57 protein-coding genes, 1 tRNA gene, 2 rRNA genes and 1 pseudogene (1 of these 61 running past the window's edge) are annotated in these 57,671 nt (G+C 42.2%); 15 read left to right on the top strand and 46 right to left on the bottom strand.

Translation table 11 applies throughout. The features are described from left to right. The 33 genes from F903_RS05215 to F903_RS05055 all read right to left on the bottom strand — a co-directional run. Positions 1-695: the 5' portion of a 3-ketoacyl-ACP reductase FabG2 gene (locus F903_RS05215; protein ID WP_005195271.1), read on the bottom strand. It extends 31 nt beyond the left edge of the window; the window shows 695 of its 726 coding nt (coding positions 1-695); it begins with the start codon at positions 693-695; the stop codon falls past the left edge of the window. 276 nt (positions 696-971) lie between these two features. Next, a complete protein-coding gene (locus F903_RS05210) occupies positions 972-1,406 on the bottom strand; it encodes a hotdog family protein (protein ID WP_005195270.1) in 435 nt (144 codons plus the stop codon). Then, complete coding sequence (locus F903_RS05205) at positions 1,403-2,608, bottom strand: beta-ketoacyl-[acyl-carrier-protein] synthase family protein (RefSeq protein WP_005195269.1); 1,206 nt, start codon at positions 2,606-2,608, stop codon at positions 1,403-1,405. Before F903_RS05205 ends, F903_RS05210 begins: the two co-directional genes overlap by 4 nt. Continuing rightward, positions 2,605-3,159, bottom strand: coding sequence for a DUF3261 domain-containing protein (locus F903_RS05200; RefSeq protein ID WP_034595106.1), 555 nt, complete (start codon positions 3,157-3,159; stop codon positions 2,605-2,607). Before F903_RS05200 ends, F903_RS05205 begins: the two co-directional genes overlap by 4 nt. 16 nt (positions 3,160-3,175) lie before the next feature. Beyond that, entirely contained in the window at positions 3,176-4,495 is a 1,320-nt protein-coding gene (locus tag F903_RS05195) for an NAD(P)/FAD-dependent oxidoreductase (protein WP_005195258.1), read from the bottom strand. Continuing rightward, positions 4,492-6,825, bottom strand: coding sequence for an MMPL family transporter (locus F903_RS05190; protein ID WP_005195257.1), 2,334 nt, complete (start codon positions 6,823-6,825; stop codon positions 4,492-4,494). Before F903_RS05190 ends, F903_RS05195 begins: the two co-directional genes overlap by 4 nt. Next, complete coding sequence (locus F903_RS05185) at positions 6,800-7,528, bottom strand: LolA family protein (RefSeq protein ID WP_005195256.1); 729 nt, start codon at positions 7,526-7,528, stop codon at positions 6,800-6,802. Before F903_RS05185 ends, F903_RS05190 begins: the two co-directional genes overlap by 26 nt. Continuing rightward, positions 7,525-7,950: an acyl-CoA thioesterase gene (locus F903_RS05180; RefSeq protein ID WP_005195255.1), complete on the bottom strand. Its 426-nt coding sequence runs from the start codon at positions 7,948-7,950 to the stop codon at positions 7,525-7,527. Before F903_RS05180 ends, F903_RS05185 begins: the two co-directional genes overlap by 4 nt. Positions 7,951-7,959: 9 nt before the next feature. Beyond that, positions 7,960-9,507, bottom strand: coding sequence for an HAL/PAL/TAL family ammonia-lyase (locus tag F903_RS05175; protein ID WP_034595103.1), 1,548 nt, complete (start codon positions 9,505-9,507; stop codon positions 7,960-7,962). 25 nt (positions 9,508-9,532) lie between these two features. Beyond that, complete coding sequence (locus F903_RS05170; RefSeq protein ID WP_005195253.1) at positions 9,533-10,468, bottom strand: LpxL/LpxP family acyltransferase; 936 nt, start codon at positions 10,466-10,468, stop codon at positions 9,533-9,535. Next, on the bottom strand, positions 10,468-11,235 hold the full coding sequence (locus F903_RS05165) for a glycosyltransferase family 2 protein (RefSeq protein ID WP_005195252.1): 768 nt from the start codon (positions 11,233-11,235) through the stop codon (positions 10,468-10,470). The genes F903_RS05170 and F903_RS05165 overlap by 1 nt, the downstream gene beginning before the upstream one ends. 10 nt (positions 11,236-11,245) lie before the next feature. After that, complete coding sequence (locus F903_RS05160; RefSeq protein ID WP_005195251.1) at positions 11,246-12,943, bottom strand: ApeI family dehydratase; 1,698 nt, start codon at positions 12,941-12,943, stop codon at positions 11,246-11,248. Positions 12,944-12,956: 13 nt separating this feature from the next. Next, on the bottom strand, positions 12,957-13,511 hold the full coding sequence (locus F903_RS05155; RefSeq protein WP_005195250.1) for a COG4648 family protein: 555 nt from the start codon (positions 13,509-13,511) through the stop codon (positions 12,957-12,959). Beyond that, positions 13,508-13,756: an acyl carrier protein gene (locus F903_RS05150; RefSeq protein ID WP_005195249.1), complete on the bottom strand. Its 249-nt coding sequence runs from the start codon at positions 13,754-13,756 to the stop codon at positions 13,508-13,510. Before F903_RS05150 ends, F903_RS05155 begins: the two co-directional genes overlap by 4 nt. Before the next feature lie 11 nt (positions 13,757-13,767). Further along, entirely contained in the window at positions 13,768-14,028 is a 261-nt protein-coding gene (locus tag F903_RS05145) for a phosphopantetheine-binding protein (RefSeq protein WP_005195248.1), read from the bottom strand. Continuing rightward, on the bottom strand, positions 14,025-14,834 hold the full coding sequence (locus tag F903_RS05140; RefSeq protein ID WP_155757046.1) for a lysophospholipid acyltransferase family protein: 810 nt from the start codon (positions 14,832-14,834) through the stop codon (positions 14,025-14,027). The genes F903_RS05145 and F903_RS05140 overlap by 4 nt, the downstream gene beginning before the upstream one ends. Beyond that, positions 14,819-15,448 carry a beta-ketoacyl synthase chain length factor gene (locus F903_RS05135; protein WP_005195244.1) on the bottom strand — a complete coding sequence of 210 codons (630 nt, stop codon included), beginning with the start codon at positions 15,446-15,448 and terminating at the stop codon, positions 14,819-14,821. The genes F903_RS05140 and F903_RS05135 overlap by 16 nt, the downstream gene beginning before the upstream one ends. A gap of 263 nt (positions 15,449-15,711) precedes the next feature. Beyond that, positions 15,712-17,121 (bottom strand): ribosome biogenesis GTPase Der, encoded by a 1,410-nt coding sequence (gene der, locus F903_RS05130; RefSeq protein ID WP_004669600.1) that lies wholly within the window; start codon positions 17,119-17,121, stop codon positions 15,712-15,714. Positions 17,122-17,298: 177 nt separating this feature from the next. Beyond that, positions 17,299-18,441, bottom strand: a complete 1,143-nt coding sequence (gene bamB, locus F903_RS05125) for an outer membrane protein assembly factor BamB (protein WP_005195237.1) — start codon at positions 18,439-18,441, stop codon at positions 17,299-17,301. Then, the gene (locus F903_RS05120; protein ID WP_004669602.1) at positions 18,441-19,139 is read right to left on the bottom strand and encodes a YfgM family protein; all 699 of its coding nucleotides are present in this window, start codon (positions 19,137-19,139) and stop codon (positions 18,441-18,443) included. Before F903_RS05120 ends, bamB begins: the two co-directional genes overlap by 1 nt. A gap of 24 nt (positions 19,140-19,163) precedes the next feature. Beyond that, complete coding sequence (gene hisS, locus F903_RS05115) at positions 19,164-20,456, bottom strand: histidine--tRNA ligase (protein WP_005195234.1); 1,293 nt, start codon at positions 20,454-20,456, stop codon at positions 19,164-19,166. A gap of 7 nt (positions 20,457-20,463) precedes the next feature. Next, positions 20,464-21,579: a flavodoxin-dependent (E)-4-hydroxy-3-methylbut-2-enyl-diphosphate synthase gene (gene ispG, locus F903_RS05110; RefSeq protein ID WP_005195232.1), complete on the bottom strand. Its 1,116-nt coding sequence runs from the start codon at positions 21,577-21,579 to the stop codon at positions 20,464-20,466. A gap of 19 nt (positions 21,580-21,598) precedes the next feature. After that, positions 21,599-22,390 carry a helix-turn-helix domain-containing protein gene (locus F903_RS05105; protein ID WP_005195230.1) on the bottom strand — a complete coding sequence of 264 codons (792 nt, stop codon included), beginning with the start codon at positions 22,388-22,390 and terminating at the stop codon, positions 21,599-21,601. Continuing rightward, positions 22,381-23,181, bottom strand: a complete 801-nt coding sequence (gene pilW / locus F903_RS05100) for a type IV pilus biogenesis/stability protein PilW (protein WP_005195228.1) — start codon at positions 23,179-23,181, stop codon at positions 22,381-22,383. Before pilW ends, F903_RS05105 begins: the two co-directional genes overlap by 10 nt. A gap of 17 nt (positions 23,182-23,198) precedes the next feature. Continuing rightward, complete coding sequence (gene rlmN / locus F903_RS05095; RefSeq protein ID WP_004669609.1) at positions 23,199-24,434, bottom strand: dual-specificity RNA methyltransferase RlmN; 1,236 nt, start codon at positions 24,432-24,434, stop codon at positions 23,199-23,201. 121 nt (positions 24,435-24,555) lie between these two features. Then, positions 24,556-24,987 carry a nucleoside-diphosphate kinase gene (gene ndk / locus F903_RS05090; RefSeq protein ID WP_004669610.1) on the bottom strand — a complete coding sequence of 144 codons (432 nt, stop codon included), beginning with the start codon at positions 24,985-24,987 and terminating at the stop codon, positions 24,556-24,558. A 109-nt stretch (positions 24,988-25,096) separates the two neighbouring features. Beyond that, positions 25,097-25,297, bottom strand: a complete 201-nt coding sequence (gene iscX, locus F903_RS05085; RefSeq protein WP_004669612.1) for a Fe-S cluster assembly protein IscX — start codon at positions 25,295-25,297, stop codon at positions 25,097-25,099. Positions 25,298-25,400: 103 nt separating this feature from the next. Beyond that, a complete protein-coding gene (locus tag F903_RS05080; RefSeq protein ID WP_005195220.1) occupies positions 25,401-25,952 on the bottom strand; it encodes a phosphatase PAP2 family protein in 552 nt (183 codons plus the stop codon). 24 nt (positions 25,953-25,976) lie between these two features. Then, entirely contained in the window at positions 25,977-27,263 is a 1,287-nt protein-coding gene (locus F903_RS05075) for a glycosyltransferase family 4 protein (RefSeq protein WP_005195219.1), read from the bottom strand. A 153-nt stretch (positions 27,264-27,416) separates the two neighbouring features. After that, positions 27,417-28,256 (bottom strand): symmetrical bis(5'-nucleosyl)-tetraphosphatase, encoded by an 840-nt coding sequence (locus F903_RS05070; protein ID WP_005195218.1) that lies wholly within the window; start codon positions 28,254-28,256, stop codon positions 27,417-27,419. After that, complete coding sequence (gene rsmA, locus F903_RS05065) at positions 28,256-29,068, bottom strand: 16S rRNA (adenine(1518)-N(6)/adenine(1519)-N(6))-dimethyltransferase RsmA (protein ID WP_005195217.1); 813 nt, start codon at positions 29,066-29,068, stop codon at positions 28,256-28,258. The genes F903_RS05070 and rsmA overlap by 1 nt, the downstream gene beginning before the upstream one ends. A gap of 62 nt (positions 29,069-29,130) precedes the next feature. Next, positions 29,131-30,114, bottom strand: a complete 984-nt coding sequence (gene pdxA / locus F903_RS05060) for a 4-hydroxythreonine-4-phosphate dehydrogenase PdxA (protein WP_004669622.1) — start codon at positions 30,112-30,114, stop codon at positions 29,131-29,133. Between the two features lie 87 nt (positions 30,115-30,201). Beyond that, positions 30,202-30,837: a hypothetical protein gene (locus tag F903_RS05055; protein WP_005195216.1), complete on the bottom strand. Its 636-nt coding sequence runs from the start codon at positions 30,835-30,837 to the stop codon at positions 30,202-30,204. Positions 30,838-31,102: 265 nt separating this feature from the next. Between F903_RS05055 and rplM the strand changes: the two genes are divergently transcribed. The 12 genes from rplM to F903_RS04995 all read left to right on the top strand — a co-directional run bounded on the left by rplM (position 31,103) and on the right by F903_RS04995 (position 39,935). Further along, a complete protein-coding gene (rplM, locus tag F903_RS05050) occupies positions 31,103-31,531 on the top strand; it encodes a 50S ribosomal protein L13 (protein WP_004669626.1) in 429 nt (142 codons plus the stop codon). 12 nt (positions 31,532-31,543) lie between these two features. Beyond that, a complete protein-coding gene (rpsI, locus tag F903_RS05045) occupies positions 31,544-31,930 on the top strand; it encodes a 30S ribosomal protein S9 (RefSeq protein WP_004669628.1) in 387 nt (128 codons plus the stop codon). Positions 31,931-32,063: 133 nt separating this feature from the next. Then, a complete protein-coding gene (locus F903_RS05040; protein WP_004669630.1) occupies positions 32,064-32,720 on the top strand; it encodes a glutathione S-transferase N-terminal domain-containing protein in 657 nt (218 codons plus the stop codon). A 14-nt stretch (positions 32,721-32,734) separates the two neighbouring features. Next, complete coding sequence (locus tag F903_RS05035; RefSeq protein WP_005195215.1) at positions 32,735-33,160, top strand: ClpXP protease specificity-enhancing factor; 426 nt, start codon at positions 32,735-32,737, stop codon at positions 33,158-33,160. 15 nt (positions 33,161-33,175) lie between these two features. Then, positions 33,176-33,835 (top strand): hypothetical protein, encoded by a 660-nt coding sequence (locus F903_RS05030; RefSeq protein WP_004669633.1) that lies wholly within the window; start codon positions 33,176-33,178, stop codon positions 33,833-33,835. 387 nt (positions 33,836-34,222) lie between these two features. Continuing rightward, entirely contained in the window at positions 34,223-34,582 is a 360-nt protein-coding gene (locus tag F903_RS05025; RefSeq protein WP_004669635.1) for a roadblock/LC7 domain-containing protein, read from the top strand. A 151-nt stretch (positions 34,583-34,733) separates the two neighbouring features. After that, positions 34,734-35,702 (top strand): hypothetical protein, encoded by a 969-nt coding sequence (locus F903_RS05020; RefSeq protein ID WP_005195212.1) that lies wholly within the window; start codon positions 34,734-34,736, stop codon positions 35,700-35,702. Between the two features lie 8 nt (positions 35,703-35,710). After that, positions 35,711-36,253, top strand: coding sequence for a GTP-binding protein (locus tag F903_RS05015; protein ID WP_005195210.1), 543 nt, complete (start codon positions 35,711-35,713; stop codon positions 36,251-36,253). A 23-nt stretch (positions 36,254-36,276) separates the two neighbouring features. Next, a complete protein-coding gene (locus tag F903_RS05010; protein WP_004669641.1) occupies positions 36,277-36,696 on the top strand; it encodes a roadblock/LC7 domain-containing protein in 420 nt (139 codons plus the stop codon). A 354-nt stretch (positions 36,697-37,050) separates the two neighbouring features. Next, on the top strand, positions 37,051-38,397 hold the full coding sequence (locus F903_RS05005) for a sphingomyelin phosphodiesterase (RefSeq protein WP_005195208.1): 1,347 nt from the start codon (positions 37,051-37,053) through the stop codon (positions 38,395-38,397). 15 nt (positions 38,398-38,412) lie between these two features. Then, on the top strand, positions 38,413-39,342 hold the full coding sequence (locus F903_RS05000) for a lipase secretion chaperone (RefSeq protein ID WP_005195206.1): 930 nt from the start codon (positions 38,413-38,415) through the stop codon (positions 39,340-39,342). Positions 39,343-39,467: 125 nt separating this feature from the next. Beyond that, a complete protein-coding gene (locus F903_RS04995; protein WP_005195205.1) occupies positions 39,468-39,935 on the top strand; it encodes a hypothetical protein in 468 nt (155 codons plus the stop codon). Positions 39,936-39,967: 32 nt separating this feature from the next. On the opposite strand, the gene F903_RS04990 is transcribed toward F903_RS04995, so the two are convergent. The 6 genes from F903_RS04990 to F903_RS04965 all read right to left on the bottom strand — a co-directional run bounded on the left by F903_RS04990 (position 39,968) and on the right by F903_RS04965 (position 48,539). Then, positions 39,968-41,914 carry an acetyl/propionyl/methylcrotonyl-CoA carboxylase subunit alpha gene (locus F903_RS04990; protein WP_005195204.1) on the bottom strand — a complete coding sequence of 649 codons (1,947 nt, stop codon included), beginning with the start codon at positions 41,912-41,914 and terminating at the stop codon, positions 39,968-39,970. Positions 41,915-41,981: 67 nt separating this feature from the next. After that, positions 41,982-42,794, bottom strand: coding sequence for an enoyl-CoA hydratase/isomerase family protein (locus F903_RS04985; protein ID WP_005195203.1), 813 nt, complete (start codon positions 42,792-42,794; stop codon positions 41,982-41,984). Between the two features lie 146 nt (positions 42,795-42,940). Next, a complete protein-coding gene (locus F903_RS04980) occupies positions 42,941-44,101 on the bottom strand; it encodes an acyl-CoA dehydrogenase family protein (protein ID WP_005195202.1) in 1,161 nt (386 codons plus the stop codon). A gap of 116 nt (positions 44,102-44,217) precedes the next feature. Continuing rightward, a complete protein-coding gene (locus tag F903_RS04975) occupies positions 44,218-45,831 on the bottom strand; it encodes an acyl-CoA carboxylase subunit beta (protein ID WP_034595102.1) in 1,614 nt (537 codons plus the stop codon). Positions 45,832-45,834: 3 nt separating this feature from the next. Then, the gene (locus F903_RS04970; protein WP_005195199.1) at positions 45,835-46,713 is read right to left on the bottom strand and encodes an SDR family oxidoreductase; all 879 of its coding nucleotides are present in this window, start codon (positions 46,711-46,713) and stop codon (positions 45,835-45,837) included. A 20-nt stretch (positions 46,714-46,733) separates the two neighbouring features. Further along, positions 46,734-48,539, bottom strand: coding sequence for an acyclic terpene utilization AtuA family protein (locus tag F903_RS04965; RefSeq protein ID WP_005195198.1), 1,806 nt, complete (start codon positions 48,537-48,539; stop codon positions 46,734-46,736). 192 nt (positions 48,540-48,731) lie between these two features. On the opposite strand from F903_RS04965, the gene F903_RS04960 reads away from it, so the two are divergent. The 3 genes and pseudogenes from F903_RS04960 (at position 48,732) to F903_RS04955 (ending at position 50,307) form a co-directional block, all read left to right on the top strand. After that, complete coding sequence (locus F903_RS04960; protein ID WP_005195197.1) at positions 48,732-49,331, top strand: TetR/AcrR family transcriptional regulator; 600 nt, start codon at positions 48,732-48,734, stop codon at positions 49,329-49,331. Next, positions 49,328-49,836 (top strand): annotated as a pseudogene (locus F903_RS16370) (GNAT family N-acetyltransferase). Before F903_RS04960 ends, F903_RS16370 begins: the two are co-directional and overlap by 4 nt. Positions 49,837-49,902: 66 nt before the next feature. Beyond that, positions 49,903-50,307: a YbbD-related protein gene (locus tag F903_RS04955; RefSeq protein WP_005195196.1), complete on the top strand. Its 405-nt coding sequence runs from the start codon at positions 49,903-49,905 to the stop codon at positions 50,305-50,307. Positions 50,308-50,324: 17 nt separating this feature from the next. Here the strand turns inward: F903_RS04955 and F903_RS04950 are convergent, their stop codons facing one another. The 7 genes from F903_RS04950 to F903_RS04920 form a co-directional block, all read right to left on the bottom strand. Further along, positions 50,325-51,497 carry an acyl-CoA dehydrogenase family protein gene (locus tag F903_RS04950; RefSeq protein WP_005195195.1) on the bottom strand — a complete coding sequence of 391 codons (1,173 nt, stop codon included), beginning with the start codon at positions 51,495-51,497 and terminating at the stop codon, positions 50,325-50,327. Positions 51,498-51,544: 47 nt separating this feature from the next. After that, positions 51,545-52,708 (bottom strand): acyl-CoA dehydrogenase family protein, encoded by a 1,164-nt coding sequence (locus F903_RS04945; RefSeq protein WP_004669670.1) that lies wholly within the window; start codon positions 52,706-52,708, stop codon positions 51,545-51,547. Between the two features lie 166 nt (positions 52,709-52,874). Beyond that, positions 52,875-53,438 (bottom strand): DUF4256 domain-containing protein, encoded by a 564-nt coding sequence (locus F903_RS04940; protein ID WP_005195192.1) that lies wholly within the window; start codon positions 53,436-53,438, stop codon positions 52,875-52,877. A gap of 43 nt (positions 53,439-53,481) precedes the next feature. Continuing rightward, entirely contained in the window at positions 53,482-53,889 is a 408-nt protein-coding gene (locus F903_RS04935) for a putative signal transducing protein (RefSeq protein WP_005195190.1), read from the bottom strand. A 78-nt stretch (positions 53,890-53,967) separates the two neighbouring features. Then, positions 53,968-54,082: ribosomal RNA gene (gene rrf, locus F903_RS04930) — 5S ribosomal RNA — on the bottom strand. 216 nt (positions 54,083-54,298) lie between these two features. Then, a 23S ribosomal RNA gene (locus F903_RS04925) occupies positions 54,299-57,192 on the bottom strand. 367 nt (positions 57,193-57,559) lie between these two features. Next, positions 57,560-57,635 (bottom strand) — tRNA-Ala (locus F903_RS04920). Positions 57,636-57,671: the final 36 nt, after the last annotated feature.

Genomic DNA, 57,671 nt, shown 5'->3' with positions numbered 1-57,671 from the left:
TGACGGGTAATATAAGATGCCTCATCTGAACATAAGAATTTCACCACACTCGCCACTTCATCCACCTGCCCCATACGTTGCATCGGAATCATTTTTAAAGCATGATCTTTGACTTCTTCTGTGACCATTTCTGTTTCAATGAGACCTGGTGCAACACTGTTGACGGTGATCTTTCGTTTTGCCAATTCTAAAGCCAGTGCTTTGGTTGCCCCAATTAAACCTGCTTTGGCAGCACTATAATTCACTTGTCCACGATTTCCCATCATGCCCGAAACTGAAGAAAGTGTAACGATACGTCCGCCTTGACGTAAATGAATCATCGGCATGATCAAGGGTTTGAGTACATTGTAAAAACCATCCAGTGAGGTGAAAATAACCTCATCCCAATCCTGATCAGTTAAGGCAGGAAATGCACCATCATGGGTGAGTCCAGCATTCAGCACCACACCATAAAATGCGCCATGTTGTTCAACATCTTGTTCAAGTAAACTTTTGACCGTTTCGCGTGCATTGACATCAAAAAGTAAATAATGGCTTTTTTGCCCTAAGCTCTGAATCTGCTCAACCACTTGAGCGGCCTCTGTCTCGCGTGAACGTGCGTGGATGGTGACATCAAAGCCTGCTTGTGCCAGTTGTAAAGCAATCGCTTTACCAATCCCTCGACTTGAGCCTGTGACTAATATTCTTCTTTGCATGTTATTTCCTAAATATAAAATAAAAATCTCGATAAATCTGTTATCTGAACACCACAAGAGATGGATACTCGGAAACGTCATTCACAACCTGCGTGGTATCAATAAGGTTATGTTTCTGCGAGATTACTTAATAGATGCAAGAAGTGAATAGGTTTTGTGAATGACAATGGTTTTGCCTACTTTTGCCGAAACAAAAGTAGGTCGAACCGAAGATTAATCCCATAATAGGATGAGTACTCGGTACGACTCCGCCAAAAAGTACCACACAAACCTCAATTACACTTTTAGTATCATCGTTGAATCCGTCGGCTCATACACACTTAACATGGCACTAATCACATGTTCAGCGTAGTAAATTTCGCAGGAAAACTGCCCCAATCCCTCATGTAGATATTGCTGCTCCACCCGAATTTTAAGCGTTTGACCCAGTTCAAAATACGGAATGGGTAACTGTAATTTTCGAGTCCCCAATAAAAAACCAACTTTGGGAGACTGTTGTAATTGTTGCCCCATCCAGCCTGAATACGCACTCACCGTTTGTGCCATAATTTCAATGCTCGTCCAAGTCGGTAAACCCTGTGCTTCACAAAACATCAGTTCAGGTGTAATGGTCAGTTCAGCAATGGCATAGCCTTCATTTGCCTCAATCAGATGATCAATAAATACCATCGGTTGTTCATGCGGAATATAGTGAATCGCATCAAGTTTCATTCAACGCCTTCCTCATGTTGTGCCACACCAAATAACAAACTGATATTACTGCCACCAAAGGCAAATGAATTGCTCATGACATATTCAATGCTTTGCGTCAGTTGAGCCTCTCGTACATAGTTCTGATCAGCTAAGTCAGAAGCAATTTCTGTCTGTTGATGAACAGGCAACCAACTTTGATCTTTTAATAGCTGAACACAAATAAAAGCCTCAATCGCGCCTGCCGCCCCCAAACAATGTCCCGTTTTGTGCTTGCTACTACTTAATGCAACCGCATGGTTTTGAAATACATGGCGGATGGCTTTGATTTCCATCGCATCATTTTGCGGCGTGGCTGTGCCATGTAAATTGACATAACCCACCTGCTGCGCTGTGATTGCAGCAACGTCTAAAGCCCGTTGCATGGCTGTCGCCGCGCCGACACCTTCAGGATGTGGTGCAGAAATATGCCACGCATCCATCGACTCTCCTGCACCATATAACATGATCGGTGCAGTATCTTTGGTCAGTAAAAAGAATGCAGCAGCCTCACCGATATTGATACCGTCACGCTTTGAACCACAAGGTTGGCAAAGATCAGCCGATAAACTTTCAAGGCTATTAAAACCATTTAAAGTCAGTTGACACAAAGTATCTACGCCACCCACCAAAACAGCATCAGCGATGCCTGCCTGAATCAAACGCTGCCCTGCGGCAAAGGCTTTGGCACTGGATGAACATGCGGTTGAAATGGTGTAAGCTGCGCCTTGCCAACCTAAATACTGCTGTAAGGCTTGGGCAATACAACCCATTTCCTGTGGCTGATGTGGTATGTCAACCGACTGGTCGCCTGCGAAATACTGTTTCAATCGTACTTCGCTGTCAGATATGCCAGACGTTGATGTCCCAACCACAATACTTAACCGTTTTGGGTCTATTTGTGCCACATAATCTCGAACATCCGTTTCGATTTCTGCCAAAGCCGTCAGGGCAAACCGTAAATTTCTGGAATCAAATTTCTGTAAAGACTCAGGTACACGTTCAATCAGTGGATATAAATAACGTCCAACCCATACAGCGCGATCAACCAAGAATCCATCTTCCAAGCTCAAGGTATTATTTGGTGCAACCAAATTGTTACGGATGTGTTCAATATCGTGCCCTAAAGCAGAAAGCCCCACACTGAATGGGATACCAACAGCCTGAAATGATACTTGACTCATGGTCGCTCCACTGGTTCAGATTGATCTGCATTTAAGGTATTTTCAATTGGACTCAAGGTCATACGATAAGGCACTTGTAGATTATCCAGTTCAATCAGATTTTCTTGTTTTTGAATCTGTAATACGGATTTCTCACCAATGAACACACGCTGATGATTCACCGAATGTTCAATACTGACCGCCTGTTGACCCAATTGGGAAAAACTGGGATACGTGGCAAATAAAATATCTCGCACCACAAACTCAAAAGGCAATAACCGCATTTGTTGAATACGTTGCTGCACTTTGACCTGTTGCCCATCAAATTGTAATGCAAATAAAGGCTGTCCTGTCAGACCTAAGCCAATCAAACTTAACTGCTGCCCTTGTTGTTGTTGGAAGAGTAAGAAACTAAAACTTTTATCTTTCCATTGCACTTCAACTTGATCTTGGCGTTGATAGTGTTGTGCTGTCCAATGATTGCTTTGTAGACCTTGAGCGTGTGGTGTGAGCTGACAGCCTCCCATTAACAATGCACTACAGCACAATAGACTGAGCCAAATTCGCTGCATACCGATTTGCTGCATATTAGACCTCTAAGGCTTTTTCTTGTGCTAAACCCGCTCGGCAATATTCAGCCAAAGTGCTTAAACGATTTTTTGCATTTTTATGAATTGGATTTTGATCATCCCACGCATAGCCTGCCAATAACGAAGAAATCATACGGCGAATGCTTTCATTTTGATGAGTTGAAAATACCACATCCTGAAATCCCCCTTCATACCATGACTCAACATAGGCACGGAAGACTTGAATTCCTTTACGCAGTGGCAGTTCATATTGCTGCATCCAATCGACTTGTTCGCCGTTCAATACCCGCTCAACCAACGGCACAGCCAAACTTGATGATTTCAGCGCAATGGTCACCCCCGATGAAAAAACAGGATCGAGAAACTCACCTGCATTGCCCAATAACGCATAGTTACGCCCTGCAAGCTGCTTCACATTAGCAGAATACCCCACCAAAGTTCGCACGGATGTATCAAATTTGGCATGTTGCAAGACCTGAGACAAACTTGGATCATCCGCCAAAATCCGTCTTAATAATGCTTCAGGCTCATTTTGGGCTGCATCTGCAACATGACCATCGACATCATGAGGAACTGAGTAGCGGTCAAAGAAATCTTGTTCAGCTACGACGCCAAACGATGCACGCCCATCGGCAAAAGGAATCAGCCAATACCAAGCACGATGATCGTTTTCATGGACGGTAATCAAGATCTTATTGCGGTCAAAATCAGCACGATCACCGATACCATCCTCAATATGGGTAAAAATGGCACGACGTACTGGAAAATTTGAAGGACTTTCCAAATCTAAGAATTTCGGCAAAACTCGCCCAAAACCACTGGCGTCCAGCAAAAACTTGGCTTGAATTTGATATTGCTGCTGCGCTTCATCCAACACCGTTAACATCGGCTGATCAGCATCGACATCAACTGCGGTGACCTCATGCCCAAAGCGAATATCTGCACCATATTGCTGCGCTTGTTGCGCCAGTAAGTGGTCAAAGTCAGCACGGCGCACTTGCCAAGTCGTACCTGGACCCTCACTAAATTTTTCAGTGAAATCATAGTAACTACGTTTTTGACCACATAAAAATGCTGCACCATTTTTAAACTGAAAGCCACGTTCTGCAACATGTTCCCGAATGGTGTCCAACAACCCTGCTTCTTCCAAAAACACCATACATTGTGGCAATAAAGACTCACCAATAGAAAAACGTGGAAAATATTGTTTTTCAATCACGGTCACTGCATAGCCTTTTTGTCTTAGTAATACCGCGGCTGAACTGCCCGATGGCCCAGCCCCAATAATCACCACATCCGTTTGTTGTATTGTGTTCATGTTGTGCTCCGATGTGGTAAATCGACAATATGCTGTTGATCAGCAGGCGTGAATAAAGTTGCGTAAATAAATGAAAAGATCACGCCAAGTAAAACGGTTAAACCAAAACAATGAATGGCATAAGTATCACTCAACGATAATAAACCAAAGCCCAACAGGGTCGACATCATGCACAAAAACAACGCCATGCCGACCACCTGTGGATGATCATGTCCATGCCGATAAAAAATGGCATAATCCACCCCGATCCCAATAATCAAGAACGTTCCCATAATACTAAATAGGTTAATTTCCACACCAAGCCATGCTTGTACTGCAAAGGTGCTGAGCAAAGCCAAAGTAACAGGCAACACCAGCGGCATAACTGAGCTAAGACCATAAACAGCCCCTAAACCAATCGCCAAAGCCAACAAAGCATAGATCAATAAATGCTGTGCTTGCTGACGATGCTGAGCAAAAGCAGTTGAGAGTGTATCGACTGGTTGTTGAAAATGAATATTGGCGGATTCTAGTTGCTGCAACGGCTCTGCCTGCTGCACACCATTTACGATGACCAAACGTTCGGTTGAACTCGGCTGTAAAAATGCCAAAGGATGCTGCTGAAAAATCTGTTCAGTGAGTAAAGGCTGCTGCTGTAATTGCTGTTGCCAATGTTGCACATCCGCAAATTTCAAGCCCATCGTCGCTGCATACTTTCTCAGCGCTGTTTCAGGAATTTGTTGTAATAACTGTACATTTTGCTTTTGCTGTACCAGCGGTGGAATCCATTGACCCAAAGCTTGAAAACTTTCAATAGCCCCTTGCTGTTGTAATTGCTGAAGCTTGAGTAATAGTTGTGATTCTTGTTGTTCCAGTTCAGTACTTGAACTCGCCTGCACCACAAAATAATCACTGCTTTGCTGCTGTCCAAACAAGGAACGAATATATTGATCTTGCTGTTTTAGCTTGGCATCCATACTTTGTAAATTACGAATGTCATCATTCGGCTGCAAAAATAAAATGCTCACGCTACCAATAGCAATGATGCTAACAATTAAGCCATAACGCATTTTATGCTGTTGCTGAAACCATTGTCGGGCTTGCCCAATCCATACCAAGCGTTGAATCGCAGGCTGAGCATTCAGTGATGGCAATCGTGGCAATAACAAGACACTGGTGATCCATGCTGCCACCAAACCTACGATCGAAAATACCGCGATTTGCCTAAATGCAGGAAACGGGGTAAAACTCAGAAAAATATATGCCACAACCGTGGTCATTAAGCCCATAAACAAGCTCGGCAACAAAGGCCTGAGAACGCTAAAACCATCCAGTTTGCGATGCTGCGATTGCATCGCCATAAAATAGAAAGAAAAATCGACACAGACCCCGATCAAGCTCGCCCCGAAGACCAAAGTCATCAGGTGAATTTCACCGAAAATCAGATGGGTTATGGCAAATGCCAACAGACTACCTGTCGAAACCGCAATAAATTCGGTCAGCAATGGGCGGAATGAACGAAAACCAAACCAGACCAACACAATCAAACCAAGGGTTGAGCCTAAGCCAATGGTAGAAATTTCTTTTTGCGCCGACTGCGTACCAAAATTGGAAAATAAAATCGTGCCTGTCCAATGCGACTGTACTTTTAATTGTTTCAGTTGTGGTTGCAGTTGTTCAATCCAAGCGGTCACCTGTTGCTGATAATCAATATTGTAAGGACTCTGTGTCAGTTCCAAGACCAATAAGCGTGAAACTTTCTGCTCATCATGAATGGTCGCAAAACCATGCTCAAGTTCGACATTGCTTGAGGCTTGCGTCGCTACATTCAGCATATAACGCGGAAATAATAACAATGGATCTTGTTGCAAAGATTCTTCCGTAATTGGCATCCCGACACTCATGAGCTGCATCAAACTTTGTTCAGTCAACGCCTCATAGTCATGCTGTTGTAACGCCTGTTGCAAAAGCTGACGATCTTGTGGGCTCAACAAGCCTGCACGATGCAGATACAACTGTTTTGAAAATTGTTCTAGATCAAGTTGTGGTTTGAGCGGCTGCCACAGCGCACTTTGCTTGAGTTGTGTTTCAAACAATTGTGTCGCGTATTCTATCGCCTGCTGATCTTGGCTTTCTAATACCACAAACACTTTTTGATTGAGTTGATCACTCATATATTGCTGGGTTTTCGCCAATTCAGGATTTTGTTGCGTTTCAGGCAGCAAAGCAAAAATATTGGTCTGGATATGAATATCTTTTTTCAGCCATGCCAACGCAAGCGCCAGCCCAACAACGGTTAACAAGATTAACCAAATGGCAGTCAGTTTATTTTGCCAATTGGAAAAGCGCATCTTCAGCAGCCGTTAGTTTCAGTGGGGTATTTTGATTACGGAATAAAATCGTGGTGCTATTATTGGCTTGTTCCTGAATCACAATTTTATCGACATACTGCTGCCCTTGTGCTTCAATACGTACAAACAATTTTTTAAATAAACCTGACTTTGGCGTTAAAGCGATATTCCAACCTGTCGCACGATAATCCACAGCGACCACATTAAAGTTCTTTGCCAAGGCTTTTTCATCACCCGACATCAACTGCAAAAACAGCGTTGCCACCGAACTATAAGGCGACTGGTCAATTTGAATCTGGCTGTAAGTTCTTTGGGTTTTTTGTACCAATTTCTTTTGCGTCACGATCAAATCGGCTTGTACAGGTCGTTTGATTTTCCAAAGTACGCCATTAGATTTGGCAAAAGTCAGCGTGCCATTGGAAACAAAGGTTTTATTTAAACTGGCTAACTTTTTTTGTTGTTCAAAATCAGCACGCACCACATCACTTTTTGCAAGCTGCTGAAAAATTGTACTTACCGCCGCGCTATCAGCATAGCTGAATACGCTAAATAGCGAAAGTACGCTAAATAGCGAAATCGCTTTCAATATCTGGGGCGAACGCAGTTCGCCCCTACAGGACCATTCCGAAACGTAACGAGGAACACTGTTCCGCAAGGCTGTATTCGACCTAAAAAAGGAGATTTTGTTTGAATCCAAATTCATTCTATTTCCCCTTGAAACTCATCCCAAGCCTTTAAGCAGTCCAACAAAATTGATGGTGACTGAAAGCACATTTCTCGTGTTTCCATATTCACTGCAACTTGCGTGGTATAACCTTTGGTTAAGCGTCTGCCCGTTTCTGCATCAAGAATGAGATATTCAATTTTTAAACGATTCCCCCATTCTTTCAATATGGCACGCACACAAATCTTTTGCTCAAACTCAATGCCTTGCACATAGCGCACATGGCTTTCAATCACAGGCCAAGCATAGCCCGATGCTCGCATCTGATTGTAGTTATAACCAAACTGATCCAACAACTTACACCGTGCGATTTCAAAATACTTTAAATAATGCCCATGCCAAACCACATTCATGGTATCAACATCATGAAAAGGAATTTCAATAATGACTTCTGCTTGCATGAGACACTCCTAAGCTTGATCCACAAACTGATTAAACAATTCAAAATTGTCGAAACGATCAATAATCTGTTGTAATTCAGTTTGCAAAGGGCGATCTTCTTCAAGTAATGCAAAGCTTTGCAACGTCCATGTGACAAAAGCCTGTAAAGTTGGGCTCAACTGAGACACCACACCTTTGAGATGCGCGGCTTGTACACTGGCACAGCACAAGGCAGCGAGCACTTGTTGCGTTAAGGTAATCACTCGAGTGGCATCTCGCGCGGCAATGGTTCCCATACTGACTTTATCTTGGTTGTGACATTCAGTTGAACGAGAAAAAATAGATGCCGCCAAGGTGTTTTTTAAGGCTTCTGCTGTCCAAGCCGACACACCAATTTGTACAGCTTTAAAACCATGATTCAGTGGCAAACGATCTGCACTTGAACCTGTCAAATTACGCGGCAAACCATGATTCATTTTATGATCAACCAATTGCGCAATTTGGCGATCCATCAAGTCGGCAATATTGGCAATCATGATCTTCAAACTATCCATCGCTTGGGCAATGTGTCCACCGTAGAAATGCCCACCATGTAAAACCCGTAAATTGATCGGGTCAATCAGGGGATTGTCATTACTGGAGTTCAACTCGTTTTCAATAAACTGACGCAGCCACGTTTTTGAATCTTCAAACACACCAATAATATGTGGCGCACAACGTAAAGAATAACGATCTTGCAAACGCGGACTTTGATGTGCAGTTTGCACTTCGCTATTCAGCCATACACGCAGTTGTTGAGCAATCTGTTGCTGCCCTTGATGTGGTTTTTGTGCAAATAGCACTTCATCAAAATGACTTGGATTGCCCTCCAATGCCCAAACATTCAGTGCAGTAATCAAGGTACTGGCTAAACTGATTTGCTCAGCTTTCTTATAATTTAAACAGGCAATCGCGGTCATCACAGCCGTGCCATTCATTAATGCCAAACCTTCTTTTGGACGTAAGGTTAAAGGCTGTAAACCTTTTTCGGCATAGACCTGTGCAATCGGTACAATCTTGCTTTGATCTCGATCATACACATCACGCTCACCGACCAATGCTCCTGCGATATAGGACAGTGGGGTTAAATCACCACTTGCACCCACCGAACCCTCTGATGGAATCACAGGAATCACATTTTCATTCAACATCCACACCAAACGTTCCAGCAATGCCAAAGACACCCCTGAATAGCCACGCGCCAATGAACATAAACGTGTCACCACCACTGCACGCGCCGTGATCATATCCAGATTTTCGCCCAAGCCACAGCCATGAAAACGTGATAAATGCAAAGGCAACTCATGGACTTGGTGCATCGGGATCTCTACCAGACACGAATCACCATAACCTGTGGTCACGCCATAGATCACACCTTCATCGGCAAGCAATTGATCCAAAAAGTCTGCACCGCGTTGAATTAATTCACGCCAAGCATTTGTTTCTGGGAGTGCGACACAACATTCATTGCGAGCAACTGCCACCACATCTTCAATACTGAGCGGTTGTTCTCCAACAATCACCACTGGCTTGATCATTGATCCCATTTGACTTGCATTCACGTTATTTTGTCCAAAACTGATAAAAATTAAACCATTGATACGGTGCAGCCAAGCAATGCTGTTCTAACACAGCAACGTATGCCTGAGTCACTTGTTGCATACTACTGATTCGCGTTTTTCGAGGTAAATCGATTTGATCTGCAAGATGATGAATATGTACCTGAAACTTATGCTCTGCACGATAACAAAATACAGCGAGAACAGGCACTTTAAGTAAATTTGCCAAAATCCAAGCGCCTTGTGGGAATTGGGCAGATTCCCCTAAAAACTGAACTGTTTGCACCCGATCGGACTGCACAGGAACTCGATCTGCGGCCACAATCACCCATTCACCCTGCTGCATTTTTTCTTGTAACAGCATGGCGGTTTCAATGCCAAGCTCATCAACAGAAATCAAATTCACATCGGCTTTAGTATTCAGCTTTTTGAGAAACTGATTAAATTGTGTCGCGTGCTTTTGATAAACCAGTACATTAATTTTTTGTGGATGTTCGGATTTCAGCGCACGTAATAACTCAATATTGCCAAAATGCGACACGATAATAATCGTACCCTTTTGATAATGTTGCTGAAAATGCTGATGGCCTATTAGTTCCAGTTTTTGCTCTGGAATATGTCCCAACCAGCCCTCTATTTTATCGAGAATACATTCCCCGAACTGCATAAAATGAGCATAACTATTTGCCCACGTTGGCATGGCTGTAAAAGGCGACTGAGGACCTGCAAACTGATGTACACGCTGCAAATATTGCAAAGAAGCCTGCCGTGCAGTCACCGCAAATAACCAATACCACATAATAACAAAATACAGGATCACCCGACACAGCCAACGCCCACCACAACGATAAAAGCCAAGCATGAGCATGAGCGGCAACATGCCGCCGCGCTCTTTAATGTCATGCCAAGTATCATTCGGCGTATGTTGAGGGTTTGTCATCAATCTGCTCGAGACTTACGAGAACCACGTTTTTGCCAAAGCAATTGCGGCAAGCGAATCAGCATACCAGCAAATAATCGGGCATGGGCTTGACTCAAACCGATATTGTCACGCCATACATTAAAATGGGAAATCCCATGTTCAGGGTAAATCACAGGCGTAGGCACATTAATAAACGGGGTATTTTCCCATTTTAAGCGCACAAGAATTTCACTATCGAAGCCCATGCGTGGCTGAAATTTGGCTTTGTCTAAAATAGGAATGGTTTTATTCAACGGATAAATGCGAAAGCCACACATGCTGTCTTTAATCTCTAAAGATAGACTATTGAGCCACACCCAAAAGTGGGTCACATAACGACCATATAGGCGTTTTTTCGGGACAGAAGCATCAAAAATCGGCTGTCCAATTACCATTGCTTCGGGGTGTTGTTGCGACAACTGGAAAAATTTAGCAACATCCTCCCAGTGATGTTGTCCATCTGCATCGAGCTGCAAGACGTGTGTCATCCCCATTTCGGTAGCATAACGCAACCCTGTAATCACAGCCTGACCTTTACCTTGATTGGTCGCATGTTCAACCAAATGTACATGTTGATTTTGTTGCGCCAATTGTCGCAAAATTTCACTACATGCGGCATGGCTACCATCATTGATCAAAATGATCGGATACTGAAATTGTTGCAAATGCTGCACCAGATCAGTGAGATAGTGCGGATGATTATAGACAGGAATCACGATGCCGTATTTCAACAGACCATCCAACATGATTAAACTCCTAAGCACGCGCTACAGAAAATAATAAACGACCTGAAGCCAGTGTATGCTGATCTGTGCTCATTTCAAAACTCACCTTGTGCTCTTTACGACTGAGTTTGAGCTGCACCACAGTATAAGGACGAATCAGATTTTGAAATTTAAGCTGCTCGAAACCCTGACACCAATCCAGATCTGCCCATACCTGTTTAGCAAACTGTTGGATAAAACTGATTTGCCCCACGCCAGGATAAATCGGTTGATTCGGAAAATGTCCCTTAAAACATTCAAGTTCAGGCGGAAATTCCAGACTAAAATATTGGCTGTCTTGTGCTTGCCATTGCGACAAGATCACAGGTTGTAACATCATGGAAAATAATGCCTTTAAATAATTTTTATCTCGTTTGGATTGGGCATTTTGTGGAATTTGACTCAGAAAACGCCATTGTCTTGGAATCGCTAAAGTTTCCAGTCGAAACTGGAGTTGTTGTTTCAATGTCTTCACAAAAGCGACTTTGCCTAATGCTAACAAGCGTTGCTGTGCAGTTGGTGTCAAAACCACGATAGCAGCCAAAATCTGTCGATGCTGATGCTCAATCACTAAGGCATGGCTTTGTTGCACATCATCCAACGCATTCAGCGTCTGTTCAATCGCATCCAAACTTAAACGTTTTTCTTCCAGTTTTATAATTCGATCTAAACGCCCAAGCAACTTAAACTGTTTCTGAGCGACCGCTACCCATTCAGCAGCATCTCCAGTCGTGATCCAACCCTGTTCTCCAGCATGATCACTTTTGACCATCAATTGCTTATTGTCAGCAATCTGAATCTCAACATTTGTAAATGCCGTCCAAGCTGCATCATCTTGTTTACGATGCGCAATACCGCCTGTTTCGGAACTCCCTAAAACTTCGATAATCGACACATTCAGATTAGGACGAACACCTGCCTCCAGTTTTCCACCCGAACTAAACACTATTTCACAGTGTTGTAATCGCAATTCACTGGTCCAACGCTTGAGTAAAGCAGGACTCGATACCACATAATTGACATACCCAGATTTTGCCAAACATTGTTGTGCTTGAATGACATCTTCTGGAAATGCCAATTGAGGATTGTAGAAACTCCGCCCTGTTGCTAGTGGCAAAAGCAACTTAAACAATAATCCATAAATATGTTGATGGCTGACCGTTGCGATGGCGAGACACTGTTCAGTAAGTGAAAAACTGGCTGCGAGTCCACGCACTTCGTTTAACAATTGCTTTAAGGTGCGTTCAATCTGTTTCGGTTCACCCGTTGAACCTGAGGTAAAAAAGCTAATCTGTGCAGCATTTAAAAATTCATAGCTTTTTATTTTCGCCAAACGTTCTACAATCAAATCACCTGCACGCTCCCCCTTAGAAGATAACGATTGGGAAAGATGTTGCCGCGTTAAAAAATAGATGTCCTGCTGTGCCAGTTGTTGTTCTAAATTACGCACCCGATTGGGTGGTAAAATAATTTTTTTATTTGCCAATAAACCTGCAAAAAACAGCACAATAAAATCATAGCTGTCTTGTTCCCATAATGCCCACGTCGGCTCAGCTAAATGTTCAATCACTGTCGACTGTTCAAGCACGTCCTGCCAAAAAGCGGCATAAACAATAGGTTGTAACTCATTACCAATACAGAATATTTGGGCTGAATTGGACGCATTATAAAAATGAATGGGTGCAATCATGTCACAAAACCATTTAAGTATTGATCTGATTTAAACGCTGATAACGTTTTCGTAGCATAAATTCGCCGAGCAACAATATGCCCATCAATACATAAGAAATAAAACCATTATAAACAACCCAAAATTTCATGGGTGCAAATACAGTTGCCAAAGCAATCATGGCATTGATACTAAAAAAACCACACCAGACCATGGTGACTTTACGTGTCCACCGCACACCCGATTCAGGTAAATCAGGTTCAACTAAACGGGCAAAACGTTCAATCATTGAGGGTGGCTTATATATGGTCAGCGCAAAAATCAACAATGCTCCGATACTCATCCCCACGGGATAAAGTTTTAACCATGCATGATCTTTTAAAATCAAGCTCAGTCCACCACAAACAATCGCCAGCCCAGTCAAAGGCAACATCAAATCATTTTTTCTAGCACTAATCAGTCGGACAATACCCAAAACCACCAGTAACACACTGACCCAGACAAATTGTCCGTGTGACAAACTCCAACCCACAATAAAGGGATACAACACAAAAAATGTGATCAGTATGCCTCTGAGCAGATGTCTCATTCAGCCGTCATATTTTGAATGACCGTAACAACATCCAAGATCGTTCTGACCGCTTTAAAATCTTCAGGTTGTACTTGTTTACCTGTCAATTCCTTGATTTTGACCACAAGATCAATCGCATCAATGCTATCGACATCAAGATCTTCATATAAATTTGAATCGAGACGAATATCTTCAGGTTCAATTTCAAATAGATCCTGCATCCACTCTCTGAGTTTTGCCAGCACATGTTCTTGAGTTAACATTGATCTACTCCTTAAACGGCTTGCTGCGCTTCAACCAAAGCCACTAAACTTTGAATTGATTTAAAATGCTGTTTGGTTTCATCGGACTCGGCATTCAGATGAATGTTGTAACGCTTCTTCAATGCCAAACCTAACTCCAAAGCATCAATCGAATCTAAACCTAAACCATCACCAAACAGTGGTGCTTCGGTCTCAATATCACTGATGCTAATATCCTCGAGTGCGAGAACATCAATAATCATTTGCTTTAATTCATCAGCAAGATTGCTCATTTTTTCGATAACTCATCATTAAAAATTTGATAAAAACGTTGATTCAACTGACGGACTTGTTTTGGTGTTATATCTGAATCCACTAACATGTCCTTAATTTCAATTGCATCGAGCACCTTAATTTCAATATGAAAAGGCTGTGCTGGCACATGATACCACTTTTCATTTTTGGTCAAAGTTGATGGCGTGCAGCTTATCAAAACTGGACGGATCGGTACATTGGCTCGAATGGCAATATTTGCAGCGCCCCGTTGAAACTCATTTAAACGCTCGCCTTTTTCTGTTCTGGTTCCTTCAGGAAAGATCAGTAAAGATGCTGCACCCTGCTCTTGTAAACGTGCGACACAATCCTCAATAAACTGTTGCGAACCTGCATTCAGAATATAACCTGCACTGCGTACTGGACCGCGCGTAAACGGATTAGACCAAAGCGATTGTTTGACCACACAGTTGGCTTGTTGCATCAAGCCAATCATAACCACCACATCAATTAAAGTCGGATGATTAGCGATGACCAGTTCTTGTCGACTATTTTGTAGCTTATCCAAACCCTCAACGGAATAGCTCATAATCCCGAGCTTCACCATCATTTCCGTAAAGCCTTTAAAACTATAGCGGATCACTTGTTGCGCCCGTTGCTGACGTACTTCTGGATTTGAACTACTCAATCGAACCAAGGGTGCAACAACCGTTGCAATCCCGATACCACCGACGCCAAAGCTCGCAAAACTTAATCCCGTCGCAGCCACACGCAAAAGATAATTACTTTTTTGTTTGATTTCTTTTTGCTTTAACATTTTCCCCATCTCGATGCAGATGGATTGATATCTGCTGTTTTCCAGAATTGATAAAAAACCAAACTTTCCATTGACGTCGAACCTGATGATGCTGAACAAGACAAATCAAGCACCTCTAAATTAGGCTGCGCCAAACTCACTACCGTTGAAAGTGCAAATGCAGGAAAGTCCCACGCATCACTATAAACAGTCGGTAATGCTTGATCGTACGCTACAACAAGTACTTTTTGTACATGGGGCTGTGCTTTTAGAATGGCATAAGCTTCAATCAAAGCCTCTGTCCACTCACAACTTAAACTGGTCGACGGCGTATCATCATGGCATAAAATCGAATATAAACCCGCAATTGCATTATGCACAGAAGTTGAAAATTGCGTGGGAGATGGCGTTTGCTCACTGAGTACATCTTGTAAAATACGCAGTGTTTTTTCTTCATCGCCATACTTCGAAACCCACACGATATAATCAACAGATTGATCATCTAATGTAGTTAAAGCACTTTGCAATGCCATTTTGGCTAATAAGGATAAACGACGACGCTGCATCGCTGGAATCTCATCCAGTGCAGCAAAATTTTGCTGAGCATTGCTAAGCTGAGGCTGCGTTAGATGTAGTTTTAACATGCGATACATCGTCCATGTGTTTATGTATAAACACATTCATCAATAATATTTTGTGGGCGCATTATATCACTGTCACCAAATTTAACAAAAAAATATTTTTTATATATTTCAATACCTTGCATTAATATATTTTTAGTGTCCGTTTGAAATAAATAAAATGTAAAGTTTTACTAAACAATAAAATAAACTATTAACTTAAATGCTCTAAAATTTCCCATCAAAAAAGCCCAAAACAAAGTTTGGGCTTTTGACTTTATCTTTGATTAACGCTTCATCTTCTTCTCAGCTTTTTTGAACTTCTGTACATAACGGCGTTTACGTGCAGCAACACGCTCATCGACCATAGATTTACGACCTTCAAATGGATTGTCTGAAGTTTTGAAATCAACACGAACAGGCGTTCCTTCCAACTTATACACTTTACGGAACACATTTTCGAGATAGCGACGATAGTCCGCAGGGGTTTTATCCACCTTATTACCGTGAACAACGATCGTTGGTGGGTTTTGTCCACCCATATGCGCGTAACGCATTTTAATTCGCTTACCACCAATCATAGGCGGTTGGTGCGCTTCTGTAGCATCATTCAAAATCTGGGTGAGTTTTGCAGGTGAAACTTTTAAATGTGATGATTCATAAGCACGATGGATGGTTGGATACATTTCCCCCACACCAGTACCATGCAATGCAGAGATTAAATGTACTTTTGCCCAAGGAATAAAATCAAAGCGACGATCGACATCCAACTTACATTGTTTACGGTCATATTCGGTCATGTTGTCCCATTTATTAATGGCAATCAACATGGCACGTCCAGCTTCAAGTGCATAACCAATCAGATGCAAATCTTGTTCGACCACACCTTCACGCGCATCCAGAACCACAACAATGACATGTGCATCTTTAATCGCTTGTAGCGTTTTCACGATTGAGAACTTCTCAATCATTTCATCGACTTTACCTTTACGACGTACACCCGCAGTGTCAATCAAGGTGTATTTACGACCATCACGCTCAAACGGAATATAGATAGAATCACGTGTTGTACCGGGTTCATCAAATGCAACCACACGGTCTTCGCCGAGCAAACGGTTGACTAAAGTTGATTTGCCTACATTTGGACGACCAATAATGGCTAAGCGTAAGCCTGTAGCCTTATCATGTGCTTCATCGCTTTCATCTTCAGGAACATCAACCAAGACATCCTCAAGCATTTGCTGCACGCCACGTCCGTGACTGGCAGCCACTTGTAAGGGTTCACCCATACCAAGCTTATAAAACTCAACCAAAGCAGCTTCAGCGTGAACACCATCCACTTTATTGGCAACGAGGTAGATTTTCTTGCCTAATGTACGTAGTTCACGTGCGATTTGTTCGTCCGAAGCCAATAGACCTGCACGGGCATCGACTACAAAAACGATAATGTCAGCTTCATTGATTGCAGTTTTTGACTGCTCTGCCATGTACGAGTCAATACCGCCTTCATTTTCACCGATACCACCGGTATCGACGACAATAAATGATTTATTTTGAAAAACCGCATCACCATATTTGCGGTCACGAGTTAAACCAGCGAAGTCAGCAACCAAAGCATCACGACTTTTTGTGATTTGGTTAAATAGCGTTGATTTTCCGACGTTTGGACGACCAATGAGCGCAATAACGGGTTTCATAAATTAACCTTAATTCAGACGAGCCATCGTTGATGACATCGTATCAGAAACAGTATGGAAGATTTTCAGTGATCAAATGATCATAATAAAAATTCGGGGTTTTGTTTAAACAAACACCCCGAAGTATTTTTAAAAGTGCAATTCGCTAACTCGAATTTTACCACACATTAGGCAAAATTAACGATTCTGCCAAATGCTTAATGCACCTTTTTGAGTAGCGACGTAAAGTTGGTTGTCGAGGACACGTAATGTGCGGACATCTCCACGTGTTTTAGCGCGTCCAACCAAGCGACCAGTTGCAGGCTCAATCAGATGTAAAACACCATCCAAATCACCAACTACAAGATTCTGTCCCAACATCACAGGATTACTCAACTTACGATTCAATAAGCTTTCATTCTGCCACACCAACTCACCTGTACCGAGATCATAGGCATTCAACTTACCATCAACAGTTGAAACGAAGACTTTATCTTCAGATACTTCTGGACGATTGGTACTGCTCGCGTCTTCACTCCACACCACACGTTGTGTCGCTAAATCAGTAACAGTCACTTGGCCTTGAAAGCTCGTGGTCACTAAATATTGACCCGCAACCACTGGATCACCATTGATATCAATCAAACGTTGAATATCGGAACGACCTTCGCTGATAGCAACGCGACGCTGAAACTGCGGTATACCGCTAATCACATCGATTGCGTAGATATACGCATTTGCTGAAGCAATCAGTACCGTGCGTTCATCCAAAGGTACAGGAGCAGCTTGACCTCGCAAGCTAAACTGAATATTTGGCAGCTTATATGCCCAAACCTGTTGTCCTGAAACCGCATCATGTGCAAATACAGTCCCATCATTTGCCAGTGTAATCACCCGCCCCAACTGTATCGAGGATGGAGATAAAATCGCACCAGACAACTGTGTTACCCACTTCTGCTCACCTGTAGCTTGGTCTAAAGCGAACAATTGCCCTTTACGATTACCAACGACAACAATCCCTTCACCGGCTTCAACGCCAGCAGTTAGCTCTTGTTTGGTTATCTTACTTTTCCAAAGACGCTCTTTGCCCTTATAAGCTGAAACTTGTCCATCAGGATCAGGCGTAAAAATCACGCCATTGTCCGTATCCAACTGCAAACGTAACGACTCAGCAGCATTGGTAGAGGAAACACTTTGAGAAAAAACAAGGTTTAAACTCTGTTCTTGCGTAATTTTTGGCAATGGGTTTGGTTTCACTGGCTTAACTTTATTACTCGAACATCCAACGAATAAAGCTGAGGCAATGGCGATTGCCAATGGTAGTTTTAGTTTATTCTGCATTAAGACTCATCCACATTGGTATCTAAGATCGGGCGCTCAATTTCAGGATCATCTACTAAAACGCCAACACTTTCGAGTTTAATTTGTAAAAGCTGACGCTCTTTTTTGCGTTCGATCAAACTATCCCATGCACTTTGATAGGCTTTACGTGCTGATTCAGTATCTTTCTTCGCAACAAAAATATCACCGCGAAGTTCGTCTACTGTCGCTTTAAACGTAGGCTCAGTCACATTGGCCAGTGTTTTTAAGGCTTCGTCATACTTTTTCTGAGCGAGTTGTGCATCGGCTAAACGTAGTTTAACAATTTGTACTAAACCAGCATCTTTGACTGCTGAGTTTTCGACTTTCTTCAATGCTTTTTCCGCAGCAGCATAGTCATCTTTATCATAAGCCAACTTAGCTAACAGGAATTGTGTCTGGATTGCATGAACCGAATTTGCATCTTCTTTCACAATTTTATCTGCTGATTCAGATATCGTCGCAAAAGCATTAGGCTGACCTGCCAGCACATTGGCTTCATCCATCAACTTTTGCACTTTCGCCGTTTGACTCTGAGCTTCAGCAAGCGTTTTCTTTTGCCAGTATTCCCATCCGAAAAAGGCAATCAAGGCAATGAGAATTCCGCTAATGATTGCAGAACCATATTTTTTGGCAAACGACTTAAATTGGTCGAATTGTTCATCATCACTTAAACTCATGTGATTGTCCTTTTCCTAAATATTTTATTGTTTAAATTTCTCGATAAAAAATGAGGTCAGCGCCGCTATGGCAACTTGTGACTGCTCTGCAGTTGCAAGCTCTTTTACCAAAAGCTGCTGTGATTCCCACTCGCGCTCACCCAATATCACCGCATAGATCGCACCCGACTGATCCGCCTTTTTCATTTGGCTTTTCATACTGCCTTGAGAACCTGTTTTAAGGCGAATTGGACTATTTGCAGCTTCGAGTTGATCACGAATTTGCTCAGCCAATAACAATGCTTTGGCTTGATAAGCAGGCTCAGCCAATAAGAACACTTCACAGTCGCGTACAACCTTCTCTTGTTCTACTTGCTCAAGCAACAATAACAAACGCTCCATTCCCATCGCGAAACCGACAGCAGGTACAGATTGATCCGCTTTGCCTTTTAACTGCCCAACCAAACCATCATAACGACCACCCGCACAGACTGTCCCTTGTGACCCCAACATCGTTGTTGTCCACTCGAAAACTGTCTTGTTGTAGTAATCTAAGCCACGCACCAATTTTTGGTTAATCACAAACTCAATACCAGCATCGGTTAAGTATTGCTTTAATTGTTCAAAGTGATTGATGGAGTCTTCTTTCAAGAAATCATGCAATTTAGGCGCGTTTTCTAAAATCTTTTGCGTTGATTCACTCTTAGAGTCCAAAATACGCAATGGATTGGTGCTGAGACGGCGTTGAGAATCTTCGTCTAATGCTTCTTTATGCTGATTTAAAAACTCAACCAAAGCTGCGCGATACTCTGCTCGTTCGTCTGTTTCACCCAAAGTATTGAGCTCTAAACGGACTTTGTCTGCGACACCCATGCGCTTCCACAGACGTGCCGTCATTAAAATGAGTTCAGCATCAATATCAGGGGTAGCGACACCAAAGGTTTCCACACCGAACTGGTGGAACTGGCGATAACGGCCTTTTTGCGGTTTTTCATAGCGGAACATTGGGCCAACATACCAAACACGTGGTGTTGCACCACGCAATAAGTTATGTTCCAACATCGCGCGTACACAGCCCGCTGTGCCTTCAGGACGCAAAGTTAGTGATTCTGGCGGTGTTCCTTTGTCGAAAAAGGTATACATTTCTTTTTCAACAATATCGGTTGCATCACCAATAGCACGTTTAAATAAACCCGTTTGCTCTACGATAGGCAGACGAATTTGTTGATAGCCGTAAGCATCCATTAAAGATGCAAGTTGTTGTTCCAGACTTCTCCAAGCCGCAGTTTGCGTTGGAAGGGTGTCATTAAAACCTTTGATCGCGACGATTGAACTCATGACCTACTCAAAAACTTGTACGAATAATTTCTTTAGATTTGGCTTCTTCAATCTCTTGAACACGCTGACGGACCATGGTCTCTATTTCATCAACCAACTGATCAGTGTCAATTAAATGACTTTTTTCACCATTTCGATACACCAGTGAACGCGGTGACGCGCCAACGATGCCAATATCAGCTTCTTTGGCTTCACCAGGACCATTCACTTTACATCCGATCACAGATAAATCCATCGGTGTACGGATATCTTCTAAACGTTCTTCTAATGCTTGCATCACTTGAATCACGTTGAACTCTTGACGTGAGCAACTTGGGCAAGCAATAAAGTTAATCCCATTTGAGCGTAGACCCAAGGATTTTAGAATATCAAAGCCAATTTTGATCTCATCTTCAGGTTCAGCAGCCAGCGAAATTCGCATGGTATCGCCAATACCTTCCATCAGTAATCCGCCAAGCGCGATCGCTGATTTCACTGTACCTGTGCGATAAATTCCCGCCTCAGTGACGCCTAAATGCAATGGATTATCAATCTGTTGTGACAACAAACGATAGGCATCCATGGTTAAAAACACATTGGATGCTTTGACACTAATTTTAAACTCATGAAAGTTTAAACGATCGAGAATATCAATATGACGCATCGCAGATTCAAGCAAAGCTTGACCTGTTGGTTCGCCATATTTCACTTGTAGATCTTTTTCTAGCGAACCCGCATTGACCCCAATACGAATTGAAATATCATGATGTTTGGCAGCAGCAACGACTTCACGTACTTTTTGATCAGAGCCAATATTACCAGGGTTAATCCGTAAGCAATCAGCACCATAATCAGCCACAGCCAATGCAATACGATGATCAAAGTGAATATCTGCCACTAAGGGCACAGAAACACGTTTACGAATCGCACCGAACGCCTCTGCTGCTTCCATCGAGGGCACAGAAACACGCATAATGTCTGCACCTGCTTCTGCACAACGCTCAATTTGCGCGACAGTCGCATCCACATCACAGGTTTCAGTATTGGTCATACTCTGAACACTAATCGGGGCATCACCACCGACATACACCGACCCCACACGAATTTTACGTGTTGGGCGGCGCTTAATTGGGTTCACGATCATCGTATAGCTCTACCTTTGATTAGCGAGACAAACGGAATTCAGCTTTACCATTTACGGTATAAGGACGCAAGGAAATCTGTTCTTGATTTAAGCTGAGTGATACAGCAGTTGCATCATCCAAACGGATTTGGAATGGTGATTCACCAGTCAACGTAAGCGTCGATGCTTGACGACCAGTTGCCAAAACTTTAGCGGTTGAATCCACAATATGCACGGATGTTGGTCGGCTAAAATTCAATACAAGCTGATCACCTGATGTTGCAACTGTATTTGCCATTGGAAGAATTTCAATATTTGAATTGGTGATTTTTGGCACATCGATATCATCTTTGCTGCTTGATGACCAATTTTGCACAGCAGTAACTGCTAACCAACCCAACAAACCGACAATCACCAGAATCGCAATACGCTTTAACCATTGACGATTACGAACACTGTTTGAACCTGAAAGCTTCCCCATGATTTTGATCGGTGAGTTATTCAAAGCATGGCTTGCTTTTAACCCAGTATCATTGACATAGATTTCATCAAACCGATGGATTATGGCACTGGCATCTGCATTTAAGTACTTTGCATAAGCGCGATAATAACCTTTGATGAAGGTTGCTTCAGGCAACGAGGTATAATCGTCTTTTTCTAATGCCGTCAAGGTTTTGACAGGCATATTCATTTCACGCGCAATCTCTTGCAGTTCTTTCTTTTGTGCAATACGAATTTGACGCAAATACTCACCAGGTCGTTGAATATTTCCCAAAGTTGACGAAGGAGAGTTTGAGCCAGTTGGCTGATGTGAATTTGGATTTATTTCCATACGGCCTCAGTACTGTACTGTAATTGCAAATAACGTTGATATTCTAGACTTTCTGGAAACAAAGCACGCAATTGATTGACTAACACTTGCATTCCCAATTGATCCGCATTCGCTCGAGCTATGCGTATACCCAGCCAAAGCGCACGTGCACCTTGGTTTTTTTGTCCCACATTACGAACATATTGTTCATATAGTTGTGACGCGTCTCTATTGTTTTGTTGCAAATAGAAAATTTCCGACAACTCTAACATTGAAATGGTTGCATTTCGATTTGCTTGTAGTGCCTGTTTGAATGATTTTTCAGCATTCGCAACATCATCTGTGATTAGATAGATCCGCCCTAAATTTTCCAACGCCTGAGAGCGTTGATCATAACCTAAGGTAGCGCCGGCACGGGCGAACTGCTCAATCGCTTCATTATAGCGCTGCATTTGATACAAATATGTACCGTAATTATTACGAGCTTGTGCATTATTCGGTTCAGCAGAAATTGCGCGCTTAAAATAGGCGTCCGCTTTTTCCATATTGAGCTTACTGCCCTCTTGTTGCAGTAAAATGCCCATCATCATATTGGCATTTGCATCACGGGAATTGATTTTTAAGGCTTGGTCAAGTGAACGTTTAGCAGCATCAAGATCACCGTTACGAATATATTCTGCTGCTAACTGGCTACGAACCTGCACGGCCTTTTCAGGGTTTTTGGTCGATGATGTGGTTTGGCAAGCTGTTAAACCCCACACAGCAAGTACAACTGTTGTCGCTATAATCGTTTTTAGTCGAGTTGTATTCAACGCTTTATCCCCAAGTATTATCCTTGTGTGCGCAAAATTTCTTGTCGTTGCGCCACTTTCTTTTTCCACTGTTCGGCGCGACGAGTACGGTCAGCAACTTGTCCCACCAATTGTCCACACGCTGCATCGATATCATCACCACGTGTCTGACGAATCGTACACACAAATCCTGCATCAGACAAAGTTTTTTGGAACGCAATGATGCGATTACGACTAGAACGTCCATAAGGCGCATGCGGAAATGGATTAAATGGAATTAAGTTAATTTTACTCGGTAAATTTTTTAACAACTTCACCAGTTGTTGTGCATGCTCTGGATGATCATTGACCCCTTCAAGCATGACATACTCAATAGTCACATGCTTACGTGCACTTTCATTGCCATCTTTGGCCAAATATCGCTGACACGCAGCAATCAATTGTTCTAATGGGTATTTTTTATTAATTGGCACCAGTTCATTGCGCAACTCATCATTCGGCGCATGCAATGAGATCGCCAATGCCACATCAATATCTTGTATTAACTGATCAATTTTAGGAACAACACCAGAAGTTGATAAAGTCACACGACGTTTAGACATGCCATAAGCAAAATCATCCAACATCAAGCGCATTGAACTAAGGACTGCATCATAATTTAATAATGGCTCACCCATGCCCATCATCACCACATTGGTCACAGTACGTTCCCGTTCTGCTACAGGCACTTCTTCCATATAGGAATAATTTGCCATCCAAAGCTGACCAATGATTTCCGCAGGGGTTAAATCACGTTGGAAACCTTGTTTACCTGTCGAACAAAATGAACAATCTAATGCACAGCCCACTTGTGAAGAAATACATAAGGTCTTACGAGAGCCTGTTTTATCTTCCGCAGGAATCAAGACTGTTTCAACGAGCGATCCTTCACCCTCTCCTACTCGGAACACCCACTTACGTGTCCCATCTTTTGAATAGTTACGATGAACCACTTCAGGTGCTTTAATTTCACAAATTTTTTCGAGTTTTTCACGCAATTTACCTGAGATATTGGTCATCTCAGCAAAATCAGTCACGAAAAATTGATGAATCCACTTCATGATTTGACCGGCACGAAACTTTTTTTCGCCCATGTCTTCAAAGAATTTTTCGAGTTCAACTCGCGACATGCCAAGTAAATTTACTTTATTGTCGGCAGCTTGAACGACAGGCGTAGTGAATGACTGTTGTTTTTCATCTGAATTTTCTGATGAAACGACGACCGCAGAACTCATGTGAATTTACCTAAACAATATCAGCGCTAGAAAACACTGTGCGTTATTTGCACAACACAATCTATAAAAAATAAAAAACCAGATAAGTAGTATACCACTTATCTGGCTTGAATACTTTGGATTAACGAGTGCGTGGGCAGATCTCGTTATCAGCAAAGAAGTAAGCGATTTCACGCTCAGCAGAAGCAACTGAGTCAGAACCGTGTGCAGCATTTTCATCGATGCTTACAGCGAAATCAGCGCGGATTGTACCAGGCGCTGCTTCTTTAGGATTTGTTGCGCCTAAAATTTCACGGTGAGCAAGAACAGCATTTTCACCTTCAAGAACAGAAACAACGACTGGACCAGAAGTCATGAAAGCAACTAAGTCACCAAAGAAACCACGCTCTTTGTGCTCAGCATAAAAACCTTCAGCATCAGTTTGAGAAAGCTGTTTCATTTTAGTTGCAACAATTTTCAAACCTGCCTTTTCGAAACGAGCAAAGATGTCGCCGATGTGGTTTTTAGCAACTGCATCTGGTTTTACGATAGATAACGTACGTTCAATCGCCATGATTGGCTCCTATTATGGTCTAAACATTAAAAAATTTGCCGCATTATACCGATGTCATCATGAATAATCAGCTTGAATCTGTAAAAGTTCAACGATTTCGGATGAATTTCTAACGAACCTCATCCAGCCATGCCATCTGAATCGCTTCAAGCAAACCTTCTGTTGATTTCGTTGGGTCATCACTAAAGTCAGGCAAAGCACATACCCACGCATGAAGATCGGTAAAACGGATCCATTGCGGATCCACCTCTGGATGTGCTTCGACCAATTCAATCGCGATATCCATGGTATCTGTCCAACGTAAGCCCATATAGCAACCTAAGTAAATAAATATGATTAGTGCTACTTTAACAAATCATCGGATTTAAGCGGTAGTATTCTGTTGCTAAATTCTCTCGCAAGCGCTTATAAGCTTATAAAAGGATATTAAAGCTTGGCGCGAGTAAAATGATAGCACTGGCAACCGACGCACCAATCATAGCCCCCACAATCACATCACTTGGGTAATGCAGCCCTAGAACCATCCGAGACAATGCAACAAGCAGGGTAAATGGCAGCATCAGTATCAGTAAAATCGGCTGAATATAACCCAATGTAATCGTCAACATGACCGCATGTAAGGTATGCCCCGATGGAAAGCTAAAATGATCCAATGGTCGCTCACCCAAGACAATGACTTGATGGACTTGATAAGGTCTTGGACGCGTCGTTTTATGTTTTAAAAATTTATAAATTGCGGTACCAAGCAAACCCGCTGCAATCAAATACAGAATTTGCAGACCGTAAGCCAAGCCTTGCATCGCCCAGACAGACAACAACATGACATACCAAAATGGACCATCACCCAAACGACTAATCGTTTTAAAAAATAAGGCAATGCGTTGTGACTGGGAGAGATGGTTAAGGTATAAACACCCTTTTAAATCAAGATCTAACATTTTTATTTTTGCATTTTGAAAGTTCATAATCTTCTCCTATTTGAGAATACTTTAGGTAGAGCGCATAGGTGACTCCTTCGCTACCTGATAAAGTGCTTGTTCTAATTGTTGTACAGGAAATTGCCAACTCGATTGTTGTACACTTTCACTGGCGAGTAAGCCCATTTGTCGCAACTGCGGAAGTGCAGGTAAATGGCAAATGGATTGAATTAAATCGGCTGTGTTCCCTAGTGGACTCAACCATCCCGTAATGTCCTGTTTGACATGCTGATGTGCGCAAACGTAATCATAAGCCACGACAGCTAAGCCACTGGCAATCGCTTCGAGTACGACATTGCCAAAGGTATCGGCTTGGCTTGCAAAGGCAAAAACATCCGCACTTGCATATGCAGCCGACAATTCACGACCACTGAGGCTGCCCATAAAAATCACATCTTGCGAGGTGGTTAATTTACTTAAGCGCACGCGATCAGGGCCATCACCGACGATCACAAACTTAAAATTTGCGCCTTGCTGTGCCTGTAGCGCATGGAAACTTTTAATCAATACGTCTACTTCTTTTTCTGGCGACAAGCGCCCCACATACAACATCACCCGCGTATCAGCATCAGCACCCCATTGTTGGCGTAATTGTGCTGAACGATGTTTTGGTGAGAATTTTGTAGTATCCACACCGCGTCCAACCACCACCAAGGGACAGGTCACACCGAAGCCACGTAAGGCTTGCTCGGTATATTGACTTGGCACACAAGTCACATCAGTGCTGTTATGAAACCATGTTAAATAGCGTTGAATCGGCTTTACTAAAAAAGCCAAGTCAAAGAAGCGACTAAAGTCATGAAAAGCTGAATGAAAGCCACTTGATACCGCGATTTTTTTAGATTTAGCGGCTTGTAAAGCGGTCAATCCTAAAGGCCCCTCAGTCACGATATGCACCACATCTGGTGCAAATTTTTCAAAGGCTTTTGAAACCTTTAAATATTGTGGCCAACCAAATTGGACGCTTGGGTACTTTGGGATGGGTTGTGCAAGAACAAAACATTCCTGATCAGGATGAAATTCTGTACACACGCCTTTCTGTGTCGGACGAACCAATAAAATCTTATGACCTAGACGTTGCAAACCTTGGCACAACTGCATCATCGACAAAGCCACACCATTGATTTCTGGTGGCCATGTTTCAGTCACGATTGCAATTCTTAAACGAGGACGAACTAAATCTTGAAGTTCAGATAATTCATTTTGTTGATCTTTAAGTTGTTTCCTTTTAAAGTAAAATTTTATACTTTCGGGAAACTGATCTTGCTTTAATAGAGATGTCGCGTATGTACTTTGCATATCGCCATCCATTTGTGTCGTTATTTTCATGCTTTAAGCTTATAAAATTTTTTTGACACTTTAATGATCAATAGATGACAGTTTTTTGACAGTGTTAAAATAAAAAAGCCCTCTCCCAAACTGAGACAGAGCTTAAAAATACTCAATACTTTATTAGTTCAATGGATTATCCACTGCAAAAAGTTGCTCATCCTCCAAACGGTAAGCAATCAATTGCTGCCCCCAAACACAACCGCCGTCAACACTCTGAATTTTTGGACTTACGGTTTTGCCGTGTAAAGCCGCCCAATGCCCGAAAAGAATGTGGTGTGTTTGCGCAGTCTGACTTTCAAAATCAAACCAAGGCTGAAACCCTTCTGGCATCGGCGCGTCTAAACCATCTTTAAAACTAAACTCAAGACGACCATCTACATCAGTCAAACGCATACGGGTTAAATAATTGGTAATACAGCGCAGACGCGCCATACCGGTTAAGTCCTCAGACCAAACATCCGGTTGTGTACCAAACATTTCTGCCAAAAAATGATCCAGCACACTTAAATCATCATGACCAACAACGTCTTGCACTTCACGCGCATAGCGTTCAGTTTGCTGAGCATTCCACAACAAAGGAACACCTGCATGCGTCAAAATCGTGTGTTGATTTGGCAATAAACACAAAGGTTGTTTACGCAGCCAGTCAATCAATTCATCACCATCAATCGCATCAATGATATCTTGCGTACCATCTTTGTCTTTGATTTTTTTAAAACCGCGTGCGCAAGCAATTAAGGTCAAATCATGATTGCCTAAAACAGTTGCAGCAGCACCCCGATCAGCGAGCTTTTTAACAAAGCGCAATGCGCCAACCGAGTTTTCACCACGCGCAACTAAATCACCAGCAAACCACAAAAAGTCTTGATCAGGATCAAAGCGAATTTGTTTCAATAATGCTTTGAGTGCCTCGAAACAACCTTGCACATCACCAATGACATAGTTATAACGCTTTGACATTAAGACACCATTTGATCAGATAACGCGACGAACTGAGCCAAGCTTAACGTTTCTGGACGCGCCATCGGATCAACACCTGCTTTTTCAAAACCATCCTCAGCTAACATTCCTTTCAGACTATTACGCAACGTTTTACGACGTTGCGTAAAAACATGTCCAACCAATCGTGCTAAAGCTTTTTCATTATTTGCCACAATCGGCTTGGTTTCATACGGCTCTAAACGGAATACGGCAGAAGTTACTTTTGGCGGTGGATTAAATGATCCTAGTGGCACTTCAAATAAAAATGTCGGTTTGCAAAAATACTGAATCATCACCGACAAACGACCATATTCTTTGGTATTTGGCACAGCGGTAATACGATCCACAACCTCTTTTTGCAACATAAAATGCATATCTTTGACTTTGCTACCAAACTCCAAGAGATGGAACAATAAAGGCGTTGAGATGTTATATGGCAAATTCCCCACGACACGAAGTGGACGACCCTCTTGAAACAATTGAGTGAAATCGTATTTCAATGCATCCGCTTCAATAATCGTCAAACGCTCAGGGTGTGGTACACGCGCAGGTAAGCCTGCTGCCAAGTCGCGATCTAGCTCCACGACAGTCAGAGCATCACATTCACCGATGAGAGGCGAGGTCAATGCAGCCAAACCAGGACCAATTTCGACAATATTTTCGCCCGTACGCGGATTTACAGAGCGTACAATTTTGGCAATTACACGTTGATCATGTAAAAAGTTCTGACCAAAACGTTTTCGAGCCTGATGCCCTTCATCTTTAGGGTTTAGGGCATTAATTTGATACATATATTTATACTCAATATTTCAAACTTAATTCTCCCCTCGTTAATATAGAGGGTAAGAAGTGACTAAAACTTCGCAAGGGAGGTTCGAGCTAAATCAAGGGCTAAATCGACTGCTACATGCAAACTCGATGATTTTGCTTGCCCAGTGCCTGCAAGAGAAAGAGCTGTACCATGATCGACTGAGGTTCGAATAAATGGCAAGCCTAAAGTAATATTTACCGCTTCACCAAAGCCCTGTGATTTTAACACAGGTAAACCTTGATCGTGATACATTGCCAAAACAGCATCTGCATCTTTAAGGTTTTCAGGGGTGAATAAAGTGTCTGCGGGCAAACTCAAACTCATATCAATGCCTTGTATACGATAGCTTTCCAGCACAGGATTGATGACTTCAATCTCCTCCCGTCCCAAATAACCATCCTCACCAGCATGAGGATTTAATCCACACACTAAAATTCGCGGCGCTGCAATTTTAAATTTTGTTTTTAAATCATGAATCAGAATATCAATCACTTGATGCAAGCGTTCTTTGGTAATTGCATCTGGGACATCCCGTAAAGGTAAATGCGTGGTAGCTAAGGCAACGCGTAATGTTTTGGTCGCGAGCATCATCACGACGCGATCAACACCTGCAAACTCTTGGTAATATTCAGTATGACCACTAAAGGCAATACCTGCATCATTAATAATAGACTTCTGCACGGGTGCTGTGGCAATGCCCACACTCGCGCCTGCCATTGCATAATCTGCGGAACGGCGCAATTGTTCCAATACATAGGCAGCATGTGCTGGATTTAATTGTCCCAATTCAACTGGCTCAGTCAAAGGCACATGCTCAACAAAGAGCTGTCCTGTTTCACTCGATTGACGCTGCCCTTGATATGGGATTAATTCAACAGAAATTTTCAACTGATCAGCGCGCTGCTGCAACATGTCCCTATCCGCGAGGACCACAATCGGACGCTCATCCACTCGCTCTGCCAAAGCTAAACAAATATCAGGTCCAATGCCTGCTGGTTCACCAGAAGTGACATATAAAGGAAGCATACTTACCGCCAATCATTGATGATTTCTACTTAGTGTAACCAAAATCTAAAATCAGCTATAGCGTTTCCTTTTTATAATTCCCACACATTATTCGCTGCTGGTATTTTTAGGTAAATTTTGCGGCACTAAATTCGAAGGTGAAAAATGTGGTGTTCGGGTCCAAGGGTTAATTTTTGATGGTGTTTTTTTCTCTGTTTGCACAACCTCAGTTAAATCCACCTTTTTCTCAGTCACAAGAACCGTGCTACTTGGCTTCTCGACCAGCGGATTGGGCGTGATCTCTTTCTTTTCAACCATCTGAACGTGCTGGACAGGCAACGCTTCTTTTTTATCTAGTGACGGCGTAACGGCGATCGCAGAAGTTGGGGGTAAATAAGCCGTTGTCGGCATCCCTTGCTTCACTATGGTTTGTGTTGTTGGTTGAGACTGAGTTGGTGGTGCGACCACGCCTGTAGAGGGTGATTGAAGATGCGTCTGATCAACAGGAATCTCGATTGCTTTCATTTCGGCAGTGACTGCCATCGCAGGGTCGACATAACCATTGCCACGACTTTCCAAAACCTCAAGCTTGCGACTGGTTCCCTCTCTAGGCTGAAATTCTGAATAATTGGTGACACTGCCCTGATCTACCCATTTATAAAGCCGTCGCGCATTTGTCTGTGCTGAACAAACGCAGATTAATATTGTAACTACAATCATTTTTGTAGAAGACGACAACTCCATCAAATTCCCCAAAAGAAGAGGTTAATACTTCTATTTATTTCAATTAATTAATATAAAATCATAGGGCAAAGCCGCATTTGTCACAAGGCAAATAATAGAGCTTAAAATTAAAGTCCGGTTATTGACCAAATCAGTCACATTGCAGCAAATTCTAGTCTCTTGAGTGAATTATTGTTGTGCGTGTTTATAAATTCATGTAAAATTCCGTCTCCTTTTGTTTGGACAGATTCCACCGTCCAAACCAACTATAATAGGTAGTGGTTTAATGAAAACTCTCAGCGCTAAGCCTGCTGAAGTTCAACATGACTGGTATGTTGTTGATGCTTCTGGCAAAACTTTAGGTCGCCTTGCGACTGAAATCGCTCGTCGTTTACGCGGTAAGCATAAAACGTCTTATACTCCTCACGTTGACACTGGTGATTACATCGTTATTATCAATGCTGAGCAAATTCAAGTGACTGGTAAAAAAGCACTTGATAAAAAATATTATCGCCATACTGGTTTCCCTGGTGGTATCCGTGAGACTAACTTCGAGAAGTTAATTGCTCACAAACCTGAAGCAGTTTTAGAAAAAGCTGTTAAAGGTATGTTACCAAAAGGTCCTCTTGGTTATGCAATGATCAAAAAAATGAAAGTGTACGCTGGTACTGAGCATCCTCATACTGCTCAACAGCCACAAGTTTTGGACATCTAAGGGATACAGCACATGGCTACTAATTATGGTACAGGTCGCCGTAAGACCGCAACTGCACGTGTTTTCTTGTCAGCTGGTACAGGCAAACTCGTAATTAACAATCGTACTCTAGAGCAATATTTCGGTCGTGAAACTGCTCGTATGGTTGTGCGTCAGCCTTTAGAGCTTTTAGAAGTAACTGAAAAATTTGACCTTTATATCACCGTTAAAGGCGGTGGTATGGGTGGTCAAGCTGGCGCTATCCGTCACGGTATTACTCGTGCATTGATCGCTGCTGATGAAGATCTAAAACCTGCTCTTCGTCAAGCTGGTTTCGTTACTCGTGATGCTCGTGAAGTTGAACGTAAGAAACTTGGTTTACGTAAAGCACGTAAGCGTCCTCAATTCTCTAAACGTTAATCGTTTTTCGAATTGGACAAAAAACCTCGGATTTCTCCGAGGTTTTTTTATTTATAGTCACGATGATATTTCATGGATGCTTTTTCTGCGGTTTTTTAGTATGCTGAACCGTTTATATCTCTAGCTTTGTAATATGTCGTCGGTTGAGAATACCCCAGTTCAGGGCATTACCCTTTATAGTCATGCAGATGATTTCCGTTCACACTGGATTCGCTTGTTATTAGCAGAAAAGCAAATCAAATATCATCTAATCATAACCGACCATGAAGATGAAGATTTAGCAGATCTAAATCCATACAATCAACTCCCGATGCTGATCGAACAAAATCTAAAATTATTTTCACCAAATGTGATTGCTGAATATTTAGATGATCGCTACCGTCAAAACAAATTATATGCTGATGCCCCAATGACGAGAGCCGAGCAACGCCAATATATCTGGCGTTTTGAACAGGACTGGTTCAAGCTCGCTGATCAGATGTTGAGACATAGCGATACACTCGATCCAAAGCAAAAGCAAAAAGCACAAAAAGAACTTAGAGATACCCTTATTTCTTTAACACCGCTGTTCCAACATTATCCCTTTTTTATGTCTGAAACCTTTTCTATCTTAGATTGTATGCTCGCGCCGATTTTTCTGAGATTAAAAAGTATGGGGATTGAACTGCCTGCACAGCACTGCCGACCTATTTTCTTGTATTGTCATCGTATCTTTAGCCGTCCATCGTTCACTAAATCAATGACAGCCCAAGAAAAAAACAGCTACAATGAATTGATTTCTACGATTTAATAAGTTTTTCAATTATGTCTGAGCAAATAACTTTTACACCGACACGCCCATATCTTGCTCGTGCCATTTATGAATGGATTTGCGATAATCAACTGACGCCTTATTTACTGGTCGATGCAACACAGCCACATACTGATGTTCCGCTGCAATTTGTCAAAGATGGTCAAATTGTTTTGAATCTTGCACCACATGCGGTTCATCAGCTAAACATCAGCAATGAAATGATTTGTTTTTCTGCTCGATTTGGCGGCGTAGCAAAAGAAATCTATGTGCCCATTCAGGCCGTATTGGGTATCTATGCAAAAGAAAATGGACAAGGTTTATTTTTCGATCCTTCTGAATATACTGATATTGAAGTCACCACAACAGCTCAAATAGATGAACCAAAGCAAAAAACTGAACCAAGTAAAAAGAAACCTTCTCTTAGAATTCTAGATTAAACGAGGATATCCCTGATGGCATTTGACTTAGTTCAATATTTTTCTGAACAAATTAAAATTCAAAAACCACAACTTTTTAATCAATATTCTCAAAAAGAAAAGCAACTTCATATTGACGAGATCAATGCGCTTGCGCTTGGTCGATTGATTAGCCTTTGGAAACAGAATCATCAAAAGCTGTATCAAGAGGTTCAAAACTCTGATCCACTTTATATCCAAGAAATCACACGACACCTGACCACCTCAGCACACAACCAATCAACGCTTAGTGCCTCAGAATTAGAAACCAGTCTCACTGAGGTGTTATCGTTACAATTCGCCGAATTAAAACAATTAGACCAAACAGGAAGTTTTGGTTTAGCAGGTTTAACAGAGTTACTGTTGGGTCAAATTGAGCACTTATCTGGACAAGCCGAAGACTGGGTGTGGTCAACCAATCAGTTAACCGAATTATTAGGCTCTAAGCCCGTTGAACAAGAAGAAATCTCTCTTGAAGCAACCATGCAAGAATTTAATCAATTGGTTCATCAAGCACAACCAAATGCGCATGATGATACCGTATTGGAAGCTACTCCTCCGCTCACACCGACGTGGTCCTATATCGCTGCTCCGCTGGTGGCATTGCTTATTCTGATGATTTTATATTGTGCTTACAGCCAATTAGTTTATGTTTAAACACCTTCTCTCAGATAGAGAAAGCTGAATAACTTTCTCTATCCCTTCCCAAACTTGCACATACTTTAGTTTATTTAATTATTAATTTAAGAATTCTAATTAAAACAATTTTACATTTATTTACAATACAAAAACCCAAGAAAACTCCATCATTATTGTGAATAAAATCACATTTACAACAAAATATAATCCTTAATTAATATTATAATTCGTTTACTTGACAAAAATTGTCAATTCCTAACATTTCTATTATTTAAATTAGGCTAAAGCATGATTGATTTAATAAAATACTCTCCTATAATGAAATTAAGTACTTTTGAAAACCAATTAAAACAAAAGTAACTTATATAAACTTATAAACAAGAATGTATCAGTAGAGATAATATCATGGCTAAAATTTCATTAGAAAGCTTATCAAACATTGATGGTTTCGTTGCAGCAGCATTAGTAGACACAGAAAGTGGCTTAGCGCTCGCAACTCAAGGTGGGGGCACAATTGATTTAGAGCTTGCAGCTGCAGGTAATACTGAGGTTATACGAGCAAAACGCCGTGTTGCTAACTCATTGAAACTAAACGATGATATTGAAGACATTTTAATTACACTAGGTAAGGCTTATCACTTAATCCGCCCATTGGAAAGCAATGGAAATCTATTCCTTTATGTTGTACTAGACCGCAGTAAATCCAACCTTGCAATGGCTCGTCATGAACTCAAAACGTTTGAGAAAGAGTTAGACTTTGCTTAATTAGCAATAGCAAAACATTTAATATATTAGACTTCCTATATCTATTTTTATTTTAGTTAAAATTAAAAATAATATAAGAGGTCTAATATTAGTCTCTCTAAAAAGACTAATTTTGCTCAGTCCAATATTTTACCATTATTAAAGTGATACTATGAATGGGCATTGCATTAATATCGCGATTTCAGGTATAAGTTTAAAAGTTTCAGATGAGTTAAAATTAGAACTTAGAAAAACAATACCTAATGAGTTTGGCATTAATTGGATTAATATTGCCGATCCAAATATAGACTTATTATTAATAAATGAAAACTTTTTCGATACCGAGGGTATCCAACGTATTTTAGAACAAAAACAACTCCCTTGTTTAAAGATATCAAAGGGACAAGGTTCTTGTCATATAGAAGAACACAACACACTTTTTCTACCCTTCCAACACACTGATGCACTCAAGAATTGGATTCATCTTCGCCTTTTAAGTTATTTGTCTGATCAACGAATGCAACAACCAAAAGTGGAACTGGTCTCGACACACAATGCCATCAATCAAAAGTTTTTAACAGAGATGTTAAATCCAGAAAATGCTCGTCTGCATCTTTTTGATGATCATGGGACTTTGGCGATTATTGATACACGCAGCCAAATTGCTTGGCTAGAACCGACACGTACCCATACACAAACTAACCATAGTTTTAATTATGAATTTGCCACAACGTCCGATTTCACCAAAGTGTCGCGTAAAGTGGAATACAACTTACAAGACTGGTTATGGAATCTTTTTTGGCATTCTGTCGAATTTCAGCGCCTCGCCCCTAGCGAAAGTGAGTATTACAAACTCGATTTTTGGCCACAGCCTGCTCAGCACAATGATCGTAAAACCATCCTACAACTTTCAGCATGTTTTATCCAAGGTGCTCAACTTGGTCAGGTTGCCACACAATTAAAATTACCGATTCAAACAGTTCAACAATTTATTTCTGCTTGCATCGTTTCGAGCAACGGCGGCATCGTCTCGGCTTCAGAAAGTCATTATTTACAAACAGAGACTGCTGAACAAACGACAGAACAACATGGTTTTTTAAATAAATTTTTCGGCAAAATTAGACGCCGTTTTGGTCTTTAAGGAATGACATGATACTTCAACAATATAAAATTGTTTTCGCAGGAAGTATGGGTTCAGGGAAAACTGAAGCGATCAAATCTCTCTCGGAAATTCCAGTACTTGCCACGGAAGCATTCAATACGGATACCCAAGCGCATAATAAAGTAGAAACGACTGTAGGGATTGATTACGGCGAAATCACACTTGATGATGGCGTAAAAATCGGTCTTTATGGCACGCCAGGGCAAACACGTTTTGACTTTATTTGGCCTGTCATTTGCCAAGGTGCACTGGGTGTGGTGCTACTGGTCGATCACAATAGTAAAGTTCCACTGGAAGAACTTGAAGGCTATTTAGATCGATTTAAAGACTATACGCAAAACATCTCGATTGGTGTTACACACGTAGATGAAAACAAAGGACAGCCCACGTCAATCTATCGAGATTGGTTAATCCAAAACAACTATCAATACCCACTATTTTTTATAGATGCCCGTAAACAAGAACATATCCTGCTCATGATTGAATCACTGATTGCCACACTAGAAGTCAATTTAAAAGCGACCAATTAATCACTTTATAAAAGAGAAGAATTATGCTCAGTATTCCCAGCCAACAACGTACCGCGCCAAAAGAACTTATTCAGTTTGCGAAAGCGCAAGCCAACGATATTTTGATCAATATTCGAGGCATTGACTACATTATGCTTTGCTCTACCGATGGTTTTGAGCTTGCTTCGATTTATAAAAAAAATCCATATAACAGTAGCAAACTGGCAGCGGTAAGCAGCTCAATACTGGCGATGGTCAGTGCTTTTCTCAATGAGATCCAACTCACAGGATGTCAAAGTATTACCTTAGATGCAGAAAATGGCAAAGCGATACTGACGGCGATTCCCTCTCCCCATCACCCAATGGTCATGGTGACGTTAAGCAATAAAGATGTTCTTCTAGGGCAATTACTATATAGCCTCAAACAAGCCAGTGCAGCCATCAGCGCAGCAGATCAAGCTTAGTCCTCTCATTTACTTTACTCAATCTGTCAGGGGGCAATCTCCCTGACAGATTTTTTATTTTTATAAAAAATCTGTCAATAGATAATAAATTTTCATATTCGAACCTATACCTCCCATCAAGTTTATCGTAGCAATCAAAAAACATTAGCGAATGACTATTTCAAAATCATCTATATAGATGATTTTTCCTGAATCAGACGAACGGTTTAAAAATTACATGATTTAGCAACAAAATTTTATTATGATAATTTGCGAACAAATAACAACACTAATTTTCAAAAATGAAAATCAACAAGATTGCTTGATTGAAGCTATTCATCAACGCAATGCACTATCAACAAGGAGAAACATTAAATGGGGCTGAAAAATATTAAATTCAGTGTAGCAACAACACTACTGATGGGTACTTTTGCCATGCAAGATACACTGGCAGATTCTTATGTGTTCATTACCAATACCACACCTGAAACCTTATCAATACAAGTCAACCATACTGGTAGTCAAACATTAGAACAAGGAAACCAGTGGGCACAAGAAGCAACACAACTTGCGCCTTATGAAACCAAGCGTGTGCTGCGCATGAATCGTTATTCAGGATTAAAATCTGGACAGACTTATAATTTTGATACGATTGTTTCGAGTGGAAACTCACAAGTAACATTCAAACAATCGATGACAGGTACTTGGTCTGGCAGCACCATTAAGCATGGCATCCAAACGGCATCTACTACATCACCTTGGTATACTGATCGCAATGTTCATCGCATCAATACCACTTATGCAGGCTTATCGGCACAGGCTGCGGTTAAAGCCGTATATACAGGCGGTTATGATGATTTTCATTACACCATCCATCAAAACACTGTCCAAGAACCGATCTCAAGCAGTGCAGATGAATTAAAAGTACTGTCCTATAACATTTACGCTCTGCCCATGGTTGCAAGTAAAATTAGTGAGCGTTTAGCAGAACTTCCAAATCATTTAAATGGTTATGATGTGATTTTAATGCAAGAAGCATTTGCATCTTCTCGTACAGGGATGTTGAATCAACTAGCACAACAATATCCATATCAAACACATATCCCAGTCGGTTCAGGTTATAACTTATTTGATAGTGGTCTTGTGATCGTCAGCCGTTATCCTATTGTGAAAACAGCACAACAGATTTATCCAGATTGTACAGGAACAGATTGTTTTGCGGATAAAGGCGTGTTGTATGCCGAAATTATCAAAAATGGTAAAGCCTATCATGTGACCTCAACGCATACCGCATCGTTTGATACCACCGAAGCGCGCGCCCTACGTCAAGTTCAATTCCAGCAAATTCGTCAGTTAATCAACCAACAAAATATCCCAAGTTTTGATGCTGTATTAATGGGCGGAGACTTTAATGTCAACAAGCTGTTATGGCCGCAAGATTATCAAGACATGCTTACCAACCTAAATGCGACAGCACCCGTCAGCACAGGTTATACCGAATCTACATTTGATCCTCGTATTAATAAACTCGCTGGTGCAGCAGGTTCAGGTGGCACAACGGTTGAATATTTGGATTATGTGGTTTCTTCAAATACACATCGCCAACCGATTCAATCGCGTAATGATGTTCGTATTTTACGTTCTACCGCAGACCCATTATTTATGACATGGGATCTTTCTGACCATTTCCCTGTGATGGGACATTTTAACTACAATCCATAAAACGGAATACTGTGGATGAATAAAAGACTATTACTGACAATCGTTATTGTTTTACTGGTCTTGGTCGGAATTGTAGTCTGGAAGAGCAACGCCTCTTCCGCTGCAATCCAACAAAGCCAAACCATGCCATTCTCTGATGATTCAACAATGCATTCGACAGATGGAACTATGCAGAATAAAACCACAGATGAGCTTTTTCAAGAATCCTTATTGAGACAATTACAGGTGCTTCAGAAGCAACCTGGAAATATCACTCAATTTTTAAATGATTTTAAAGCGAATTGTCATGTACAAGACTGTAATGCGGCTTTAGCAAAAGCATTGGCAGATTATCCTGACCAAGAATTTGCGCATTTGGTTGAAAATTTATTAAAACGTATGCCGCAATATGAACAGCACATGCAAAGTACAGTGCTTTCAACCTCTTTATCTCCGCAAGAACGTTTCAATGCGTTATGGAAATTAAGAGAACAAACGCTGGGGAAGGCTGAAGCGATGCTTGGTTTTGGGCAAGAGCGTAATTATGCGGATTACAAATTTGCTTATGCAGAGATTAAGCAAAATAGAAATCTGAATGCAGAACAACGTTTAAAAGCTTTCGAGGAATTGCAACATCGATATCCAGATACAACTCAACAACAAAGCAAAATTGGACTGTATGAGCAATCCATTGAATTACTCAATCAAAACCACAACAATTCTGCCGAGACTGAACGTTTAAAACAGATCTTGCAGCAACGTTATCTCACGGAACAGGAACGACAAGACATTCAACGTCGAGATCAACGTGAAATACAACAACAGCAACAAGTGAATCAATACCAACAAGCATTACAACAATTACAACAAGACATGCAACCGTTGAAAAATCAGCTCTCAGAGGCCGAATGGCAGCAACAGTATCAACAGCGCCTAGAAACATTAAGATCAAGCATGTTCCCATAAAATAAGTACCATCCCATTGATCGGGATGGTCACTATTTCACCGCTGGGATTTTTTACTTATACTGATTCACAAACAAACATTCACCTTGCGCAATCGCGCTTCATTATTTATGGAAATCAAAGGAATGACTTATCCAAATTATCAACAAGATCTCAACACCGCACTTGAATCGGAAATATTGGGTGAATTGATTTTTCTCAATGCAGCCAAGTACTCGCGTTCAGTTGATCAACAACACAAATGGCAAATATTGGCGCAACTGGAAACCCAAACACTGCAAAAACTCCAACTGTTTCTAAAAGAACAAGGGAGAACTGCCTCGATTCGACCTCATGTCAAACTACAGGCCAAAGCATCGGGTATTGCAATGGCAAAGCTCCCTTGGAAACTCGCCATGCGCTTACTCAAACAAGGCACAAAACCATTTATGGCGACCTTTGAACGCATGAATCAACATGCTGGAGCCGATACCCAAGATTTTCTAAAATATTTACTTGCACATGAACAAGCTTTAGCAGAATTTGCGACACAAGAATTAAAAGGAAATAGTACAAGCTCATTAGCACCTGTATTCGCCTTATTAAAAAGCTAGGTCGATTGACCAAGCTTTTTATTCAACATGGATTAGGCAATCGAAACATTTAAAAGTAATTGCCGTTTTTTCACTTGTTGTCCGACTTGGCCAATTAACTCATCAACAACCCCATCAACATCAGACTTGATTTGTTGCTGAATCTTCATTGCTTCCAACACCAATAAGGTCTGTCCTTTGCTCACCGTATCACCGACATTGACCAAAAGATTAACGATTGCACCATCCATAGGTGCACGGATTTTGCCATCACCAATAACCTCTGCGGCTTCAGGCGCGGCATAGGTGCTATTTTCAATCACAATATTGCCATTACCTGCATCTAAATACAGTTGATTCTGATCCAAAACATAATTCAGCTTACGGCGTATCCCATTGGCTTGATAGATAATTGTCCCATCAACGATCTCGACTACATCAACCGTAGCATGTTGATCGCATAATTGAACCGTGACTTGATGATGATTTGACTGAACATGCAACAATAGTTGCTGGTCGGCATATTTCAATCTTAATGGGAACGGAACTGAAACGCCGGTTTGCCACGCTTGATTGGACTGATCTTGTTGAGTAAATAATGCGGCAGCAACAGCCAAAGTTTCAACTTCTAACACTTGTTGATGCAGACTGACATCATCCTGAAAGTGCTGTTGGATAAAAGCGGTATTGGTATCGCCTGCGACAATAATCGGATGACGCAACAAACTAGACAGGAATTGTTTATTACTATTTACACCCAAAAGTACGCAATCATCGACCGCTCTCGCCAGCAGGCGAATCGCATCCTGACGTGTTTTGCCATAGGCAATCACTTTAGCCACCATCGGGTCATAAAATGGGCTAATTTCACCTTGTTCCAACATGCCATGATCGATACGGACATTTGGCAACTGCGCTGGTTGCCAACGTAACACCCTACCTGTTTGTGGTAAAAAATCCTGACGCGGATCTTCGGCATACAAACGTACTTCGATCGCATGACCATTTAAGGTCAGTTCATGTTGCTGTAATGGTAAAGTTTCACCATTGGCGACTCGTAATTGCCATTCAACCAAATCAAGCCCAGTAATCATTTCTGTCACGGGGTGTTCAACTTGCAAACGCGTGTTCATTTCCAAGAAATAAAACTCGCCTGATTGATCAAGTAGAAACTCTACCGTACCCGCACCGATGTAATCACAAGCTTTGGCCGCAGCTACCGCAGCCTCACCCATTTTTTGGCGTAATTCAGGGGTCATAACTGGACAAGGTGCTTCTTCAACCACCTTTTGATGACGACGTTGAATCGAACAATCACGTTCGAACAAATACACATAATGACCATGCGTATCCCCAAACACTTGTATCTCAACATGGCGAGGTGCGATGACTGCTTTTTCAATAATCAGCTCACCTGAACCAAAAGCATTTTCAGCTTCAGAACGTGCAGTTTTCAAAGCTTCCAATACGTCAACAGCTTGGTGTACCAAACGCATACCGCGCCCACCACCACCAGCCGATGCTTTCACCATTAAAGGGAAACCGATTTTTTCTGCCTGTTCAGCAAGGTATTCAATATCCTGTTGGTCACCTTCATAACCCGGTACACACGGCACACCAGCCTCAATCATGGCAATTTTGGATAAACGCTTACTGCCCATCAAATGAATTGCTGCGGCATTCGGACCAATAAAGGTAATACCATGATCACTGCAGGCTTGTGCAAAGTCAGTATTTTCTGACAAAAAACCATATCCTGGATGGACCGCATCAGCACCTGTCTTTTGGCACGCTTCAATAATATTGGCAATCGACAGATAAGATTCTGAAACTTTAGATGCACCGATATACACAGCTTCGTCTGCAACCTGAACATGTCGGGCATTGGCGTCAGCATCGGAATATACAGCAACGGTTTGATAGCCCATTGCTTTGGCCGTTTCCATCACGCGCACCGCAATTTCGCCACGGTTGGCCACTAATACTTTTGAAAATTTCATTTTATGTTCCTCAAAGCATAGCTTTTCGCTTGCACAGTGGCAAAGCGATGCTTTGCTATTTCACTGTTCACGTCCAATTTGGCAAACGTTTTTGAATAAATGCCATCGTGCCCTCTTGGCCCTCTGCACCACCGACCGCTTGTGCAAACTGCTGTGCAGCATCATCCAAAAGTACAGTTAAAGGTTCATTTAACGTGCGATGTAATAAGGCTTTAGTAGCGCGAGAGGCCAATGGTGCAGCACGCTTAATCAGTTGGATCGTTTCAGCAAGCTGTTGTTCTAGCTCGGCATCATCTTGAGCGACCTGATGCACCACCCCGTACGTTAATGCGGCCTCACCATTAAAACGTAAACCCAACAATGCCAAACGACGCGCTTGAGTCAGACCAATACGTTTCACCACAAAAGGCGCGATTTGCGCAGGTAAAATGCCTAGCCCTGTTTCAGGCAAACCAAATTGGGCATCATTACGGCTAATCGCAATATCAGAGACACAAGCCAAACCAAAACCACCGCCCAATATTGCACCCTCAAGCACGACCACCACAGTTTGCGGTGCTTGATCCACATATTCAATCATGGCACCAAAGCGGCGATTAAAATCAACATAAGGCTGCAAGCTACCTGCATTGGCAGCTTCTGCACGAAGTGCTGCCATATCCTTAATGTCACCTCCTGCACAGAAGTGACCGCCTTTACCGCGCAGAATCACGGCGCGAATCGAAGCATCATCAGAGATATGCGCAAAGACCTGTTGAATGGCATTGACCATATTTAAACTCATGGCATTACGGCTCTCAGGACGATTCAACCAAAGCGTTAAAATACTGCCTTCTTGTTCAAGTTGAATGCTGTCATCCACTTGTAAATTATTTAGCATTTTTATAATCCCTAAATACCCAGATCAAATAAGAAAAACGTATAGCGAGGCAGCTATTGCAAGGCATAAAATTGGCGAAAAAGCGAAGAATATTCAATATATTTGAGTATTTTGAGCCAATTTTTAACGCAGCAAGAGCAACGTAGCTAGTTTTTCTGTTTCTTCGGCAAGATATCCATCAGCTTACAAATGATCCCGAGCATAATCTCATCCGCACCACCACCAATCGAGCCTAAACGCCCATCACGGAACAATTGCGATGCTGGGTTATCCCACATGAAACCATTCCCCCCCCAATATTGCAGGCAGCTATCTGCCACTTCACGACTTAAACGCCCTGCTTTGAGTTTTGCCATTGATGCCAACATGGTGACATTTTCCCCTGCAATATGTTGTTCACAGGCTTGATTCGTCAGTGCTCGCAATGCTTCAACTTCAGTCATCAGCTCTGCAAAACGAAAATGCACATATTGATTATTAATCAATGGCTGACCAAATGTCGTCCGCTCTTTCGCATAATCAATGGTTTGCTGAATCACTTTTTCCATACCACCGACCGCATTGGCACATGCCCACATACGCTCTTCTTGGAACTGCATCATTTGCATCATAAAGCCCATGCCTTCCGCACCAACGAGATTACGTTGCGGTACGCGCACATTGTCAAAATAAACTTGGGCGGTTGTGGTCGAACGCATTCCCAACTTATTGAGCGGCTCTGAAAAACTGATCCCTGCGGTCTTGGCTGGTACAATGATCATCGATTTGTTGACATGTGGTTTGTCATCAGATGTGTTGGCAAGTAGACAAAAGAAATCCGCTTGAAGCGAGTTAGTGATCCACATCTTGCTGCCATTGATCACATAGTCATCACCATCTTTTTTGGCTGTGGTTTTAATCGCGGCAACATCAGAACCCGCATGTACTTCTGAAACAGCAATCGCGGCGACATACTCCCCCAAAATGGCTGGATTGAGAAATTCATCTCGGAGTTCTTTACTACCAAAGCGAGCAAGCGCAGGCGTTGCCATATCAGTTTGCACACCAATCGCAAGCGGCACACCGCCACATGCTGCACGCCCTAACTCTTCTGCCACCACAAGGTTATAAGAATAATCTAAGCCCAAACCGCCATTTTCTTCAGGTTTACAAATGCCTAATAAACCCAAATTCCCCATTTTTTTAAACACATCATGAATTGGAAAACGTCCTGCTTCCTCCCACTCTGGAATAAATGGATTCAATTCATTTTCTACAAACTGGCGTGTAGTGCGGCGTAAGGCATCATGCTCTGCGGTAAATTTCATTGTTTTTTTCCTTAAATTTAATATTCATAAATCCCTCCCAACCTCCCTTTTCAAAGGGAGGAGTTCCCCTCTTTATTAAAGAGGCTTACGGAACGATGTTCCTCAGGAGAGATTTCTTAAAATCTCGACACACCAAATCGAGTTGGATTCAACTCACGTTGTTGTGCTTCATATATAGTTTGTAATAGGAAGATCAGGACCTTGCGCGTATCTCTTGGATCGATAATGCCATCATCATGCAGCATTGCAGTGTTGAATAAGGCAGTCGACTGCTGCTCAAGTTTCATGGCAGTACTTTGCTCAAGAAAATCTAACATTTGTGGATTTGGTTCCATGCCAGAAGCTTTTTGCTTACCCTCAGCAACGATACGCAGCACCTTGCCGGCCTGTGCCGATCCCATGACCGCGACATGTGAGTTTGGCCACGCAAAAATAAAGCTCGGTGAAAGACTGCGTCCGCACATTGCATAGTTACCTGCACCATAAGAGCCAGCAACAATGATCGAAATTTTAGGCACAGTGGCATTGGCAACGGCCTGAATCAACTTGGAACCATGCTTAATGATGCCGTTCTGTTCCGCATCTGTTCCAACCATAAAACCTGTAGTGTTATGCAAAAATAAAAGCGGACGTTGGGTCTGCTCACAGAGATGAATAAACTGTGCCGCTTTGACTGCACCTTGTGGTGTAATCGGACCATTATTGGTAATGATACCAATATGCACCCCACCCATTTTTGCCCAGCCACATACCGTTAAGGCATCGTATTCCTGTTTAAACTCCAGAAAATCCGAATCATCAATAATGCGAGCCACAATCTCTTTCATATCGAAAGGTTGTTTTGGGTCTTGCGGGATGATGCCTAATAGCTCTTCTGCTGAATAACGAGGTTCTTTGTATTCTTGACTAAGACGTGTGGTTTGTTCTTTCCAGTTCAAATGCTCAAAAATTTCTCGTGCCAAACGAATACCATCGGCATCATTTTCAGCAAGATACTCCGCTACCCCTGACACTTGGGTATGCATTTCTGCACCACCCAGTTCTTCGGCAGTTGCCACTTCACCTGTTGCAGCCAGTAACAGAGGTGGACCTGCCAACAACATTTCAGTTTGTTTGCGCACCGCGATCACATAGTCAGATAGACCTGGTTGATATGCACCACCTGCGGTTGCATTGCCATGTACGACTGCGACTTGCGGAATGCCTGTTGCAGATAATCGAGCTTGATTGGCAAAAGTCATTCCACCATAGGTAAATACTTCTGCGGCATAATTTAAGTTTGCCCCACCACTTTCAGTCAAAGTCACCATCGGTAACTTTTGTTCAAGCGCGATTTTTTGCAAACGTAAGGTTTTCTGAACACCCATCGGTGACATGGTGCCGCCTTTGATGGCACTATTACTGGCAGAGACTAAAGCGCGGACACCACTCACAAAGCCGATCCCAGCAATGATGCCACCACCTGCTTCAGAACCATCTTTATCATCATGCATGTTGTAGCCGACTAAGCCACACAGCTCGACAAATGGTGAATCAGCATCAAGCAATAAACGTATACGTTCATGCGGTAAGATTTTGCCTTTCTTGTCAAACTTCGGTTTTGCAGCATAGGATTTATCAATGCTTTTTTGCTGTACAGCACGAACTTCTGCAAGCTGACTTAATAACGCTTCACGGTTTTGCTCGTATTGCTCACTACCTACAGCGATTTCAGATTGAAGAATAGTCATCATTTATTCTCCATCTGTATTTTTAAAAATATCTGGAATAAATGCACGGTGGAAACCATTAAATGCTTCATTGTTGGTGGCATCCGCCAATGGGTACATGCGCGTACCTTGTGATGCTGCACCGTCAATACGTAAAGTCACGCCTGAAACAAAAGCCGCTGCATCAGAAAGTAAATAACAAATCGCTGAAGAAATTTCAGATTCCGTCCCCATACGTTTTAAAGGAACGTTGCTTGCCAAACTTGGAATAATGACTTTGGCAAAGTCACCGCTGTAGTTATCCATACCAGAGGAAATAATCCAACCTGGTGCAACTGCATTAACACGTACGCCTGATTTACCCCATTCCACCGAAGCCGTTTTGGTTAGGTTATCTACCCCTGAACGAGCCGCTCCTGAATGCCCCATACCCGGCATACCGCCCCACATATCTGCGGTCATGTTGACGATACTGCCACCATGCTTTGCCATCCATTGATTATAAGCTTCACGCATTAAATAGAATGTAGAGTGCAGATTGTTACGGACCACAGCATCAAAGCCATTGGCAGAAATATTTTCGAGTGCAGAAGGAAACTGACCACCAGCGTTATTTACTAAACCATCGAGCTTGCCAAATTTTTCAATGACTTCAGCAATCATACTTTTGACTTGTTCTTCATCACGGTTATCGCAAACGATGAAATGGACTTTGCCACCGTCCTCTATGATTTCTTGGCTAACTTTTTCCAGCTTTTCAATTTTGCGCCCTGTGATCACGACTTGCGCACCCAAAGATGCCAGCTCGTGTGCCGTACAGCGGCCAATACCAGAACCACCGCCTGTAACGATAATCACTTTATCGGCAAATGCATCGGTTCTAAAAATTGATTGATAACTCATTTTGCTCTACATCCTTTACTTTATTTTTCTAACAACTTTGCTGGGATTTTCACTGGCATATCCAATAATTGCTGCGCAAATGCCTTGCCTTGTGGATCAATACGTAAACTGGCAATTCCGCCGCCACCTAGCGCATTTTCCAACATAAAATTCAATGCATTCATCGCAGGTAACTCATAACGAATCACCTTGGATTTTTCAGGATCTAAAACATGCTGCATATATTCAGCAACACTGCCCTCAGTCAATGCAGCCCGAATCCAAGGTAAATATTCCGCTTTACGTGCGATCACACCAATATTGCTATGGTTACCTTTATCACCGCTACGTGCATGAGCAACATCAATTAAAGGCACCTCAATCTCATCGCCTTGATAGGTTGCGACCTCACCGATTGGGTGAGGAACAAAATCTTGTGTTACTGAACCTGCTGGAATCTGCACAGGATGACGCTGTCCTGCAAAATCTACTTCAACATTGATTTGATCTTTATCAATCAGGAAAGAGAATAATTTGACCACTGCCGATGCTTTAGGACGCCCGCCTACAATGCCTGCCAAAGCAGGTGCCATACCGGTCGATGCTTGAGCAATCTCAGATGCAAAGAACATACAGGCTTCTTTAAACATATGCTTTACTGCGATCTTCACCACCACTTCACGGCTATCATTGACTTTGGCATGTGCGCCATAAGTACTTTCAATCCCTAGAATTTCGACAGATTTTTCACTAAATGGCGGTACTGAACGCAATGCGAGGACACGTTCACATTTATTGATGATCGCATCCGCAATCACTTGCGCTTTTTCAGGTGCTTCGCGTCCAGCAATAAGGAAACTAACCAAGACACGATAACCATCCGCGTAGGTCGCACTGACTTTATATTGTGGTGTAGGCGCTCGTCCTGTCGCGCCAGTCACTTTCACGCGATGCTCACCAACTTGCTCTAAATGAGCTTGGCTAAAATCTGTGGTCACATCAGGTAAAAAATAAGCTTGAGGATCGCCAATCTCATAAACAATCTGTTCGGCAACCGTAGCAGTCGACACCAAACCACCTGTGCCCTGTGGTTTAGTCACAATGAATGAAGCATCGGCACTGACTTCAACAATTGGAAAGCCCATGTTGTCAAAGCCTTCAACCAAACGCCAATCGGTAAAATTACCGCCTGTACATTGCGCACCGCATTCAATTACATGTCCAGCTAAACAGCCTTGTGCAAGCTTGTCATAATCATCCAACGACCATTTGTACTCATGTAATAATGGGGCAAGAACAACAGCCGAATCCACCACACGCCCCGTAATCACGATATCCGCGCCTAAGTCCAAAGCATCACGAATCGCAACTGCACCTAGATAAGCATTACTACTAGCGACATGTGCTGGCAAAGGCTCACCATTAAACATTTCTTGCACATTTTGTTTTAATAATTCAGCATGTTTTGGCAACACATCATCACCAAGTACCACCGCAACTTTTAGATCTAAGCCTTTCTCATCAATAATTTTTTGTAAGGCATCACGACATGCCAATGGATTGACGCCACCAGCATTGCTGATGACTTTAATTTTTTTCTCAGCAATTTTATTGATTAAAGGAGACATCACCCGACTAACAAAATCCAACGCATAACCATGACTTGGATCATTCATCATCGCTTTTGCCATAATCGACATGGTGATTTCAGACAGATAATCAAAGACTAAATAGTTAATATCACTAAGGTGCACCAATTGGAAAGCAGCGGTATTGGTATCTCCCCAAAAGCCTGAAGCACAGCCAATTTTTACTACTTTCTGGTCATCCTGTTTGACGCTTGTCATGAGCTTTCTCATTGTTATTTCAGAAACACCTCAACATTACCAAGCAAGTGCTTGGTTTGTAAAGTGCATAATGATATGCTGTATTGGCAAAAATGGACTTTTATAAGCAAATGCTTGTTATAAAAAGATAAGACAATTCATGAAATGAATTTTGTTACAATACACTTAGATTTAACGGGATAACGGACTGGCATGATCGCAACTTCAATTGAGCAAATACCAAAAATTGTTTGTTTTGATGACAGCCCTCGTGGACGTTTGCTGCTTGGTGCCGCTTATTTATTTTATAAACAAGGTTATGACAAAACTACCGTCCGCCAACTCGGTGAATTTATTGGCATCCAATCGGGCAGTCTGTTCCATCACTTCAAAAGCAAAGACGAAATTTTAGCGACGGTGATGGAGCAAACCATCATTTATAACTTTGCTCGTTTAAAAGAAGCGGCTGAACGCTCAAATGATCCAGAACAACAATTACGTGATTTAATCAAAGCTGAGTTGATTTCAATTACAGGCGATACAGGTGCTGCAATGGCTGTATTGGTGCATGAATGGTTTGCTTTATCTAAAGAAAAACAAGATTACCTTCTGAAAATGCGGAATGAGTATGAGCAAGTCTGGCTCGATGTCATCGAAAAATTACGCACTCAAGGTAAGGTCAAACATGATGCTTTTATCTGGCGACGTTTGGTCGGTGGTTCGATTTCTTGGACAGTGACATGGTACAGACCAGAAGGCAAAGTAAAGATTGATGAGTTGACGGAAATGGTCTGGGAAATGGCTTTAAAATGAGTTCTATCTATTTACGCCCCCCATTCAACCGATTTAGCTGAAATTAAACGAGCTTACTAAAATAGTATTCAACCTCATCAACCTTGGACCTACCCACCGAGCGACTTTAAACAGTATCTTGAACAAGAACATCGTTACTTTGTTTGCTTAGCTGAAAGTCATGAGATTGTAGGGACCTTTAATATTTCAAATATTATTCGTGGTCAATTTCATTCTGCTTATTTGGGATATGAAGCTTTTTACCCTTATGCAGGTTATGGATATAAGCGAAATGCTCTTCAACTTATTTTAAAAGAAGCTTTTTCAAACCCTTAATCTACATCGTTTAGAAGCCAATATTCAACCCGATAATCTTGCCTCTATTCGACTGGTTTCAAAAGCTGGTTTTGTGAAAGAAGGATTTTCTCGTCAGCATCTTCGGGTGGGTGGGAAAGAATGGAAAGATCATGAGCGATGGGCGATTTTAAATAAGGGATGGACCGATAAAAAATATCAAGTCTTCTAGTAATTGAAATATTTGAAGCATTAAAATAAAACAAATAAAGCGATGCCAATTTCGTAGGAATAATATATGCGATGTTTAATCATAATATTACTTTCCAGCCTAATACTCGGCTGCACAGATGATATCGTTACAACTAAATTTACAAATCTACAGCATGCTCAAGCTGAACATGCATTTGAACGTGGTTGGCTACCTCCAATTTTACCGCCAAGCACAAAAAATATTATTGAAATAAATAACCTTGATTTAAATATTGGTCATGGCTCCTTTACCTTCTCTACAACCGACTTAGACTATTTTAGCGATCAAGGTGCAGTTCCAATTAAAATAAACAATGCGACTCGGGGCACAAAGAAGAAACTACAGGATCAAGGATTTCAATTTTACGTATACGCTAAAGATTCATCACTTTGGTATATCGCAGTTCATCCAGAAGGGAAAGGAGACTATTGGATCGAATCAATAAAATAGTCTCCCGCATATAAAGATCAGTAACCCAATTGCTTACTAATCAAATCCTTCATAATTTCTTCCGCACCACCGCCAATCATATTCACCTTCACTTCACGATAAATTCGTTCAGATTTCATGCCACGCATAAAGCCCATTCCACCTAGAGTCTGCACCGCAGCATCTGCACAAAATTGCATGGTACGAGTTGCTACGTTCTTCAGCATCGAGATTTGAGCGACTAGCTCTGCACCTTGCTGCTCTCCCTGTCCCATTCGATAAGCAGTATCTTCCAACAATGCTCGTGTCGCAGTCAGTTGCGTTGCCATATCCACCAACTTATGGCGAACGACTTGATGGTCAACTAAACGCTTACCAAAAGTCTGACGCTGTTTTGCCCAATCCAAAGCCTCTTCATAGCAGACCAAAGCATAACCATAGGCAATCGCCCCCAACCAAAAACGTTCCATATTAAAGTTATTCATAATCACTTTAAAACCAGCATTTTCTTCGCCCAATAAATGATTGACTGGCACTTTCACATTGTCGAAATGTAAGTGAGCAGTATCCGATGCCCACCACCCCATTTTCTTTAATAGCGTTTTGCTAATGCCTACGCTATGAGCATCCACCAATAACATCGAAATGCCTTTTGCACCTTTCGCATCAGGATCAGTACGCACTGCAACCGTATAATAATCGGCTCGCATTCCTGAAGTAATAAAGGTTTTTTCCCCATTGAGAATGTAATAATCCCCCTCACGAACAGCTTTGGTTTTTAACGCTGCTACATCCGATCCGCCACTTGGCTCAGTAATTGCCAAAGCAGAGATTTTCTCCCCTGCAATAATTTGCGGCATCACCTCATCTCTGATCTGTTGTTTGGCAAAATGATGAATCGGTGGTGTGCCAATACTATGAATCATCAGCGAAATATGTACGCCTCCCGAAGCCGCTTTTGCCATTTCAATCGCTGCTAACAAGACATGAAAAGCATCTGCCTCTGGAATCCCACCATGTTCCGCATCAAAGCCCAAACCGAGTAATCCAACACTCGCCGCTTTTTGATACAGCTCACGAGGGAATGTTTCCGCTTCATCCCATTCAGTCACAAATGGCGAAATTTCTTTTTCTACGAACTTTTTGACACTATCCGCAAAAGCACGATGTTCTTCCGTGTAGTAAATTGGGTTTAAAGATAAACCATCCATGTTATTATTTTCCTTGAACAAGTTACTCTTAAATTAATCGTCCGGCATTAATATCCAAGCTGACGACTGGCTAGATCTTTCATAATTTCTTCTGCTCCGCCACCAATCATATTCACTTTAACTTCACGGTAAATACGTTCAGATTTCATCCCACGCATGAAGCCCATGCCACCTAAAGTTTGCACCGCAGCATCGGCACAAAATTGCATAGTTTGCGTAGCAACATTCTTGAGCATACAAATTTGTGCGATCAACTCATTGCCTTGTAATTCGGGTTTGCCTAGACGATAAGCCGTATCTTCCAATAAAGCACGTGTTGAGGTTAAACGAGTCGCCATATCGACCAATTTATGACGAACAACCTGATGGTCAATAAGTCGCTTACCAAAAGTCTGACGCTGTTTTGCCCAATCCAAAGCTTCCTCATAACACACCAAGGCAAAGCCATAACTACTGGCTGCAAGGAAAAAGCGCTCCATATTAAAATTATTCATAATCACAAAAAAGCCCATATTCTCTGCACCCAACAAATTCGTTGCAGGAACTCGAACATTGTCAAAATGTAAATGTGCCGTATCCGAAGCCCACCAACCCATCTTATCTAGTTTGGTCTTGGTAATGCCTGCACTATGAGCATCAATCAGCAGCATTGAAATCCCATTTGCACCCTTGGCATCTGGATCGGTACGTACCGCGACCGTATAGTAATCAGCTCGCATTCCAGAAGTAATAAAAGTCTTTTCACCACTAACAACATAATAATCACCGTCACGAACGGCTTTAGTTTTTAATGCTGCCACATCCGATCCACCACCAGGTTCAGTAATCGCCAAGGCAGAGATTTTTTCACCCGACAAAATCTGTGGTAATACCTCAGCTTTCACCGCTTCATTAGCAAAATGCTGAATCGGTGGCGTACCAATAGTATGAGATAATAACGAAGCAGTTAACCCACCTGATGCGCACTTTGCTAGTTCAATAGAAGCCAATAAAGTATAAAAGGCATCTGTATCCGCAACCCCACCATATTGCTCATCAAAACCAACACCTAGCAAACCAATATCCGCAGCTTTTTTATACAACTCACGAGGGAAAGTTTCTGCTTCATCCCACTCATTGATAAATGGACTAATCTCTTTTTCCACAAAACGCTTTATGCTCTCTGCAAATGCAAGATGTTGTTCGGTGTAATACATCGGATTAAGTTGCATACTGTGCTTCCTAGCAATTATTGATCATCGTTTTCGAATATTTATATGAACACTAAGGTATCAAAATCACCAAAACCAAGCAAGCGCTTGGCACAATTAAAAGATAAAAATACCCCCACCTAAAACTTTAAGTTTCTTTATAGGAGGCATTTCACATTAAGCTTATTTAGATTTTTAATAGACCACGAAATCCGCGAGTTGCATAATAAGATTGTGCTCCGTTATGGTAGGTAAATACTCGACCATAGCGGCTATCACAAAAAATAGCACCACCCAATGCACGAATATCATCTGGTGTTTTCACCCAGCTCGAAGTTTTTAAATCAAAATGTTCAAGCGATTGTAGTTCTTTATATTGCTCTTCCGTCAATAATTCAATCCCTATCATTTCAGCAATATCGATAGCATTACTTTCAGGCTTGTGCTCTTTTCGAGACTCTAAAGCTTTGCGGTCATAACATAAGCTTCTACGTCCCTTCGGAGTTTCTACTGCAAAATCACAAAATACAATCTCTTTTAATTTAGTGTCAAAGATGACCACATCAGGCTCTCCACCTGTATCTTCCATTTGATTGAGTGACCATAACTTTTCCGGTTGCTGTTTTAATCTATTTTCTACGTCTACCCAATCGACTCCTTGATGGCGATGCATGTTTTGTTCAAAACGTTTTTTTAAGATTATCAATAGAGCAACTGTGTGCTCAGCATCTAATTGTTTTTTCTTGATCATTTTCATTCTCTATACTATTTATTAATGTTAGATAGATCTGCTTTTAAATAATAACCGAACTCCAAAAATACTGGCATTGCTTACATTTATTTCCATGCTTATAAAAAAATAATGGAAAACCAATTAACAAGAAAACGATATAAGCTGGTTTCTTCCCTTTGATATAAGCTTCGATATTTTTACTACCACAGTTTGGACAACATTCTTCATTTACACCAAATTTTTGCTCTAGCTCAGCACTAAAATCTTTTGCAAGAATCACTTTTGCTTCATCTGCATAAACCTCAGGTACTAACAACCGAACGCCACCCAAGGCATTAGAGTAAAGCCAATTCATATTAATCATATGCTCATTTTCAATTTGAGCAGGAATCTCAGCCGCCTCTAACTGCGTTTTTGCAATTTGTGCTTCATAAGGAAAAGAAAATGTTTGTACCACTATCCAAACCATATTGAAAACATCTTAAATAATTAAAAGTATATAACAAAAAAACCTCCCAACATAAGTTGGGAGGTTTTCGTATTTAAAAGCTGGCGATGACTTACTCTCACATGGCAAGTGCCACACTACCATCAGCGCGAAGAGGTTTCACTTCTGAGTTCGGGAAGGGATCAGGTGGTTCACTCTTGCTATTGTCGCCAGCAAACTGTTGTGGTGCTTTGGGGTCTTAATCACGTTGTGAGTTAAATTTCACAGTGTGTGCCTTACTTACGAACCAAAGAGTTATTAACGGATTAGCTTCATTGGGTCTGAATTGTAACTAGTTTTTCAACTAAATCAAGTTCAATCAGTTTAATTTACACTGACTGTTTGGATTTGAATCGAATTGATGCTTTATATACAACTGCTTGGGTGTTGTATAGTCAAGCCTCACGAGCAATTAGTATTGGTCAGCTTCATACGTCACCGTACTTCCACATCCAACCTATCAACGTCCTAGTCTCGAACGGCTCTTTAGAGGACATAAAGTCCTAGGGAAATCTTATCTTGAGGTAGGCTTCCCGCTTAGATGCTTTCAGCGGTTATCCCTTCCGAACATAGCTACCCGGCGATGCCACTGGCGTGACAACCGGTACACCAGAGGTTCGTCCACTCTGGTCCTCTCGTACTAGGAGCAGATCCTCTCAAATTTCCAGCGCCCACGGTAGATAGGGACCGAACTGTCTCACGACGTTCTAAACCCAGCTCGCGTACCTCTTTAAATGGCGAACAGCCATACCCTTGGGACCTGCTTCAGCCCCAGGATGAGATGAGCCGACATCGAGGTGCCAAACACCGCCGTCGATATGAACTCTTGGGCGGTATCAGCCTGTTATCCCCAGAGTACCTTTTATCCGTTGAGCGATGGCCCTTCCATACAGAACCACCGGATCACTAAGACCTACTTTCGTACCTGCTCGACTTGTGGGTCTCGCAGTTAAGCGCGCTTTTGCCTTTATACTCTACGCGTGATTTCCGACCACGCTGAGCGCACCTTCGTACTCCTCCGTTACTCTTTAGGAGGAGACCGCCCCAGTCAAACTACCCACCAGACATGGTCCTCGCCCCGGATTACGGGGCAGAGTTAGAACCTCAACATTACCAGGGTGGTATTTCAAGGATGGCTCCATTAGAACTAGCGTTCTAACTTCAAAGCCTCCCACCTATCCTACACAAGTAAGGTCAAAGTTCAATGTCAAGCTGCAGTAAAGGTTCACGGGGTCTTTCCGTCTAGCCGCGGGTACACCGCATCTTCACGGCGAATTCGATTTCACTGAGCCTCTGCTGGAGACAGCGCCGCCATCATTATGCCATTCGTGCAGGTCGGAACTTACCCGACAAGGAATTTCGCTACCTTAGGACCGTTATAGTTACGGCCGCCGTTTACTGGGGCTTCGATCAAGAGCTTCGCTTACGCTAACCCCATCAATTAACCTTCCAGCACCGGGCAGGCATCACACCCTATACGTCCACTTTCGTGTTTGCAGAGTGCTATGTTTTTAATAAACAGTTGCAGCGGCCTGGTTTCTGTGGCTGCCAATAGCTCAGACCGCAAGGATCATCACCGTCAGCAGCGTACCTTCTCCCGAAGTTACGGTACCATTTTGCCTAGTTCCTTCAGCAGAGTTCTCTCAAGCGCTTTGGTCTACTCGACCTGACCACCTGTGTCGGTTTAGGGTACGATTCCTGTGTAACTGAAGCTTAGAGACTTTTCCTGGAAGCATGGTATCAGCCACTTCACTGTACAAGTACAGCTTGCTATCGACTCTCAGCATAGAGCACCCCGGATTTGCCTAAGATGCATGCCTACTGTCTTCCACCTGGACAACCAACGCCAGGCTGACTTAACCTTCTCCGTCCTCTCATCGCATTACACAGAAGTATTGGAATATTAACCAATTTCCCATCGACTACGCCTCTCGGCCTCGCCTTAGGGGTCGACTCACCCAGCCCCGATTAACGTTGGACTGGAACCCTTGGTCTTTCAGCGAACGGGTTTTTCACCCGTTTTGTCGTTACTCACGTCAGCATTCGCACTTCTGATACCTCCAGCATACTTCTCAATACACCTTCATCGGCTTACAGAACGCTCCCCTACCACGTAACTTAAAAGTTACATCCGCAGCTTCGGCACATAGTTTTAGCCCCGTTACATCTTCCGCGCAGGCCGACTCGACTAGTGAGCTATTACGCTTTCTTTAAAGGGTGGCTGCTTCTAAGCCAACCTCCTAGCTGTCTATGCCTTCCCACATCGTTTCCCACTTAACTATGATTTTGGGGCCTTAGCTGGCGGTCTGGATTGTTTTCCTCTTGACTACGGACGTTAGCACCCGCAGTCTGTCTCCCGGATAGTACTCATTGGTATTCGGAGTTTGCATCGGTTTGGTAAGTCGGGATGACCCCCTAGCCGAAACAGTGCTCTACCCCCAATGGTATTCGTCCGAGGCGCTACCTAAATAGCTTTCGGGGAGAACCAGCTATCACCAGGCTTGATTAGCCTTTCACCCCTATCCACAAGTCATCCCCTGGCTTTTCAACGACAGTGGGTTCGGTCCTCCAGTTAGTGTTACCCAACCTTCAACCTGCTCATGGATAGATCGCCTGGTTTCGGGTCTACACCCAGCAACTAAACGCCCTATTAAGACTCGATTTCTCTACGGCTCCCCTATTCGGTTAACCTTGCTACTGAATGTAAGTCGCTGACCCATTATACAAAAGGTACGCAGTCACCAAACAAGTTGGCTCCCACTGCTTGTATGCATGCGGTTTCAGGATCTATTTCACTCCCCTCACAGGGGTTCTTTTCGCCTTTCCCTCACGGTACTGGTTCACTATCGGTCAGTCAGGAGTATTTAGCCTTGGAGGATGGTCCCCCCATATTCAGACAAGGTTTCACGTGCCTCGCCCTACTCGTCATCATTGTATGTGCCCTTTCGTGTACGGGAATATCACCCTCTACGTTCGCACTTCCCAGAGCGTTCCACTAGAACACATACAACTTAATGGGCTGATCCCCGTTCGCTCGCCGCTACTAAGGGAATCTCAATTGATTTCTTTTCCTAAGGGTACTGAGATGTTTCACTTCCCCTCGTTCGCCTTGCATACCTATGTATTCAGTATGCAATACCTACCTTGTGGTAAGTGGGTTCCCCCATTCAGAAATCTCCGGATCAAAGGATATTTGCCGCCTCCCCGGAGCTTATCGCAGGCTATTACGTCTTTCATCGCCTCTGACTGCCAAGGCATCCACCACATGCACTTAATTACTTGACTATACAACCCCAAACAGTCGACGTTACCTACAAGTAGTAACTTCAACATTTCAGTTTGACGCACTGTGCACTTAAGCACCGTACAGCTTCAATCTAATTCATATACCAAAACGCTTGATTCAGTTAATCGCTAGTTCTCGCATTAATCTTTCATCTAACTGCAACACTTTCGTATTACCGTTAAAATCATATTAATCGAGTTTTGAACAATTTATTTCAGACTCAATTCTACTAATCTGTTAATGAATTAATGTAACCTCGTCAGCTACATTAAACTGTGATAAATCACAGAACTTAATAAACCAAGATCATTCGATCTTCTTATTCACTAAATTCTGTAATCTTTAGCCCGTACTCCGTAAAGTACGTGGTGGAGACTAGGAGAGTCGAACTCCTGACCTCCTGCGTGCAAAGCAGGCGCTCTACCAACTAAGCTAAGTCCCCAGCTTATCATTGTGAATTCTATATCCTTAAATCTTT

It is taken from the genome of Acinetobacter sp. NIPH 298 (genome assembly GCF_000369505.1).
GTDB lineage: Bacteria > Pseudomonadota > Gammaproteobacteria > Pseudomonadales > Moraxellaceae > Acinetobacter.
This window is presented reverse-complemented; position numbering and strand designations above follow the sequence as displayed.

Bases quoted from the DNA above. Each gene is read 5' to 3' on its own strand.
- F903_RS05210 (WP_005195270.1), bottom strand. From the start codon at position 1,406: ATGAAACTTGATGCGATTCACTATATTCCGCATGAACAACCGATGGTA.
- F903_RS05205 (WP_005195269.1), bottom strand. From the start codon at position 2,608: ATGAGTCAAGTATCATTTCAGGCTGTTGGTATCCCATTCAGTGTGGGG.
- F903_RS05200 (WP_034595106.1), bottom strand. From the start codon at position 3,159: ATGCAGCGAATTTGGCTCAGTCTATTGTGCTGTAGTGCATTGTTAATG.
- F903_RS05195 (WP_005195258.1), bottom strand. From the start codon at position 4,495: ATGAACACAATACAACAAACGGATGTGGTGATTATTGGGGCTGGGCCA.
- F903_RS05190 (WP_005195257.1), bottom strand. From the start codon at position 6,825: ATGCGCTTTTCCAATTGGCAAAATAAACTGACTGCCATTTGGTTAATC.
- F903_RS05185 (WP_005195256.1), bottom strand. From the start codon at position 7,528: ATGAATTTGGATTCAAACAAAATCTCCTTTTTTAGGTCGAATACAGCC.
- F903_RS05180 (WP_005195255.1), bottom strand. From the start codon at position 7,950: ATGCAAGCAGAAGTCATTATTGAAATTCCTTTTCATGATGTTGATACC.
- F903_RS05175 (WP_034595103.1), bottom strand. From the start codon at position 9,507: ATGATCAAGCCAGTGGTGATTGTTGGAGAACAACCGCTCAGTATTGAA.
- F903_RS05170 (WP_005195253.1), bottom strand. From the start codon at position 10,468: ATGACAAACCCTCAACATACGCCGAATGATACTTGGCATGACATTAAA.
- F903_RS05165 (WP_005195252.1), bottom strand. From the start codon at position 11,235: ATGTTGGATGGTCTGTTGAAATACGGCATCGTGATTCCTGTCTATAAT.
- F903_RS05160 (WP_005195251.1), bottom strand. From the start codon at position 12,943: ATGATTGCACCCATTCATTTTTATAATGCGTCCAATTCAGCCCAAATA.
- F903_RS05155 (WP_005195250.1), bottom strand. From the start codon at position 13,511: ATGAGACATCTGCTCAGAGGCATACTGATCACATTTTTTGTGTTGTAT.
- F903_RS05150 (WP_005195249.1), bottom strand. From the start codon at position 13,756: ATGTTAACTCAAGAACATGTGCTGGCAAAACTCAGAGAGTGGATGCAG.
- F903_RS05145 (WP_005195248.1), bottom strand. From the start codon at position 14,028: ATGAGCAATCTTGCTGATGAATTAAAGCAAATGATTATTGATGTTCTC.
- F903_RS05140 (WP_155757046.1), bottom strand. From the start codon at position 14,834: ATGGGGAAAATGTTAAAGCAAAAAGAAATCAAACAAAAAAGTAATTAT.
- F903_RS05135 (WP_005195244.1), bottom strand. From the start codon at position 15,448: ATGTTAAAACTACATCTAACGCAGCCTCAGCTTAGCAATGCTCAGCAA.
- der (WP_004669600.1), bottom strand. From the start codon at position 17,121: ATGAAACCCGTTATTGCGCTCATTGGTCGTCCAAACGTCGGAAAATCA.
- bamB (WP_005195237.1), bottom strand. From the start codon at position 18,441: ATGCAGAATAAACTAAAACTACCATTGGCAATCGCCATTGCCTCAGCT.
- F903_RS05120 (WP_004669602.1), bottom strand. From the start codon at position 19,139: ATGAGTTTAAGTGATGATGAACAATTCGACCAATTTAAGTCGTTTGCC.
- hisS (WP_005195234.1), bottom strand. From the start codon at position 20,456: ATGAGTTCAATCGTCGCGATCAAAGGTTTTAATGACACCCTTCCAACG.
- ispG (WP_005195232.1), bottom strand. From the start codon at position 21,579: ATGATCGTGAACCCAATTAAGCGCCGCCCAACACGTAAAATTCGTGTG.
- F903_RS05105 (WP_005195230.1), bottom strand. From the start codon at position 22,390: ATGGAAATAAATCCAAATTCACATCAGCCAACTGGCTCAAACTCTCCT.
- rlmN (WP_004669609.1), bottom strand. From the start codon at position 24,434: ATGAGTTCTGCGGTCGTCGTTTCATCAGAAAATTCAGATGAAAAACAA.
- ndk (WP_004669610.1), bottom strand. From the start codon at position 24,987: ATGGCGATTGAACGTACGTTATCTATCGTAAAACCAGATGCAGTTGCT.
- iscX (WP_004669612.1), bottom strand. From the start codon at position 25,297: ATGGGCTTACGTTGGACAGATACCATGGATATCGCGATTGAATTGGTC.
- F903_RS05080 (WP_005195220.1), bottom strand. From the start codon at position 25,952: ATGAACTTTCAAAATGCAAAAATAAAAATGTTAGATCTTGATTTAAAA.
- F903_RS05075 (WP_005195219.1), bottom strand. From the start codon at position 27,263: ATGCAAAGTACATACGCGACATCTCTATTAAAGCAAGATCAGTTTCCC.
- F903_RS05070 (WP_005195218.1), bottom strand. From the start codon at position 28,256: ATGTCAAAGCGTTATAACTATGTCATTGGTGATGTGCAAGGTTGTTTC.
- rsmA (WP_005195217.1), bottom strand. From the start codon at position 29,068: ATGTATCAAATTAATGCCCTAAACCCTAAAGATGAAGGGCATCAGGCT.
- pdxA (WP_004669622.1), bottom strand. From the start codon at position 30,114: ATGCTTCCTTTATATGTCACTTCTGGTGAACCAGCAGGCATTGGACCT.
- F903_RS05055 (WP_005195216.1), bottom strand. From the start codon at position 30,837: ATGGAGTTGTCGTCTTCTACAAAAATGATTGTAGTTACAATATTAATC.
- rplM (WP_004669626.1), top strand. From the start codon at position 31,103: ATGAAAACTCTCAGCGCTAAGCCTGCTGAAGTTCAACATGACTGGTAT.
- rpsI (WP_004669628.1), top strand. From the start codon at position 31,544: ATGGCTACTAATTATGGTACAGGTCGCCGTAAGACCGCAACTGCACGT.
- F903_RS05040 (WP_004669630.1), top strand. From the start codon at position 32,064: ATGTCGTCGGTTGAGAATACCCCAGTTCAGGGCATTACCCTTTATAGT.
- F903_RS05035 (WP_005195215.1), top strand. From the start codon at position 32,735: ATGTCTGAGCAAATAACTTTTACACCGACACGCCCATATCTTGCTCGT.
- F903_RS05030 (WP_004669633.1), top strand. From the start codon at position 33,176: ATGGCATTTGACTTAGTTCAATATTTTTCTGAACAAATTAAAATTCAA.
- F903_RS05025 (WP_004669635.1), top strand. From the start codon at position 34,223: ATGGCTAAAATTTCATTAGAAAGCTTATCAAACATTGATGGTTTCGTT.
- F903_RS05020 (WP_005195212.1), top strand. From the start codon at position 34,734: ATGAATGGGCATTGCATTAATATCGCGATTTCAGGTATAAGTTTAAAA.
- F903_RS05015 (WP_005195210.1), top strand. From the start codon at position 35,711: ATGATACTTCAACAATATAAAATTGTTTTCGCAGGAAGTATGGGTTCA.
- F903_RS05010 (WP_004669641.1), top strand. From the start codon at position 36,277: ATGCTCAGTATTCCCAGCCAACAACGTACCGCGCCAAAAGAACTTATT.
- F903_RS05005 (WP_005195208.1), top strand. From the start codon at position 37,051: ATGGGGCTGAAAAATATTAAATTCAGTGTAGCAACAACACTACTGATG.
- F903_RS05000 (WP_005195206.1), top strand. From the start codon at position 38,413: ATGAATAAAAGACTATTACTGACAATCGTTATTGTTTTACTGGTCTTG.
- F903_RS04995 (WP_005195205.1), top strand. From the start codon at position 39,468: ATGACTTATCCAAATTATCAACAAGATCTCAACACCGCACTTGAATCG.
- F903_RS04990 (WP_005195204.1), bottom strand. From the start codon at position 41,914: ATGAAATTTTCAAAAGTATTAGTGGCCAACCGTGGCGAAATTGCGGTG.
- F903_RS04985 (WP_005195203.1), bottom strand. From the start codon at position 42,794: ATGCTAAATAATTTACAAGTGGATGACAGCATTCAACTTGAACAAGAA.
- F903_RS04980 (WP_005195202.1), bottom strand. From the start codon at position 44,101: ATGAAATTTACCGCAGAGCATGATGCCTTACGCCGCACTACACGCCAG.
- F903_RS04975 (WP_034595102.1), bottom strand. From the start codon at position 45,831: ATGACTATTCTTCAATCTGAAATCGCTGTAGGTAGTGAGCAATACGAG.
- F903_RS04970 (WP_005195199.1), bottom strand. From the start codon at position 46,713: ATGAGTTATCAATCAATTTTTAGAACCGATGCATTTGCCGATAAAGTG.
- F903_RS04965 (WP_005195198.1), bottom strand. From the start codon at position 48,539: ATGACAAGCGTCAAACAGGATGACCAGAAAGTAGTAAAAATTGGCTGT.
- F903_RS04960 (WP_005195197.1), top strand. From the start codon at position 48,732: ATGATCGCAACTTCAATTGAGCAAATACCAAAAATTGTTTGTTTTGAT.
- F903_RS04955 (WP_005195196.1), top strand. From the start codon at position 49,903: ATGCGATGTTTAATCATAATATTACTTTCCAGCCTAATACTCGGCTGC.
- F903_RS04950 (WP_005195195.1), bottom strand. From the start codon at position 51,497: ATGGATGGTTTATCTTTAAACCCAATTTACTACACGGAAGAACATCGT.
- F903_RS04945 (WP_004669670.1), bottom strand. From the start codon at position 52,708: ATGCAACTTAATCCGATGTATTACACCGAACAACATCTTGCATTTGCA.
- F903_RS04940 (WP_005195192.1), bottom strand. From the start codon at position 53,438: ATGATCAAGAAAAAACAATTAGATGCTGAGCACACAGTTGCTCTATTG.
- F903_RS04935 (WP_005195190.1), bottom strand. From the start codon at position 53,889: ATGGTTTGGATAGTGGTACAAACATTTTCTTTTCCTTATGAAGCACAA.